The sequence below is a fragment of the Chromobacterium sp. LK1 genome (assembly GCF_001043555.1).
Taxonomy (GTDB): Bacteria; Pseudomonadota; Gammaproteobacteria; order Burkholderiales; family Chromobacteriaceae; genus Chromobacterium; species Chromobacterium aquaticum.
Genome location: NZ_LDUI01000011.1, coordinates 1 through 57061, shown reverse-complemented (window position 1 = coordinate 57061; position 57061 = coordinate 1). Strand labels below are relative to the sequence as shown.

The following is a 57061-nucleotide window of genomic DNA, read 5'->3' as shown; positions in this document are numbered from 1 at the left end:
GGGTTGATGAAGGGCTTGCTGCCGTGGTTGACCGAGCCGCAGTTGAAGGAGGCGATGTCCGGACGGAAGGGCAGATGGTTCCAGGCTTCCTTCTTCTCCAGCTGTGGCGGCAGATTGAGGCCGGAGGTGCTCAGATTGATCAGGATGTCGCAGCGCTCGCGGATGCGGCGGACGATATCGCCGTAGATGTCCGCGTCGTAGCTGGGCGTGCCGTCTGGGTTGCGGGCGTGGATGTGGACCACCGAAGCACCGGCGTTCCAGCATTCATAGGCGGCCTGGGCGATTTCTTCCGGCGAAAACGGCACGCCCGGATGTTTCTGCCGGCTGGTGATGCCGCCGTTGACGGCGGCGGTGATGATGAGTTTTTGCATGGTGGGAAAGCTCTCTAAACAGGGATGGGGAAGCGAGAAGGCGCGTGCGCTCAAATCTTGTTGTCGGCGGCCGCGGTTTGCGGCTGGCCGGCGGTGTCCGGGCGCTTGGATACCAGATAAATGCCGACGCCGATCAGCACGCCGCCGATCAGCTCATGCAGCGACAGCGAATAGCCGAAGGCGGCGAAGGAAATCAGGGTGGCGAACAGCGGGGACAGAAACAGGAAACCGCTGGTGCGCACCGCGCCGCCCAGGTCCAGCGCCATGAACCACAGCGCCATCGCGCCGGTGGTGGCCGGCAGCGCCAGCCATAGGAAGGCGGCCAGCACCCGCTCGCTGTGAGGCAGTGTCGGGACTTCGCCGCCGGCCCAGGCCAGCAACGCCAGGCAGGCCGAGCCCACCAGCATCTGCCAGAAGGTCAGCGCCCAGACATTGATCACGATGCGGCTGCCCTTGATCACCAGCGTGGACGCCGCCCAGCAGGCGGCGCCGCACAAGACCAGCGCGTCGCCGGCGCCGAAGCCGTCCAGCTTGTTCAGGCCGATGCAGACAGCGACGCCGAAGAAGGCCAGGACCAGGCCGACGGCGGCCAGAGGGTGGATTTTTTCCTTCAGCGCCAGCCGCGACATCAAGGCCACGATCAGCGGGGTGCAGGCCATCAGGATGGCGGCCTTGGCCGGGGTGGTGCTGCGCAAGCCGATATTGAGAAAGCCCATTGATCCGGCGGTCTGCAACAGCCCGATCAGCACCAGCACGCCCCAGGGGCGAGGGCGGACGAAGGCGCGCGGATAGCGGAAGCGCTGCCACAGCAGAATGGGCACGATGCCGGCGGCGGCGGCGGTGAAACGCGCCACAGCGGCCCACAAGGGCGGCATTTCCGACAGCACGATCTTGGAGGTTGGAAAAGTGGAGCCGAACAGAAAGGTGGCGGCCAGAATCAGCAACCAATAGCGTTTGGCGTTGTAGTTGGGATGAGACATGGTCACCTGGCCAGGCAGCGGTTTCAATAGCCATTTATCATATTGAAACGGTTTGGTTCAGGCTTCTTGCAAGCGGACAATTACTGCGTCAAAACGGACAATCATGCTGCGCTGCGGCAAAGCCGTGTCGGCGCGCGGGTCCGCGGGGCGGAGGAGGGGCGGTTCAAAGCCTCGCTTTTGTCGGCGGGGCTTTGAACCGCGGATGGGATCAGGAGAAGTACTGGCTGGGGGCCGCGTTCATGATGCGGCGGAACATGGAGGAAAACGCGCCGGGCGTTTCATAACCCAGATCGGAGGCGATCAGGGTCACCGGCTCGCCGGCGCCCAGCCGCGGCAGGGCCGACATCGCGCACACTTGCTGGCGCCAGTACAGATAAGACATGCCCAGCTCCTGCTGGAACAGCCGCGCCAGCGTGCGGCTGGACGCGCCTACCAGTTCCGCCCATTCGTTAAGCCCGCGGCGGTCGCCGGGATTGGCCAGAATCGCCGAGCACACCCGCTGCAAGCGTTGGTCGCTCAGCGGCGGCAGCGGCAAGGCCGTTTCGCCCGACCATTCGATTTCGTCGATCAGCAAGTCCAGCAAGCGGCCTTCTTTTTGATCTGCGTGCGGAATGCCGCGCGTGCGCATCAGGCGGATGATGAGTTCCCGCATCAGCGGCGAAATGGCGATGGCTTTGGAGTGGCGCGGCAGTTGCGCCAGATAGTGCGGGGACTGGATGTACAGGGTACGCAAGGACACCGTGCCGCGTGCGCGCATGCTGTGCTCCACCGCGGGCGGCATCCAGACGCCGCGCTGTGGTGGCACCAGCCACAGACCATCGGCGGTGGATAGTTCCATCACGCCGGAAACGGCGAAAATCAGCTGGCCTTCTCGGTGTTGGTGGCGGCCGACTTGATGACCGCTGGGAAAGTCCTTGGACATGCTCCACGCGGCGAAGTCCGGCAGGGCGTCATTGGATTCTATGGCCATGCGCTTGCTTTCTTATTTGAGGGTAGCCCGGTTCCGCGCGGCTTGCGGCCCTGTTGTGCGGGCATCTTCAGCCGTCGGTTCAGGCTCATGATACTGCAGTGCACAAAATATTCATACAGTATAAATTGTGTCTATTTCAATGCGAATGCCTTGGGGCGGCGGAGCCGCCCGCCGCAGGGACGAAAGAAAACACCGCGGCCGGAAGGCCGCGGTGCGCAGGAGGATGGTTAAGAATAGCGATGCTTCGTCAGAAGCTCAGCCCAAAGCCGCGCGCGTAGCGCAGCGCGCCCGGCTGGCCGTTTTCGTCCAGCGCGTGGATGGCCACCGGCAGCTTGCCGCCGGGCGGGTTCGCGCCCAGCATCACGTCCACCAGCGCCGGCATGGAGGGCCCGCGCAGGCCGTTCTCATAGCCGTAGTAGGCGTAGGTGGCCAGCGTGGCGTCGGCCAGATCGTCGTAATTGATCACGTCGTAAGGCGCGCGCAGGGTCACGTGGATCAGCTTCTTGCCTTGCCGCTTGGCGTATTCCATCGCATTGCGCATTTGCTGCGCCTCGCTGAGCGGCGGCGCGGACAGGCTGCGGGCGAAGCGGGTCCGGAGCGCGGGCAGGTCTTCCGCCACATTGAAGACCAGGGAACCGTTGCCAGCGGCCGGCGCCGGCTCGGCTTGCAGGCTGCGCTTCATCCGCGGCGCGATGGCCGGCGCGTTGGGGTCGCCGTTGCGTTCCACCGGGCTGACGCCGGTGGCCAGGGTGCCGATGACGACCACGTCGGCCTGATCGATCGCCTGTTGCTGCGCTTCCCACGGCGTGGCGCTCAGTTTGGCACCGCTGACCTGGCGATAGCCTTTCTCATCAAAGCGGCGACGCATCGCCTCGGCCTGTTCGCCCCAGGGCGTCAGGATGAAGATGCGCTGGCTGGGCGAGCGCAGCGGCAGCGCCGCGCCCTGATTGCGCAGCAGGGTGATGGATTGCCGGGTGATTTTAGTTTCCACCGCGCGATGCTCCGCGCTGCCTATGGTGCTCAGCGCCGGCAGCGGCTTGGCCTCGCCGGCCGGGGTGACCTCGTTGCGCAGCTTCATCGCCACGATGCGCCGCGCCGAGCGGTCCAGCTCGGCGCGGTTGATCCGGCCGTCCGCCACCGCGGCGGCCACCTGGTCTATCAGCTGGCGCAGCCGGCCGGCCTGCGCCGCGGTGCGGAACTCGGTGGGCATCAGCGCGATGTCGACGTCGGCCTGGAACACCTTGATCACCGCGTCGGCCTGCTCGAAGAAATCGCTGATGCCCTTCATGTCCAGCGCGTCGGTGACGGTGACGCCCTGGTAGCGCATCTCGCCGCGCAGCAGATCGTGCTGGATTTTGCGCGACATCGTCGCCGGCGCGATCATGCGTTCGCCGTTGCGGGCGGTGATCAGGCTGCTGTCCAGCGCCGGATACTGGATGTGGGCGGTCATGATCATCTCCGGCGCCTGGCCGGAGGCGATGGCCTGGCGGTAGGGCGCCAGGTCGATGGCGTAGGCGTCGGCGCGCGATTTGTTCACCACCGGCAGGCCGTAATGGGAGTCGGTGGCGGTGTCGCCGTGGCCGGGGAAGTGCTTGAAGGAGCCGATAACCCCTTGCTCGCGCATGCCCTGCGTGGTGGCCTGCCCCAGCAGGCTGATGGTGGCCGGATCATCGCCGTAGGCGCGGACATTGATCACCGGATTGAGCGGATTGCTGTTGACGTCCACGTCCGGAGCGAAATTGACGTTGAAGCCGACGGCGCGGATCTCGGCGGCCAGCACCCGGCCGGAGTCGCGGGCGAGGCCGCTGTCCCGTGTCGCCTGATAGGCGGCGCCCAGCGCCATATTGCCGGGAAAGCTAGTGGCCAGCGGGCGCGGCAGGCGGAACACATTGCCGCCTTCCTGGTCCGATCCGATCAGCAGGCCGACCGGGCTGTTCTGCGGCCGTGCCTGGCGGATCTGCTCGGACAGACGGCGGGTTTGCTGCAAATCGCTCAGATTGTTGGCGAACAGAATCACGCCGCCGATGGCGTTGTCGCGCAGCGCGCGGCTGGCGGCGTCCGGCAAATCGGTCATGCCGGCGGTGCAGGCGGGCTGATCGTCCGGGCACCAGTAGCGGAAGGCCATCATGATTTTCTGGCCGATCTTCTCGCGGACGCTCATTTGTTCGACGATGCGCGCGGCTTGCTGCTCGACGCTGGGCTGCTCCAAGCAGCCGCTCAGCAAGGCCGGCAACAGCATCAGCGCCGGCAGGCGCAGGGAAAGTGATTTGGACATGGTTCAACCTTGTGCTGAAGTGGAAACATCCGGAATGGCGGGCCGCCCCGTTTTTGCCGCTTGTTATATCGGCCTAGGCTTAGGCCCGTGGACAGTCGTGGAGGCTGGGATCTCTTTTTATGAATATATTCATTTGTGAATGGTTGTTGTTAGTAATGGATTGCGCGTCGGACGCCCCTGCCAGGGCGCGCTCGGCGCGAACAAGCGCTCGCCGAGACTAAAGCTTATGAAATTCAATTTTTGAAAAAGTTGCCTGCGGCAAGGAATTGCCTGGCGCTGTGCGGCGCATCTACTTGATTGCTTGGCGTTTTTGTCTCAATGCTTGACCCTGGATCGGCTACGGGAGGATAATTCATGCCTTTTTTCAAACGCTTAGCGCGCTGGCGGGCCGGTTGGCCGCCGACGCTGGGTGGCGATTTGCTTTCGGGTGGATAGGGATACGATGCAGGACAGCGGAGTGAAGCATTCTAGGGTTCAGGAGAGCGGCGGCTTGCCGCCGCGCCGCCTGTCGGTGGCGCCGATGCTGGATTGGACCGACCGTCACTACCGCTATTTCGCGCGTCAGATCACCCGGCATACCTGGCTCTACACCGAGATGGTCACCACCGGCGCGCTGCTGCATGGCGACGTCGAACGCCACCTGCGCTTCGACGAGGCGGAACACCCGCTGGCGCTGCAACTGGGCGGCAGCGAGCCGGCGGAGCTGGCGCGCTGCGCCAGGCTGGCGGCGGAATGGGGTTACGACGAAGTCAATCTGAACGTGGGCTGTCCGTCGGAGCGGGTGCAAAAGGGCGCTTTCGGCGCCTGTCTGATGGCCGAGCCGCAATTGGTGGCCGACTGCGTCAAGGCGATGCGCGACGCGGTGTCCATCGACGTGACGGTCAAGCACCGCATCGGCATCGATCGCATCGAGCATTACGATTACCTGCGCGACTTCGTCGAGCAAGTGGCGGACGCCGGCTGCCGCACCTTCATCGTCCATGCGCGCAACGCCATCCTCAAGGGCCTGAGCCCCAAGGAAAACCGTGAAATTCCGCCGTTGAAATATGATTACGTTTACCGGCTGAAGCGGGAACGCCCGGATCTGGAAATCCTGATCAACGGCGGTGTCAAAAGCCAGGCCGACATCGACGAGCATCTGCGCCATGTGGACGGCGTGATGGTGGGGCGCGAGGCCTACCACAATCCCTGGCTGATGGCCGATTGGGACCAGCGCTACTACGGCGTCGGCGCCGCGCCGAAGCGCGAGCAGGTGGTGGCCGCGATGATGCCCTATGTGGCTGCGCGCCTGGCCGAGGGCCACAAGACGCGCAATATCGCCCGCCACATCCTGGGCCTGTTCCAGGGCATTCCCGGCGCGCGCAATTGGCGGCGCATGCTGTCCGACGCCAAGCTGCTGGACGGCGCCGACGAGCGCCTGCTGCAACAGGCCTTGGAAGCGACGCTGGGCGCCGCCCGCCGCTCGGAATAAACAGCATGAACCGCCTGGCCGCGGCCAGGAACGGATTCGCGGCATCGGGGTCTGCTGTAGCAAGGCGAGAGCGCTGTTCTTGCCGAGGCCGGGCCCGACGCCGCCATATTTAAGAACGTGTTGACGATCCAGCGAGCAAGCGCGAGACAAGGCGGAAGCCGCCGAGAAAGCGGAAGACGCGCGTGGCGCATGAGCGTCTCGACGCCGCGCGCCGCGTCAGCTCCCGCGAAGCGCTGCGGATCGTGAACAGGTTCCAAGTCGCGGGACTTCCCAAGGGAGGCCCGCCATGGCGGCTTGCCGCCTTTTCTGTTCGCCATGCTGGTCATGGCTGTCTGGAGGTGAATCTGAATTGAAAGCGCTGAAGCTTGTCCTATTGTCCTCCGTTCTGTCGTCCGCCGTCTGGGCCGGACCCAAGGACGTCTTGCACATCTATAACTGGAGCGGCTCCTTGTCGGACGCCATCCTCCGCCAGTTCGAGAAAAGCTGTGATTGCCGCGTGGTACAGAATTACTACGGCGACAACGAGGAAATGCTGGCCAAGCTGGCGGCCGGGGCCAAGGGCTACGATATGGTGTTTCCGTCCAGCTTCGTGATCGAGGCGATGAGCAAGCAGAAGCTGCTGCAGCCGCTGGATCACGCCAAGTTGCCGAATCTGAAGAATGTCGATCCGGCCTATCTGTCCCAAAGCTACGATCCGGGCAACCGCTACACCGTGCCCACGGTGCTGTCGCTGACTTCGGTCGGCTACAACGCGGAGCGCCTGCAGAAACTGGGCATAGACCCGCACAGCTGGTCGGTGATCTTCGATCCCAAGGTGCTGCAGAAGATCAAGGGCAAGGTCACGGTACTGGACAGCTCGCGCGAGGTGTTCGCCGCCGCGCTGTTCTATTTGGGCAAGAACCCCAACACCGCCAGTCAGGCCGACTATCGCGCGGCGCAGGCGGTGATCAAGCAGGCCAAGCCCTATTGGGCCACCTTCTCCAACGCCAGTTATCTGAAAGAGCTGGCGGTGGGCAATATCTGGGTGTCGCTGGGCTATTCCACCGAGTTCTTCCAGGCCGCCGAGGACGCGCGCCTGGCCAAGCGCCGTTTCCACATCGCCAATGTGGCGCAGAAGGAAGGCAATGAACTGGGCGTGGACACCATGGCGGTGCTGGCCAGCGCCAAACGCCCGGACCTGGCGCATCAGTTCATCAACTTCATGCTGGACGGCAAGAACGCCGCCCAATTGACCAATCTCAACGGCGCCACCAATCCGGTCAAGACCGCCGCGCCCTTTTTCCGAGTGGATTTGAAAAGCCATCCGGTGATCGATCCGACGCCGGACACCGTGAAAAAATGGACGGTGCTGCGCGAACTGACGCCGGCGGAGCGGCGTTCGCTGGCGAGGATGTGGACGGAAGTGAAGGTCAGCCGTTAAGCTTGTTTTGAGCAAAGTCTGCTGCGCGTCGGCGATACGGCGTTGAAAACCGCTTCGAAATGCTCATGTACCACGTGTACATTCCGCTTTCTCAGCGGTTTTCGCCTTGTCTCGCTCTAGCTCGCTAGACTTTGAACAGGCTCTTAGCATTTGAGCAAAGTCTGCTGCGCGTCGGCGATACGGCGTTGAAAACGGCTTCGAAATGCTCATGTACCACGTGTACATTCCGCTTTCTCAGCGGTTTTCGCCTTGTCTCGCTCTAGCTCGCGAGACTTTGAATAAGTTCTTATACTTATGTCCGCAGCCCCGGCGTCGTCGGGGCTGCGTCGCATTCGATGGAGTTCTCATGTTCGACAAATTAGTGATGGCCAGCAACAACGCCGGCAAGTTGAAGGAATTCGCCGCGCTGATGGCGCCGCTGGGCATACAAGTGATTCCGCAGGGAGAGCTGCAGGTGCCGGAATGCCCGGAACCGCACCACACCTTCCTGGAAAACGCGCTGGAAAAAGCGCGTCACGCCAGCCGCGTGACCGGCTTGCCGGCGCTGGCCGACGATTCCGGCATCTGCGTCGAGGCGCTGTCCGGCGCGCCGGGCGTGTACTCGGCCCGCTACGCCGGCGAACCCAAGTCCGACGCCGCCAACAACGCCAAGCTGGTGGCGGCGCTGCAGGGCGAGGCCAATCGCCGCGCCTGGTATTACTGCGTGCTGGTCATGGTGCGCCATGCCGACGATCCGCAGCCGCTGGTGGCGGACGGCATGTGGTTCGGCGAAGTGCGCGACGAGGCCGCCGGCACCGGCGGCTTCGGCTATGACCCGCATTTCTGGCTGCCGCAGCACGGCTGTAGCGTGGCGGAGATGGACGCGGCGGAGAAGAACCGCGTCAGCCACCGCGGCCAGGCGCTGCAAGCGCTGCTGGCCAAGCTGCGCGCGCTGGCATGAAGCGGGTACCCTCGCTCAGCGCTCGGCCGGCGCGGCTGATGCTACAAGGAGCCGCGACGTGCAGGTGAGCAAGATTTCGCTGTCCGCGCTTGGGCTGGGCGGTCAAGTCGGCTTGAAAGAGCTGCCGCCGCTGTCGCTCTACATCCATTTCCCGTGGTGCGTGCGCAAATGCCCGTATTGCGACTTCAACTCGCACGAGCCCAAGAGCGGTTTCGATGAGATGGCCTATGTCGACGCCTTGCTGCGCGATCTGGAATTCAGCCTGCCCGAGGTCTGGGGCCGGCCGCTGAGCAGCATCTTCATGGGGGGCGGCACTCCCAGCCTGTTCTCGCCGCAGGCGATGGACGCGCTGCTGGCCGGCGTGCGCGCGCGCATGCGGCTGCAGCCGGACGCGGAAATCACCATGGAAGCCAATCCCGGCACCTTCGAGGCCGAGCGTTTCCGCGGTTACCGCGAGGCAGGCATCAATCGGCTGTCCATCGGCATCCAGAGCTTCAAGCCTGCGCATTTGCAGGCGCTGGGCCGCATCCATGACGGCGAGGAGGCGCGTCGCGCCATCGATATCGCGCTAAGCCACTTCGACAACGTCAATCTGGACCTGATGTACGCGCTGCCGGGGCAGACCCTGGACGAAGCGCTGGCCGATCTGGACACCGCGCTGTCCTACGGCATCACCCATCTGTCCGCCTATCATCTGACGATAGAACCCAACACCCTGTTCGCGGTGGAGACGCCGCGCAATCTGCCGGACGACGAAATCTCCGCCGACATGCAGGAGGCGATAGAAGCCAGGCTCGCCGCCGCCGGCTTCGAACACTACGAGACTTCGGCGTTCGCGCGGCCGGGCCGCCGCGCGCGGCACAATCTCAACTACTGGCAGTTCGGCGACTATATCGGCATCGGCGCCGGCGCCCACGGCAAGATCAGCAGCCACGCCGGCATCGTGCGCCAGATGCGCTACAAGCAGCCGGCCGCTTATTTGCAGGCGGTGGCCGAGGGCAAGCCCTTGCAAAGCAGCCGCAAGGTGGGACGCGAGGAACTGCCGTTCGAATTCATGATGAATTTGCTGCGGCTGACCGAAGGCTTCGAATTGCGCCTGTTCCAGGAGCGCACCGGCCTGCCGCTGTCCGTCATACAATCCGCCTTGACGCAAGCCGAGGCGCAAGGCCTGATAGCGCGCGACGCCGTGATGTTGCGGCCCACGCTCAAGGGCCAGCGTTTCCTCAATGATTTATTAACCCTGTTCCTGAAAGAAGGAGATGAATAATGGCTAAGGAAATCATCCACACCGACAAGGCTCCGGCCGCCATCGGCGCTTACTCGCAAGCCGTGAAAGCCGGCAACACCGTTTACCTGTCCGGCCAGATCCCGCTGGACCCGGCCACCATGAACGTGGTGGAAGGCGGTTTCGCCGCTGAAACCCATCAGGTGTTCAAGAACATGAAGGCCGTGTGCGAAGCCGCCGGCGGCAGCCTGGACCAGATCGTCAAGCTCAACGCCTATCTGACCGACCTGTCCAATTTCGCCACCTTCAACGAAATCATGGGCCAGTACTTCAGCCAGCCCTTCCCGGCGCGCGCCGCCGTCGGCGTGGCCAGCCTGCCCAAGGGCGTGCTGGTGGAAGCGGAAGCGGTTCTGGTGCTCTAAACCTGCTTACGATCTGCTGCGCTTCGTGAGACGTGGCACGGTGAGTACGTCTTCAAAATGCTCATGTACCGTGTGTACATTCCGCTTTTTCAGCCGTTTTCGCCTTGTCTCGCCTTAGCTCGCGAGATCGTAAACAGGTTCTGAGCGGCCCAACTGCTCGAAATGACAGACCACAAGGCGGCCCAGGCCGCCTTTTTTCATGTTAACTATTTGGACCCTCATTCTAAGCCGTGGAGGTCGCATGAGAGTCCGGATCGCGCTATTGCTATTGCTGCCGGGTCTGGCCTGGGCCCAGGTTTACAAGTGCCGCGACGCGGAAGGTCGGCTGGCCTATCGCGACCAGGCTTGCGCTGATGGCGGCACGGCGGAAGTGTTTCAGCCGCCGCCGCTGAACGTGATGAAGCAGGATGAACGCCAGCGTCGCGGCGTGGCCAAGTATCAGGCCGAGCGTCGGCGCTGGGCCGCCGACGAGGCGCGCGAAGCCCGGCAGCGCCAGGCGGATGGCCGCCGCGCTGAGTTGGCGCGCCAGAGAGAGCTGGACAAGGCGCGCCAGCGCTGTCAAGGTCTGCGGGAGCGTCAGCGGCGCTTGCGGCAGTCCTTGGCGGCGGCGCCGGCCAGGAAGGCGCAGGAGGCGCGCTTGGCCGGTGTGGAAGAGCAGATGGCCGCGGCGGCTTGCCATCAATTCCAGGAGGGGGCATGAGCAGGTATTCGTTCGAATTGGTCAATGTGTTCGCCGAGGAGCGCTTCGGCGGCAATCCGCTGGCGGTGTTCAGCGATGCCAGCGGTTTGGATGATCGCACCATGCAATTGCTGGCGCGGCAGATGAATCTATCGGAAACCGTATTCCTGTTCCCGCATGAAAGCGCGGCGGCGCGGCTGCGCATCTTCACGCCCAGCCAGGAACTGCCCTTCGCCGGCCATCCCACCCTGGGCGCGGCGGCGGTGTTGCACTGGCGCGGAGAACTGGGTGCCAGCTTCCAGTTGCACACCAATGCCGGCCTGATTCCACTGCGGCATCACGATGGGATTTACTCGCTGCGAGCCAATGCGCCGAGCGAGCGCGGCTCCGGCCTCAGCCGCGGCCAGGCCGCGGCGATGCTGGGCTTGGACCAAGAAGACATCGCGCTGGAGCCGGTGTGGCTGGACACCGGCAGCGAGCAATTGCTGATCCGCGCCGCCAGCGCCGGCGCGGTGCTGCGCGCCAAGCCGGTGCATGCCTTGTTGCTGCGAGACGCCACCTTGCGGCCGGGGCGCAGCGTCGCCTACCTATGGCATGAAGATGCCGGCGTGGCCACGGTGCGGCTGTTTTACGAGCAGCAGGGCGCGGTGCTGGAAGACCCCGGCACCGGCTCGGCCTGCGCCAATCTGGGCGGCTGGTGCGCGCTCCATGGCCAGGGGCCCTTGCAATGGCGGGTGGAGCAGGGCGCGGCGCTGGCGCGGCCCAATGTGCTGTATCTGCAAGTGGACGCCGAGCGCAGTATCACGGTGGGCGGGCGGGTGCAGCAGATCGGTCGAGGCGAGATTGTCTTGTAATCCTGGCCCCGGCCGTTGCGGTGCCATTCTTGACGTCGGCATCGGCTGTTGGCATCCTAGAGCCGCTGCTCCAAACCAGCGTTTCAGCGGCTGGCCGCCAGCGCTGCGCAGCGCATCAATAATGACAACCGCCATCAGGGCAAGAGCCGGCCATGGCTTTGCCGGCGGTCCGACTCGCGAGGAAAGATCAAGATGAGCAAATTCGCCAAAGCCGCCTGCCTGGCGTCCGTGCTGGGCCTGTTCAGCCACATGGCGCTGGCTGACAGCGCCGCCGGCGTCTGGAAGACGATAGACGACGAAACCAAGCAGGCCAAGGCCCTGGTGCAGATCAGCGAAAACGCCAGCGGCGAGCTGAGCGGCAAGATCATCAAGCTGTTCGCCAATCCGGAAGCGGTGTGCGACAAGTGCGAGGGCGACAAGAAGGGCAAGCCGGTCAATGGCATGCAAATCCTGTGGGGCCTGAAGAAGGACGGCGCGGAATGGGGCAATGGCAAGATCCTGGATCCCAAGTCCGGCAAGATCTACACCTCCGGCGCCAAGCTGATGGAAGACGGCAAGAAGCTGCGCGTGCGCGGCTATATCGGCCCCTTCTTCCGCTCCCAGGTGTGGGAGCGCCAGTAAGCGGCGACGCGGCCGCATAGCCGATGGGCGGAAGCGATGCGCTTCCGCCTTTTTCTTTATTGGGTACAATCGCTGCTGATGAGCTCCCTAATCGATCCCGCCAATCAAGCGCCGAGCGTGGCGCCGGCTCTGGCCAAGAAGCTGGAAAAGCTGGGCATACGCCGCCGTTTCGATCTGATCCTGCATCTGCCGCTGCGCTATGAGGACGAAACCCATCTATACGCGATCGCCGACGCGCCTTACGGCCAGGCGGTGCTGGTGGAGGGCGAGGTGATCGCCCATGAGATCCAGTTCCGCCCGCGCCGCCAGCTGGTGGCGCGCATCGAGGACGCCAGCGGCAGCCTGGTGCTGCGCTTCATTCATTTCTATCCCAACCAGGTGAAGCAGTTCACCACCGGCAACCGGGTGCGCGCCTTGGGCGAGATCCGCCGCGGCTTCGCCGGCGATGAGATGGTGCACCCCAAGATCCGCGAAGTGGGCAATGGCGCGCCGCTGGCGGAAAGCCTGACTCCGGTCTATCCCACCGTCAACGGCCTGACCCAGCCAGCGCTGCGCAAGCTGATCCACGCCGAACTGGATAGCCAGCCCCTGGGCGAGACGTTGCCGGAGGAACTGGCCGCGCCGCTGCGGCTGACGCCGTTCGCCGAGGCGATCCGACTGCTGCACCTGCCGACGCCGGATTACAGCGCCGGTCAGCTGGCCGATCCCGGCCTACCGGCCTGGCAGCGGCTCAAGTTCGACGAATTGCTGGCGCAGCAGCTATCGATGCGGCTGGCCTATCGCGCGCGCAGGCTGGGCCACGCGCCGCCCTTGCGCGGCGACGGCAAGCTGAGCCAGGCCTTGGCCGAGCGCCTGCCGTTCACGCTGACCGGCGCGCAGCAGCGTGCTTTGGCTGAAGTCCGCGCCGACCTGACTCAGCCGCACCCGATGCACCGGCTGTTGCAAGGCGACGTGGGTAGCGGCAAGACCATCGTCGCGGCCTTGGCGGCCTTGACCGCGATCGAATCCGGCTACCAGGTGGCCTTGATGGCGCCGACCGAAATCCTGGCCGAGCAGCATTTCCTCAAGCTGTCCTCCTGGCTGGAGCCGCTGGGCATCCCGGTGCGCTGGCTGGCCGGCAGCCTGCGCAAGAAGCAGAAACAGGAGGCGATGGCGGCCATCGCCAGCGGCGACACGCGGCTGGCGGTGGGCACGCACGCGCTGTTCCAGGACGAGGTGGCTTTTGAGCGCCTGGGCCTGGTCATCGTCGACGAACAGCACCGCTTCGGCGTGGGCCAGCGGCTGGCGCTGAAAGAGAAGGGCGGCGAGCCGCATCAGCTGATGATGTCGGCGACGCCGATTCCGCGCACGCTGGCGATGAGCTTCTACGCCGATCTCGACGTGTCGGTGATAGACGAGTTGCCGCCGGGGCGCACGCCCATCGTCACCAAGCTGATCAATAGCGCGCGCCGCGAGGAGATTGTCGCCCACGTGGCCAAAACCTGCGCCGACGGGCAGCAGGCCTACTGGGTGTGTCCGTTGATCGAAGAATCGGAAACCCTGCAATTGCAGACCGCGGTGGACACCCACCAGCAACTGACCGCGGATCTGCCGCATTTGGGCGTCGGCCTGGTGCACGGCCGGATGAAGGCGGACGAAAAGGCGGCGGTGATGGCGGCCTTTGCCCGCAACGAGCTGCAAGTGCTGGTGGCCACCACGGTGATCGAGGTGGGCGTGGACGTGCCCAATGCCAGCCTGATGGTGATAGAGCACGCCGAGCGCATGGGCCTGGCCCAGTTGCATCAGTTGCGCGGCCGAGTAGGGCGCGGCAGCGCCAAGAGCGTGTGCGTGCTGATGTTCGACAACCCCTTGTCGGACTTGGCCAAGGCGCGCTTGAAAGTGATATACGAGAATGTTGATGGTTTCGAGATCGCGCGCCAGGATTTGCTGATTCGCGGGCCCGGCGAACTGCTGGGCGCGCGCCAGAGCGGCCTGCCCATGCTGCGTTTCGCCAATCTGGAAGAGGATCTGGAACTGCTGGAAGCGGCGCGCGAGTTGGCGCCCTTGCTGCTGGAACGCCACCCGCAGGCGGTGGATGCGCATCTGGATCGTTGGCTGGCTGGGCGCGAGCAGTTTCTCAAGGCTTGAGAGCGCCATGAATAGGGCAAAAAAAAGCGCCTCGGCTGGGGGGCTGAGGCGCAAAGGGATTGCTGCAAACAACAAAGGAGAAACCATGATGAAGCGAGCAAATATTAGCAATTTATAAAATATTGGCACAAGCGCTCCCGGCTTAAAGCTTGACCCAGGTCAATCGAAAACTTTCCGGGCGGAAATGCCAAAAGAAAAAGCCACCGCATGCGGTGGCTTTGCTTGTTTTTGACAGCTTTAAACAGAACTGCAAAAACGGTTAACCGATTTTATTACAGCCAGAGCGAGGCGATGTAGTACAGACCGCCCGCCAGCAGCATCGATACCGGCAGCGTGAACAGCCAGGCCAGCGCGATCGAGCGGATGGTGGACATCTGCAGGCCGGCCTTGTCCGCCACCATGGTGCCGGCCACGGCGCTGGACAGCACCTGGGTGGTGGACACCGGGAAGCCGAACTGGCTGGCGAGGCCGATGGAGATGGCGGCGGTCATCTGCGCCGACACGCCCTGGGCGTAAGTCATGTCTTTCTTGCCTATGCCTTCGCCCACGGTTTTCACCACGCGGCGCCAGCCGACCATGGTGCCTATGCCCAGCGACAGCGCCACGGCGACGATCACCCAGGTGGGCGCGTATTCGGTGGTGGTGGTCAGGTCTTTGCGCAGATTCTGCAGCATCTGCTTTTCATCGGCGGACAGCTTGGGCAGCGCGGAGGCCTTCTTGGCGGCGTCGTCCAGGCACAGCAGCTCGGTGCGCACATTCCAGCGCTGGTCCGAACTCAAGGCGTGGTAATCGCCGCCGTCGCCCATGGTGGCCAGCAGACGTTGAACGGTGGCCGGCGTTTCCAGCGGATGGCATTCATACTGGCTGCTGCCCTTGGACGGCACGATGATCTTGCTCAGCTCCACCTGATTGCGCTCGTAGAACTTCTGCAGATGCACGGCGGCGTCGCGGGTGCGGTCCAGCTGGTAAGGGGTGCTGTCCAGGTCCAGCACGAACTTGGCCGGCACGATGCCGATCAGCACCAGCATGATCAGGCCCACGCCTTTCTGGCCGTCGTTGGAGCCGTGGGCGAAGCTGACGCCCATGGACGACACGATCAGCATGAAACGGGTCCAGAACGGCGGATGCTTGCGGCCTTCCACTTGCTGGCGCTGATAGGGCGTCTTATGCACATTGCTGTGCGGCCGGTAGCGCCGTAGCAGGATGACGATCAGCGCCGCCAGCAGCGCGCCCACCACGGGCGAGGCCAGCAAGGAGGCGCCGACGTCCACCGCCTTGCTCCAGTTCACGCCGTGGGACAGCGAGGTGCCGTGGATCAGGCTATTGGCCACGCCTACGCCCAGAATGGCGCCGATCAGGGTGTGGCTGCTGGACGCGGGCAGGCCGAAATACCAGGTGCCCAGGTTCCAGGCGATGGCGGCGGTCAACAATGCGAACACCATGGCCATGCCGCGGGTGGTGTTGACCGAGATCAGCAGGTCCACCGGCAACAGGTGCACGATGGCGTAGGCGACGGCGAGGCCACCGGTGATCACGCCGAGGAAGTTGAAAATGCCGGAATAGAACACCGCGAGACGCGGTTTCATCGATTGGGTATAGATAACGGTAGCCACCGCGTTGGCAGTGTCATGGAAGCCGTTGATGAACTCAAAGGCGAGCACGAAGCCCAGGGAAAGCACCAGGGTGATGGCGACGTGGGTCTCAAGCCCGGAAAACAGGTCCAACATGGTGAAATGTGCACACAGTATCGTAAAGGCGCGATTGTTGTGTCCAGGGCCAATGCCGTCAAGTACTTATAAAAAAAAAATAAATGGTGTCGTATTTGTCGGAAAAGCATGCGGAATCGCCTTGACAGACCGGGCCGCGAGAACGGCTGATTTAGACGATTTTTTGCGGCTGTCATGCTGATTTGCCATGTGTTGAACGCCAAAAGCCGCCATGCCGGAAACGGTCATGACGGCGGTCTGGCAACTGGGCGGGAATCAGCCGAACTTGCCGGTGATGTAGTCTTCGGTGGCCTTCTTCTGCGGGGTGGTGAAGATGGAATCGGTGTCGCCGAATTCGATCAACTCGCCCAGATACATATAGGCGGTGTAGTCCGACACCCGCGCCGCCTGCTGCATATTGTGGGTGACGATGGCGATGGTGTAGTCCTCTTTGAGCTCATGGATCAGCTCTTCGATGTGGGCGGTGGAAATCGGGTCCAGCGCCGAAGTGGGCTCGTCCAGCAGCAGCACTTCCGGCTTGGACGCCACCGCGCGCGCGATGCACAGCCGCTGCTGCTGGCCGCCGGACAGCGAGTTGCCGGACTGCTTGAGCTTGTCCTTGACCTCGTCCCACAGCGCGGCCTTGCGCAGCGCCCATTCCACCCGGTCCTCCATCTCGCCCTTGGACAGTTTTTCGTAGAGCTTCACGCCGAAGGTGATGTTGTCGTAGATGGACATCGGGAACGGGGTGGGCTTCTGGAACACCATGCCCACCTTGGCGCGCAGCAGGTTGACGTCCACGTCGCGGCCCAGGACGTTGTGGCCGTCCAGCAGGATGTCGCCCTCGGCGCGCAGGCCGGGGTAGAGCTCGTACATGCGGTTGAAGGTGCGCAGCAGCGTGGACTTGCCGCAGCCGGACGGGCCGATGAAGGCGGTGACCTTGCGCGAGGCGATTTCCAGCTGGATGTTCTTCAGCGCGTGGAAATTGCCGTAAAAGAAGTTCAGATTCTTGACCTGAAGCTTGGTGTGAATTTCAGCCATGGTCTGCAAGCCTTAATGCGATTGATTTTTCTGGCTGCCCATCCAGCGGGCAACGATATTCAGCGTCAGCACGCTGAAGGTGATCAACAGGGAGCCGGCCCAGGCCAGCTTGTGCCAGTCCTCGTACGGGCTCATCGCGAACTGGAAGATCACGATGGGCAGGTTGGCCATCGGCTGGTTCATATTGCTGTTGAAGAACTGGTTGTTCAGCGCGGTGAACAGCAGCGGCGCGGTTTCGCCGGAAATGCGCGCCACCGCCAGCAGGATGCCGGTCAGCACGCCGGCCTTGGCCGAACGCAGGGTGACGTGCAAGGTCACCTTCCACTGCGGCGCGCCCAGCGCCGACGCGGCTTCGCGCAGGCTGCCCGGCACCAGGCGCAGCATGTTCTCGGTGGTGCGCACCACCACCGGAATCACCAGGATGGCCAGCGCGAAGGAGCCGGCCCAGCCGGAAAAGTGTCCGACCGACACCACGTAGACTTCGTAGATGAACAGGCCGATGACGATGGACGGCGCCGACAGCAGGATGTCGTTGATGAAACGGGTGGCCGGAGCCAGCCAGCCGCGCTGGCCGAACTCGGCCAGGTAGATGCCGGCCAGGATGCCGATCGGCGTGCCGAACAAGGTGCCGAAGGCGGTCATCATCAGGCTGCCGTAAATGGCGTTGGCCAGGCCGCCGGTACTGCCCGGCGGCGGCGTGCTGGCGGTGAACACCTCCCAATTCAGCCCGGTCAAGCCGTGCTGCAACAAGGTGCTCAGAATCCAGAACAGCCAAAACAGGCCGAAGGCCATGGTGAACATCGACGCGCCCATATTGATGCGGTTCACCAGCCGGCGGCGGCGGTAAACGCTGCTGTCGGCCTTGGAGGAAATGACGGATTGGGGCGGGCGCAGGGCGGAATTCATAACGGTTTGGCTCATGCGGTTAGCGTCTCTCGTGTTCAGGACGGGCGACCTTCCTGTTTCTTCAGGCGCAGCAACAGCAATTTGGAGCACGCCAGCACCACGAAGGTGATGAAGAACAGGATCAGGCCCAGTTGAATCAGGGAGGAGAGATAAAGCTCGCCATTGGCTTCGGCGAATTCATTGGCCAGCGAGGAGGCGATGGAATTGCCCGGTTCGAACAGGCCGGCGGCGAAGCGGGTGGAGTTGCCGATGACGAAGGTCACCGCCATGGTCTCGCCCAGCGCGCGGCCCAGGCCGAGCATGATGCCGCCGACCACGCCGGTCTTGGTATAGGGCAGCACCACATAGCGCACCACTTCCCAGGTGGTGGAACCCAGGCCGTAGGCGGACTCCTTCAGCATCACCGGCACCACTTCGAACACGTCGCGCATCACCGAGGCGATGAAGGGGATGATCATGATGGCCAGGATCAGGCCGGCGGTGAAAATGCCTATGCCCATCGGCGCGCCCTGGAACAGCACACCCAGCAGCGGGATATTGCCAAGGGTGTCGGTCAGCAGCGGCTGCACGTGGTCGGCGAAAATGGGCGCAAACACGAACAGGCCCCACATGCCGTAAATGATGGACGGAATGCCGGCCAGCAGTTCCACCGCGATGCCCAGTGGCCGCTTCAGCCAGGTGGGGCACAGCTCGGTCAGGAACAGGGCGATGCCGAAGCTGACCGGCACGCCGATCAACAGGGCGATGAAAGAGGTGGCCAGGGTGCCGAAGATGGGCACCAGCGCGCCGAACTGCTCATTAACCGGGTCCCAGTCGCTGGTGACCAGAAACTTGAAGCCGAAGGCGTGGATGCTGGGCAGTGCGCCTATCAGCAGCGAAATCAGGATGCCCACCAGCAAGGCCAACACCAGGAAGGCGAAGAAGCGGGTGACCCAGCGGAACAGATTGTCCAGCAATAACTGGGTTTTGATTTGCGGCGAGTGACTCAACTTTTGCATATGCATGCTCATTTATCAGACAAAAAGCCGGGGAAGCCTTCCCCGGCCTGCGTGCGTGCATTGTATGCGGCTTAGTTCCACACCGGCTTGCCGCCGTTGTCGGCAATTTGCTTCCAGCTGGCGCGGATCACGCCCTTGATCGCGTCCGGCATCGGGATGTAGTCCAGATCCAGCGCGGTCTTGTCGCCGTTCTTGTAAGCCCAGTCGAAGAATTTCAGCACTTCGCCGCCCTGGGCCGGCTTGTCCTGCTTCTTGTGCATCAGGATGAAGGTGGCGCCGGCGATGGGCCAGCTGTCCTTGCCCGGCTGGTTGGTCAGCAGCAGGTAGAAGCCCGGCGCTTTCTTCCAGTCGGCGTTGGCGGCGGCGGCCTTGAAGCTGGATTCGTCCGGCTTGACGAAGCTGCCGGCCTGGTTCTGCATCAGGCCGAAGGCCAGCTTGTTCTGCTTGGCGTAGGCGTATTCGACATAGCCGATCGCGCCCTTGATGCGGGTCACGTAGTTGGCCACGCCCTCATTGCCCTTGCCGCCCACCGGATTGCCTTTCCAGCTGACCGCGGTGTTGGAGCCCACTTCCTTGGCCCAGTCCGAGGACACCTTGGACAGGTAGTTGGTGAAGATGAAGGTGGTGCCGGAGCCGTCGGAGCGACGCACCACGGAGATGCGCAGGTCCGGCAGCTTGACGCCGGGGTTGAGCTTGGCGATGGCCGGGTCATTCCACTTGGCCACCTTGCCCAGGTAGATGTCGGCCAGCAGCGGGCCGGTGAACTTCACCTGTCCCGGGGCGATGCCGGGCACGTTCAATACCGGCACCACGCCGCCGATGACGGTGGGGAATTGGGTCAGGCCGGATTTTTCCAGCTCTTCCGGCTTCAGCGGCATGTCGGAGGCGCCGAAGTCCACGGTCTTGGACTGGATCTGCTTGATGCCGCCGCCGGAACCGATGGATTGGTAGTTCAGATTGTTATTGGTGCCGGCCTTGTAAGCGGCGGCCCATTTGGCGTACAGCGGATACGGGAAGGTGGCGCCCGCGCCGGTGATGTCGGCGGCCACGGCCGCGCCGGACAGGCAGACGGAGCCCAGTACAAACGATGCGGCCAGACGAACAGACTGTTTCATGCCTACTCCTGAGAATGGATGAGGTGCGTGGTGATGGGCGCATGCTAAGGCTGAAATTTTTCAGGAATATTACAAGTCGTGGAATGGCATTCGATTGCGGACAATCAATGTTGCGTGGCGGGCGGTTTGAGCGGGAAAGAGCGCGGCAGTATAATCGGCGGATATTTCAAGACCATGAGGAGTCGGGGATGTCCGGCAAGCTGGTGATTGGCAACTGGAAGATGAATACTCGCGCCGACAGCGCGCAGGCGTTGTTGGCGGCTTTGCTGGCCGATGAGGCGAGCAACCGCGACTGGGTCGGCGTGGCCGCCCCGGCGGTTTACCTGGCCGGCTTGGGCGAGCGGCTGCGCGGCCAGGCCTTGCGCCTGTGCGCGCAGGATGTCAGCGCCTTCGACCAGGACGGCGCCTTCACCGGCGAGACCAGCGCCGCGATGCTGGCCGATATCGGCTGCGCTTATACCCTGGTGGGCCACTCGGAGCGCCGCCAGTACTTCGGCGAGAGCAATGCCGTCCTGCTGAAGAAAATGCGCGCCGCGATCGCCGCCGGCCTGGCGCCGGTGTTGTGCGTCGGCGAAACGCTGGAGGAGCGCGAGGCCGGCCGTCAGCTGGAAGTGATTCGCGATCAGCTTGCGCTTCTGGCCGAGATAGACCATGGTGAATACGTTGTGGCTTATGAACCGGTCTGGGCCATTGGCACCGGCAAGGTGGCGACGCTGGCGCAAATCGCCGAAATCCATGGCGCGATCAAAAATTGGTGCTTGCAAAACGTCAAGGCCTCCGATAATATTCGCGTCCTCTACGGCGGCAGTGTCAAGGCAGAGAATGCCGAAGCGATTCTGGCGACTGAAAATGTCGACGGAGCCCTTGTTGGAGGGGCATCTCTGGACGCCGGTTCATTCAGGGCAATTTGCCAAGCCGCAGGAAAATTGATATAGTATGGAACTTCTTAAGACGCTTATCTGGATTGTAAATATCCTGTCCGCAGGCACTATTATCGTGCTAGTTTTGATGCAGCACGGCAAGGGTGCGGACATGGGTGCGGCTTTCGGTAGCGGCGCTTCCGGTAGCTTGTTCGGCGCGTCTGGTTCTGCGAATTTCTTGAGTAGAACAACCGCTATTGCAGCGGCCGTGTTCTTCTCGACTTCCCTTGCTCTGGTTTTTCTGTCTGGGGGCGGAAAAAGTGATCTGGGCGTGATGGGGACCAAGGTTGAACAGGTTGCACCGCAAATCCCGGCCGGTGTGCCTAGCGATAAAGCTTCGGGTACGACATCGAAAATACCGGAGTAACAATTAAAGCTTGCTGTGCCGACATGGTGAAATTGGTAGACACGCTATCTTGAGGGGGTAGTGGCGAAAGCTGTGTGAGTTCGAGTCTCACTGTCGGCACCACCATTCAAAAACAGGCCACCGGGACTCCGGTGGCCTGTTTTATTTGGAGCCAAGGGGGGTGACCCCCTTTCTTTCGTGGGGGTGTACGGGAAATGCTGCAAAATTACTTTCCCATTCTGCTGTTTGTCTTGGTCGGACTGTTGGTCGGCGTAGGCCCTATTTTATTGGGCAAGCTGCTGGCTCCCAACCGTCCCGATCCAGAGAAACTGTCTCCGTATGAGTGCGGCTTCGAGGCTTTCGAAGACGCTCGCATGAAATTTGACGTCCGCTATTATCTGATAGCCATCCTCTTCATCCTGTTCGATCTGGAAGTGGCCTTCCTGCTTCCGTGGGCGGTGGTGTTGAAGGAGCTGGGCACGTACGGCCTCGGCGTCATGGTGGAGTTCCTGGGCGTATTGACCCTGGGCTTCGTCTACATGTGGAAAAAAGGAGCTCTGGAATGGGAGTAGAAGGTATTCTGGAGAAGGGGTTTGTCACCACGACGGCTGACAAGCTCATCAATTACACCCGAACCGGTTCGCTGTGGCCGATGACCTTTGGTCTGGCCTGTTGCGCGGTGGAAATGATGCACGCTGGCGCGGCGCGTTATGACCTGGACCGTTTCGGCATCGTGTTCCGCCCCAGCCCGCGCCAGTCCGATCTGATGATCGTGGCCGGCACGCTGTGCAACAAGATGGCCCCGGCCCTGCGCAAGGTTTACGACCAGATGGCCGAGCCGCGCTGGGTGATCTCGATGGGTTCCTGTGCCAACGGCGGCGGCTATTACCATTATTCCTATTCAGTCGTGCGCGGCTGCGATCGCATCGTGCCGGTCGACGTCTACGTGCCCGGCTGTCCGCCAACTGCAGAGGCCTTGCTGTACGGCATCATCCAGCTGCAGAACAAGATCAAACGCACCAACACCATCGCCCGCTAAGGTAGAAACTTATGGCCTCCAAGAAAATGGAAGCGTTAGGGTCGGTAGTGCAGCAGGCGCTGGGCGACAAGCTCGTGCAAAGCACGCTGGCTCTGGAAGAGCTGACCATTGTATGCAAGGCGGCGGACCTGATCGCCGTGGCGACCACGCTGCGCGATCACGCCGACCTGTCTTTTGAGCAATGCATCGATTTGTGCGGCGTGGACTACAGCGCATACCGCGATGAGGTATGGGACGGTCCGCGCTTCGCCGTTGTCTACCACCTGTTGTCGGTCAAGCACAATCAGCGCGTCCGCCTGCGCGTGTTCGCCGAGGACGACGGTTTCCCCGTGGTCGCGTCGGTCGTCGGCGTCTGGAGCGGCGCCAACTGGTTCGAGCGCGAGGCGTTCGACCTGTTCGGCATCGTCTTCGACGGCCACCCCGACCTGCGTCGCATCCTGACCGATTATGGCTTCGTCGGCCATCCGTTCCGTAAGGACTTCCCGCTGTCCGGTCATGTGGAAATGCGTTATGACCCGACCCAACAGCGCGTGATCTATCAGCCGGTGACCATCGAGCCGCGCGAGATCACCCCGCGCATCATCCGCGAGGAGAACTACGGTGGCTGAAATCCGTAACTACACCCTCAACTTCGGCCCGCAGCACCCGGCCGCGCACGGCGTGCTGCGCCTGGTGCTGGAACTGGACGGCGAAGTCGTCCAGCGCGCCGACCCGCACATCGGCCTGCTGCACCGCGGCACCGAGAAGCTGGCCGAGAGCAAGACCTTCATCCAGTCGCTGCCCTATATGGACCGTCTCGACTACGTGTCCATGATGTGCAACGAGCACGCTTACTGCCTGTCCATCGAGAAGCTGCTGGGCATCGAAGTGCCGGAACGCGCGCAATACATCCGCGTGATGTTCGCCGAGATCACCCGTCTGCTGAACCACTTGCTGTGGATTGGCGCGCACGGCCTTGACATCGGTGCGATGACCGTGTTCCTGTACGCCTTCCGCGAACGCGAAGACCTGATGGACTGCTATGAGGCGGTGTCCGGCGCGCGTCTGCACGCGGCTTACTTCCGTCCCGGCGGCGTGTATCGCGATCTGCCGGACAGCATGCCGCAGTACACCGTCTCCAAGATCAAGAACGCCCGCGAACTGGCCCGCCGCAACGAAGGCCGCCAGGGTTCGCTGCTGGACTTCATCGACGAGTTCACCCAGCGCTTCCCCGGCTATGTGGACGAGTACGAGACCCTGCTGACCGACAACCGCATCTGGAAACAGCGCACCGTCGGCATCGGCGTGGTGACGCCCGAGCGCGCGCTGAACCTGGGCCTGACCGGCCCGATGCTGCGCGGCTCCGGCATTGCCTGGGATTTGCGCAAGAAGCAGCCCTACGATGTGTACTCCAAGCTGGATTTCGACATCCCGGTGGGCGTCAACGGCGATTGCTACGACCGCTACCTGGTGCGCGTCGAGGAAATGCGTCAGTCCAACCGCATCATCCGCCAGTGCGTGGAATGGCTGCGCAAGAACCCGGGCCCGGTGATCACCGACAACCATAAAGTGGCGCCGCCTTCGCGCGAAGGCATGAAGGCCAATATGGAAGACTTGATCCACCACTTCAAACTGTTTACCGAAGGCATGCACGTGCCGGAGGGCGAGGCCTATGTGGGCACCGAGCACCCGAAAGGCGAGTTCGGCGTCTACCTGGTGTCCGACGGCGCCAACAAGCCGTACCGCATGAAGATTCGCGCGCCCGGCTACGCCCACCTTGCGGCGCTGGACGAGATGGCCAAGGGCCATATGATCGCCGACGTGGTGGCCATCATCGGTACGCAGGATATCGTGTTTGGGGAGATTGACCGCTGATGCTGTCCGCTGAATCGCTAGCCAAAATCGATCGCGAAGTCGCCAAATATCCCGCAGACCAGAAACGGTCCGCGGTGATGGGCGCCTTGCGCATCGCGCTGACTGAACGTCGCGAAGCGGGCTCCGCTCCGGAGGAGCGTTGCCTGAACACTGAGGTGATCGAATTCGTCGCCAACTACCTGCAGATCCCGCCGGTAGCCGCTTACGAAGTCGCCACTTTCTACAATATGTACGACATGAAGCCGGTTGGGCAGTACAAGATCACTGTCTGCACCAACCTGCCCTGTGCCTTGTCCGGCGGCGTCAACGCAGCCGAGTACATCTCCCAAAAGCTGGGCATCGCCATTGGCGAGACCAGCGCCGACGGCAAGTACACCTTGCTGGAAGGGGAGTGCATGGGTGCCTGCGGCGACGCGCCGGTCTTGCTGGTCAACAACCACAAGATGTGCAGCTTCATGACGCCCGAAGCAATCGATAAGAAACTGGCGGAGCTGAAATAATGGCAATCTTCGTCAATGGCGTGATTTTCGATGGCGTCGACACTTCCGATCCGAATTGCTGGCAACTGAGCGCCTATGAGGCGCGCGGCGGCTACCAGGCGCTGCGTCGCATTCTGGACAGCAAGATGGCCCAGGAAGACGTGATCGCCGAAGTGAAGAACTCCGGCCTGCGCGGCCGCGGCGGCGCGGGTTTCCCCACCGGCCTGAAGTGGAGCTTCATGCCGCGCTCCTTCCCGGGCGACAAATACGTGGTGTGCAACACCGACGAGGGCGAGCCGGGCACCTTCAAGGACCGCGACATCCTGCGCTTCAATCCGCATTCGCTGATCGAAGGCATGATCATCGCCGGTTACGCGATGGGCACCAAGGCCGGCTACAACTACATCCACGGTGAAATCTTCGCCGAATACGAGCGTTTCGAAGAAGCGCTGGATGAGGCGCGCAAGGCGGGTCTGCTGGGTCAGAACATCCTGGGCTCCGGCTTCAACTTCGACCTGTTCGCCCATCATGGCTACGGCGCCTACATCTGCGGCGAGGAAACCGCGCTGCTGGAATCGCTGGAAGGCAAGAAGGGCCAACCGCGCTTCAAGCCGCCGTTCCCGGCCAGCTTCGGCCTGTACGGCAAGCCGACCACCATCAACAACACCGAATCGTTCGCCTCGGTGCCCTTCATCATCCGCGACGGCGCGCAGCCGTTCCTGGAAAAGGGCAAGCCGAACAACGGCGGCACCAAGTTGTTCTCGGTCTCCGGCCATGTGAACCGTCCGGGCAACTACGAGATCCCGCTGGGCACTCCGTTCTCCGAGCTGCTGGAAATGGCCGGCGGCATGCGTGACGGCAAGAAGCTCAAGGCGGTGATTCCGGGCGGCTCGTCCGCGCCGATCCTGCCCGCCGATGTCATGATGCTGTGCACGATGGATTACGACAGCATCGCCAAGGCCGGTTCGATGCTGGGTTCCGGCGCTGTCATCGTGATGAATGAAGACGTGTGCATGATCAAGGCGCTGGAGCGTCTGGCGTATTTCTACCACGAAGAATCCTGCGGCCAGTGCACGCCGTGCCGCGAAGGCACCGGCTGGCTGTACCGCGTGATCCACCGCATCGCCAACGGCCAGGGCCGTCCGGGCGATCTGGAGCTTCTGGACTCCGTGGGCAATAACATGGCGGGCCGCACCATTTGTGCGCTGGCCGACGCCGCCGTGTTCCCGGTTCGCAGTTTCACCAAGCATTTCCGTCACGAGTTCGAGTACGCGATCGAGCACGGAAAGACCTTGGTGGACCACAAATGGTGTTGAGCGATGCTTGAAATCGAAATCGACGGAAAAAAACTGACGGTCCCGCAAGGCAGCACCGTCATGGAAGCGGCTCACTCGGTGGGCACGTACATTCCGCACTTCTGCTACCACAAGAAGCTGTCCATCGCGGCCAACTGCCGCATGTGCCTGGTGGAAGTGGAAAAAGCGCCCAAGCCGCTGCCGGCTTGTGCCACCCCGGTGACCGACGGCATGAAGGTCCACACTCACTCCGACATGGCCAAGAAGGCCCAGGCCGGCGTGATGGAATTCCTGCTGATCAACCATCCGCTGGATTGCCCGATCTGCGACCAGGGCGGCGAATGCCAGCTGCAGGATCTGGCCGTGGGTTACGGCAACTCCTCCTCGCGCTATCAGGAAGAAAAGCGCGTGGTGGTGGGCAAGGACATGGGCCCGCTGGTCTCGGCGGAAGAAATGTCGCGCTGCATTCACTGCACCCGTTGCGTGCGCTTTACCGAGGAAGTCGGCGGCTTCCAGGAAATCGGCATGGCGCATCGCGGCGAGTTCTCCGAGATTCTGCCCTTCCTCGGCAAGACCGTGGATTCGGAAATCTCCGGCAACGTCATCGATCTGTGCCCGGTGGGCGCGCTGACTTCCAAGCCGTTCCGCTACAGCACCCGCGCCTGGGAGCTGTCGCGCCGCAAATCGGTCAGCCCGCACGACGGCCTGGGCTCCAACCTGATCGTTCAGGTCAAGAGCAATGAAGTGATGCGCGTGCTGCCGCTGGAAAACGAGGCCATCAACGAGTGCTGGATCGCCGACCGCGACCGCTTCTCCTACGAGGGCTTGAACTCGGCCGAGCGTCTGAAGCAGCCGATGATCAAGTTCGACGGCCAATGGCACGAGACCGATTGGGAAACCGCGTTGAACTACGTGGTGAAGGGCTTGAACGGCGTGTCCGCCGATCACGGCAAGGACGCCATCGGCTTCCTGACCAGCCCGCATTCCACCACCGAAGAACTGCATCTGGCGCAGAAGCTGGCGCGCGCCTTCGGCGTGGAAAGCATTGATTACCGTCTGCGCCGCAGCGACTTCGCCGCCGACGCGGCCAAGCAGGGCGCCGAATGGCTGGGTTCCAGCATTTCCGATCTGGCCGCGGCCAAGTCGGTGCTGGTGGTCGGCTCCACGCTGCGCAAGGAACAGCCGCTGCTGACCTCGCGCCTGCGCTCCGCGGCCAAGAAGGGCAGCGAGCTTAACATTATCCATGTCGCCGACGACGAACTGCTGATCAAGATCAACGCCAAGCTGATCGTGTCGCCGCTGGCGCTGGTCAACGGCTTCGCCCAGGTGCTGAAGGCCGTGGTTGAGATCAAGGGCGGTGAAACCAGCGTTGATCTGTCCGCGGTGCAAGTGTCCGCCGAGGCGCGTCGCATCGCCGAGAGCCTGAGCGGCGCGGAAACCGCCGCCGTGGTGCTGGGCAATGTGGCGCAGCACCATCCGGCGTTCAGCCAGCTGTTGGCCGTGGCGCAGGAGATCGCGCGCCTGAGCGGCGCCAGCTTTGGCGTGCTGTCCGAGGCCGCCAACAGCGTGGGCGCGGAACTGGTGGGCGCGCTGCCGCAAGGCGCGGGCGCCAACGCCGCCGCGATGATCGCTGAGCCGAAGAAGGCTTATGTGCTGCTGAACACCGAAGTCGAATTCGACAGCTACAACCCGCAAGCCGCCGTCGCCGCGATGAAGCAGGCCGCCACCGTGATCGCGCTGACCGCGTTCAAGGGCCAGGGCCTGCTGGACTACGCCGATGTGCTGCTGCCGATCGCGCCGTTCTCCGAGACCGCCGGCTCCTTCGTCAATATGGAAGGCAAGCTGCAGAGCTTCAACGGCGTGGTGCGTCCGCTGGGCGAAGCCCGCCCGGCCTGGAAAGTGCTGCGCGTGCTGGGCAATATGCTGAATCTGTCCGGCTTCGACTTCAACAGCGCCGAGGAAGTGCGCGCCGAACTGCTGGCCAAGGGCGACATCGCCGCGCGTCTGAACAACGCGCTGAACCAGCTGAACGTCGCGGCCGCCGCGACCGCCGGCGTGGCGCGCATCGGCGAAGTGCCGCTGTACCAGGCCGACGCCGTCTGCCGCCGCGCCGAGTCGCTGCAACAGACCCGCGACGCGGCCGAGCCGGTGGCTTCCGCCCACAGCGGCCTGCTGCAGAAGCTGGGCATCGCCGCCGACAGCACCGCATTGCTGAGCCAGGGTTCCGGCCAGGCGCGCGTGCGCATCGTCGCCGACGACAGCCTGCCGCAGGACACGGTTCGCATCGCCACCGCTCACGCGGCCACGCTGGCGCTGGGCGGCATGTTCGACGCTATCGAGATCACCCAGGGGTAAAGCATGGAGTTCTTGCAAGGTATTCTTGGCACTGACGCGGGGCTCGTGGTTTGGACCCTGTTGAAGATCATCGCCATCGTATTGCCGATGCTGCTGTGCGTCGCCTACCTGACCTATGCCGAGCGCAAGGTCATCGGCTTCATGCAGATCCGCATCGGCCCCAACCGGGTAGGCCCGCTGGGCCTGCTGCAGCCTATCGCCGACGCGGTCAAGCTGCTGATGAAGGAAATCATCCTGCCCACCAACTCCAGCAAGGGCCTGTTCCTGCTGGCGCCGGTGTTGTCCATCGCTCCGGCGCTGGCGGCCTGGGCGGTGATTCCGTTCACCGACAAGCTGGTGCTGGCCAACGTCAACGCCTCGCTGCTCTACATCCTGGCCTTGACCTCGATGGGCGTGTACGGCGTGATCATCGCCGGCTGGGCGGGCAACTCCAAGTACTCCTTCCTCGGCGCCATGCGTTCCGCCGCCCAGATCGTGTCCTACGAACTGGCGATGGGCTTCGCGCTGATCGGTGTGCTGATGGTGTCCAGCAGCCTGAACCTGGTGGACATCGTCCAGCAGCAAGGGCAGGGCATGGCCGGTGGCTCCGTGCTGTCGTGGAACTGGCTGCCGCTGTTCCCGCTGTTCGTGGTCTACCTGATTTCCGGCGTGGCCGAAACCAACCGCGCGCCGTTCGACGTGGCCGAGGGTGAATCCGAGATCGTCGCCGGCTTCCACGTCGAGTACTCGGGCATGGCCTTCGCCATCTTCTTCCTGGCCGAATACGCCAACATGATCCTGGTCGCCGCGCTGACCTCGCTGCTGTTCCTCGGCGGCTGGCTGTCGCCGTTCCCGGCGTCCTGGGGCATTCTGGGCGCGGGCGGCTTCTTCTGGCTGGCGCTCAAGGTGGCGATGGTGCTGTTCTGCTTCCTGTGGTTCCGCGCCACCTTCCCGCGCTATCGCTACGACCAGATCATGCGTCTGGGCTGGAAGGTGTTCATCCCGGTGACCTTGGTGTGGATCCTGGTGGTGGGCGTCTGGATGATGACCCCGCTGTCCTTGTGGCACTGAGACGGGGAGAGGTGAAAAGATGAATTCGATCCGTAACTTTTTCAAGACCTTCCTGCTGGTGGAGCTGGTCAAGGGCCTGATGGTCACTGGCCGCTACTTCTTCGCCCGCAAGATCACGGTCCAGTTCCCTGAAGAGAAGACGCCGATTTCGCCGCGCTTCCGCGGCCTGCACGCGCAGCGCCGCTACGCCAACGGCGAAGAGCGCTGCATCGCTTGCAAGCTGTGCGAGGCGGTGTGCCCGGCGATGGCGATCAGCATCGAGTCCGAGCAGCGTGACGACGGCACCCGCCGCACCACGCGCTACGACATCGATCTGACCAAGTGCATCTTCTGCGGCTTCTGCGAGGAGGCCTGTCCGGTGGACGCCATCGTGGAAACCCACATCTTTGAATACCACGGCGAAAAACGTGGCGACTTGTACTACACCAAGCCGATGCTGCTGGCGATCGGGGACAAGTACGAGGCGGAAATCGCCGCTAACAAGGCGGCCGACGCCAAGTATCGCTAAGGGGGGGGTCATGAACTTCACAATGTTTGTCTTTTATGTCCTGTCCGCCATCCTGATGTTCGCGGGCATCCGCGTGGTGACGGCCAAGAACCCGATTCACGCGGCCTTGTTCCTGGTGCTGGCCTTCTTCAACAGCGCCGGCCTGTGGCTGCTGATGGAAGCCGAGTTCCTGGCCATCACCCTGGTGGTGGTATATGTGGGCGCGGTGATGGTGCTGTTCCTGTTCGTGGTGATGATGCTGGACATCAACATCGAGAAACTGCGCGAGGGCTTCTGGAAGAACCTGCCGATCGCCGCCGCCGTAGGCATCATCATGGTGTTTGAGATGGCGATGATCCTGGCCAGCCCCAGCGCCAAGTTGGACGCCTACCAGGCCGCCGCGCCGCTGGCTGCCGACTTCAGCAACGTCAAGGTGCTGGGCCGCCAGTTGTACACCACCTATCTGCTGCCTTTTGAAGTGGCGGCGGTGGTGCTGCTGCTGGCCATGGTGGCCGCCATCGGCCTGACCATGCGCAGCCGCAAGGACACCAAGGCTATCGATCCGGCGCTGCAGGTCAAGGTCAAGCGCAATGACCGCGTGCGTCTGGTCAAGATGCAGGCTGAACAGCCTGCCGAAGAATCCACGGTGGAGGAGGCCTCCGAGGCCGACTCCGGTAAGCAACAGGCCTGACGGCCAATCAACATAAGGGAGGAAATGTGCTGACACTGACTCACTTCCTGGTGCTGGCCGCAATCCTGTTTGCCATCGGCGTGCTAGGCGTTTTCCTGAACCGGAAAAATCTGATCGTGCTGCTGATGGCCATCGAGCTGATGCTGCTCGCGGTGAATTTCAACTTCATCGCGTTCTCGCATTACCTGTCGGACACGGCAGGCCAGATCTTCGTATTCTTCATCCTGACGGTGGCCGCGGCCGAAGCCGCGATTGGCCTGGCCATCTTGGTGGTGCTGTTCCGCAATCTGCGCACCATCAACGTTGAAGACTTGGGCAGCCTCAAAGGCTAAGGCAAACCGGAACCTACACAAAGCACACAAGCATGGATATGAAGAGCTTATACCTGCTGATTGCACTCGCCCCGCTGGCGGGTTCCATCATTGCAGGCCTATTTGGATGGGCCATCGGCCGGCGCGCTTCGCACGTCGTGACGATAGCCGGCGTGGCGCTGTCCGCCGCGCTTTCGCTCAAGGTGCTTCACGCCTTCCTGACCGGGCAGGCTGAAGTGTTCAACGGTCCGGTTTACACCTGGCTGACGGTGGGTGGCTACGAGTTCTCGGTGGGCTTCCTGGTGGATTCGCTGACCGCGATGATGCTGGTGGTGGTCACCAGCGTGTCGCTGATGGTGCACATTTACACCATAGGCTATATGCAGGAAGACCCGGGCTATCAGCGCTTCTTCAGCTATATCTCGCTGTTTACCTTCTCGATGCTGATGCTGGTGATGAGCAACAACTTCATCCAGCTGTTCTTCGGTTGGGAAGCGGTGGGCCTGGTGTCCTACCTGCTGATCGGCTTCTGGTTCAAGCGTCCGACCGCGATCTTCGCCAACCTGAAGGCCTTCTTGGTCAACCGCGTCGGCGACTTCGGCTTCCTGCTGGGCATCGGCCTGGTGCTGGCCTACTTCGGCGGTTCGCTGAACTACAGCGACGTGTTCGCCGCCGCTCCGGCGCTGGCCAGCAAGACCATCAGCCTGATTCCGGGCACCGAGTGGTCGTTGCTGAGCGTGACCTGCATCCTGCTGTTCATCGGCGCGATGGGCAAATCGGCGCAGTTCCCGCTGCACGTGTGGCTGCCGGACTCGATGGAAGGCCCGACTCCGATCTCGGCGCTGATTCACGCGGCAACGATGGTGACCGCCGGCATCTTCATGGTGTCGCGCATGAGCCCGCTGTTCGAACTGTCCGACACCGCGCTGAACGTGATCATGGTCGCCGGTTCCATCACCGCGCTGTTCATGGGCTTCCTCGGCATCGTCCAGAACGACATCAAGCGCGTGGTGGCTTACTCCACGCTGTCGCAGCTGGGCTATATGACCGTGGCGCTGGGCGCCTCGGCCTACTCGGTGGCGATGTTCCACGTGATGACCCACGCCTTCTTCAAGGCGCTGCTGTTCCTGGCGGCGGGCTCGGTGATCATCGGCATGCACCATGATCAGGACATGCGCAATATGGGCGGCCTGCGCAAGTACATGCCCATCACCTGGCTGACTTCGCTGTTGGGTTCGCTGGCCTTGATCGGCACGCCGTTCTTCTCCGGCTTCTACTCCAAGGACTCCATCATCGAGGCGGTGCACGCGTCCAATCTGTCCGCGGCCGGTTTCGCTTATTTCGCGGTGATCGCCGGCGTGTTCATCACCGCCTTCTATTCCTTCCGCATGTACTTCCTGGTCTTCCACGGCAAGGAACGCTGGATGGAGAAGAAGGACGATCATCACGACCACGGCCATGACGATCACGACCATCACCATGGCCTGGGTCCGAACGACAAGCCGCACGAGTCGCCGTGGGTGGTGACCCTGCCGCTGGTGCTGCTGGCGATTCCGTCGGTGCTGGTGGGTTACTTCGCGATCGAGCCGCTGCTGTACGGCGACTTCTTCAAGGGCGTGATCACCGTCAACCATGAGCTGCATCCGGCGATGGAAGAGATCGCCCGCGAGTTCCACGGCGCCGCCGCCATGGGCGTGCATTCGCTGAGCACGCTGCCGCTGTGGCTGGCGCTGGCCGGCGTGGCCACCGCCTGGTTCTTCTACATGAAGGCGCCGCAGATCCCGGCCGCCATCAAGCAGAAGTTCAGCCTGGTGAACAAGATCCTGGAAAACAAGTACTACCTGGACGAGATCTATTTCGCCGTGTTCGCCAAGGGCTCGCGAGCCCTGGGCACCTTCTTCTGGAAGGTGGGCGACATGTTGCTGATCGACGGCCTGTTGGTGAACGGCACCGCCAAGCTGGTGGCGACTTTCTCCGGCTTCATCCGCCGCGCGCAAACCGGCTTCATCTACAGCTACGCCACCGCGATGATCATCGGGGTGCTGGCGCTGATGACGATGTGGTTCTGGCCGCTGATCTGGCGTTGAGCCCGGGCTCCGGGATTGGAATAACAAATGGGTTTGACTATGTTCACACATCTATTGACTCTGGTGATCTGGGCCCCGATAGCGGCCGGGTTGCTGGTGCTGGCGACAGGGGGCGATCAGCGGGCCGCGCTGGCGCGCTGGCTGGCCGCGGCGGGGGCCCTGGCGGGCTTCCTGCTGTCGCTGCCGCTGTTCACTGAATTCAACAATCTCAGCGGCGGCATGCAGTTCGTCGAGATGAAGCCGTGGATCGAGTCCCTCGGCATCAACTACCACCTGGGCGTGGACGGCATCTCGATGCTGTTCATCGTGCTCAACAGCTTCACCACCTTGCTGGTGGTGGTGGCCGGCTGGCAGGTGATCCAGAAGCGCGTGGCGCAGTACATGGCCGCCTTCCTGATCATGTCCGGTCTGATCAACGGCGCTTTCGCTGCGCTGGACGCCATTCTGTTCTATGTCTTCTTCGAAGGCATGCTGATCCCGATGTATCTGATCATCGGCGTCTGGGGCGGCCCGCGTCGCGTGTACGCGTCGATCAAGTTCTTCCTCTACACCCTGCTCGGCTCGCTGCTGATGCTGGTGGCCTTGATCTACCTGTACTTCCAGGCTGGCAAGTCCTTCGACATCCAGGCTTTCCACGACATCGCCAAGATCCCGCTGACGGTGCAGATCCTGCTATTCGTCGCCTTCTTCCTGTCCTTCGCGGTGAAGGTGCCGATGTGGCCGGTGCACACCTGGCTGCCGGACGCCCACGTGGAAGCGCCTACCGGCGGCTCCATGGTGCTGGCCGCGATCACGCTGAAGATCGGCGCTTACGGCTTCCTGCGGTTCGTGCTGCCCATCCTGCCGGACGCCGCGCGCGAGCTGTCCGGCGTGATGGTGGCGCTGTCGCTGGTGGCGGTGGTCTACATCGGCCTGGTGGCGCTGGTGCAGTCCGACATGAAAAAGCTGGTGGCTTACTCGTCGATTTCGCACATGGGCTTCGTCACCCTGGGCCTGTTCCTGTTCACCGGTTCCGAGCTGAACCAGTGGGCGGTTGAAGGCGCGCTGGTGCAGATGGTGTCCCACGGCTTCGTCTCCGCCGCGATGTTCTTCTGCATCGGCGTGATGTATGACCGCGTGCACAGCCGCAACATCGCCGACTACGGCGGCGTGGCCAACAAGATGCCTATCTTCGCGGCCTTCATGATGCTGTTCGCGATGGCCAACTCCGGCCTGCCGGCCACTTCCGGCTTCGTCGGCGAGTTCATGGTGATCATGGGCGCGGTGCAGGTGAACTTCTGGTACGCGGCGCTGGCCGCCACCACGCTGATCTTCGGCGCCGCCTATACCTTGTGGATGTACAAGCGCGTGATCTTCGGCGAAGTGGGCAACAGCCATGTGGCGGAGCTGTCCGACGTCAACAAGCGCGAGTTCCTGGTACTGGCCATCCTGGCCATCGCGGTGCTGGGCATGGGTCTGTACCCGCAAGCCTTCGTCGAGAAAATGCACCTGTCGGTCAATGACCTGATTCTGCATGTCTCGCAGAGCAAGCTGTAAGCGCGGAAGGAATGGAAACAATGAATTGGGCTGATCTCAACCTGATACCCGCGATTCCCGAGATGTTCCTCGCCGGCGCGATCCTGTTCGTGCTGATGGCGGACCTGTTTGTCTCGGACGAGAAGCGCGGCATCACCCTGGGCCTGACGCTGCTGACCCTGCTGGGCACGGCGGTGGCGCAGGTGATGACTTTCACCGCTCAGCCGGTGCTCACTTTCTCCGGCATGTTCGTCGCCGACCCCATGGGCGGCGTGGTCAAGCTGGCCATGTACGCGGTCACCGCCATCGTGCTGATCTACAGCCGGCAGTACACCGCCGATCGCCAGCTGTTCAAGGGCGAGTATTTCTCGTTGGCGCTGTTCGCCTTGCTGGGCATGAACCTGATGGTGTCGGCCTCGCACTTCCTGACCCTGTACATGGGCCTGGAATTGCTGTCGCTGGCCTTGTACTCCATCATCGCGCTGCAGCGCGAGTCGGTGAAGGCCACCGAGGCGGCAATGAAGTACTTCGTGCTGGGCGCGCTGGCCTCCGGCCTGCTGCTGTACGGCATCTCGATGATCTACGGCGCCACCGGCTCGCTGGAACTGGCCGCGATCGCCAAGTCCATCGCCGCGCACAAGGCCAATGACGTGCTGCTGATCTTCGGCCTGGTGTTCATCGTGGCCGGCCTGTCCTTCAAGCTGGGCGCGGTGCCGTTCCATATGTGGGTGCCGGACGTGTACCACGGCGCGCCGACCTCGGTGACACTGATGGTGGGCGCCGCTCCCAAGCTGGCCGCCTTCGTGTTCACGCTGCGCATCCTGGCCCAGGGCCTGGACGCGCTGGTGGCTGACTGGCAGATGATGTTGGTGATCGTGGCCGCGCTGTCCATGGCCATCGGCAACATCACCGCCATCGTGCAGACCAATATCAAGCGCATGCTGGCCTATTCGACGATCTCGCACATGGGCTTCCTGCTCCTGGGCGTGCTGGCCGGCACCAAGGTCGGCTATTCGGCGGCGCTGTTCTACGCGCTGAGCTATGTGCTGATGTCGCTGGTCAGCTTCGGCATGCTGCTGGCGCTGTCGCGCGCCGGTTTCGAGTGCGAGAAGCTGGACGACCTGAAAGGCCTGAACAGCCGCAACAGCTGGTACGCGCTGCTGATGCTGCTGACCATGTTCTCCATGGCAGGCATCCCGCCGCTGGTGGGCTTCTACGCCAAGTTCGCGGTGATCAAGGCCATCGTCGACGTCGGCATGATCAAGCTGGCCATCTTCGCGGTGCTGATGTCGGTGATCGGCGCGTTCTACTACCTGCGCGTGGTGAAGGCGATGTATTTCGACGAGGCGGAAGACCGCAGCGACATCGTGGTGCGCGGCGATATGAAGCTGGTGCTGTCGCTGAACGCGTTGGCCTTGCTCTTCATCGGCCTGCTGCCGGAGCGCGCGTTGGAATTGTGCGTGCAAGTCGTGCGTCAATCGCTCACCGTGATTTAAAGGTCATTCCACCATGCAATCCAGCGTCATCGTTTTATTCCTCGTAGCCCTGGCGGCGGCCAACCTGCCGTTCCTGACCCAGAAAGTGGGCGGGGTGCTGAAGGTGGCCGACAAGCATTTTGGCTGGCGCCTGCTCGAGCTGATGGCGCTGTATCTGCTGGTGGGCGGCTTCGCCTATTTGCTGGAGAGCCGCTTGATGCCGGTGCAATCGCAGAACTGGCAGTTCTACGTGACCACGGTGTCGCTGTTCCTGGTATTCGCGTTTCCGGGCTTTGTCTATCGCTACTTCTGGCGGCGGCGAGCCTAGCGCGAGCAGGGCGGACGCAATACGCGGCGCGGACGGGATTTCCCGTCCGCGCTGTTTTTTTTTGGGCAGGCGCGCTGGCTAGTCCAAGGCCGCGCGATGAGAGAAACGGAGAGGACGGGATGTTGAAAGTGATCGCCCAGGACTTTATTCAGCCGGAGCGCGTGGCCGAGGTGATGCCGCTGTATCGCGAACTGGTGGCGAAGACGCAGCAAGAACCGGACTGCATCAGCTATGAGCTGTTCATCGATCAGAAAGACCCCGGCCATTTCGTCTTCATCGAAACCTGGCCGGACCGGGCGGCGCTGGACAGGCATTGCCAGACCGAGCATTTCCGCCGGCTGGTGCCGCAGATAGACAGCCGGCAGCGGCAGGCGGGTACTTTCTTGCTGATGGATGCGTTCGCCGACGCCGACAACTGATTGAAAAAGGCGCCGCGTTGCGGCGCCTTGCTTAGTAGAAGCGTGCTTCGCCTTGCGGCCGGCTCTTGAAGCGCTTGTGCAGCCAGAAGTACTGGTCCGGGATTTCGCGGACGCGCTGTTCCAGGAAGGCGTTCATGCGGCGGGTGTCGGCCTCGACATCTTCGCTCGGGTAGTCGTCCCATGGCGGGTAGAACTCCAGCTCGAAGCGGTCGCCGACGCGGCGGGCGATGGCCGGCACCACCTTGGCGCGCGCCAGCTTGCTGATGCGGGACAGGCCGGTGATGGTGGCGGCCTTGACGCCGAAGAAGTCGACGAAGACCGAGTCGCGCACGCCGAAGTCCTGGTCCGGCAGATAGAGGAAGGGCGCGTGGTCCTTGCGCATTGCCTTGATGATGGGACGCAAGCCCTCCTGGCGCGACACGATGTAGGCATTGTCGTAGCGCTGCCGGCCCTGGTAGATCTGGCGATCCAGCGCTTCGTTCTTCTGATGGGAGTAAACGCTGACCAGCGGAATGTATTGGTTCAGCGCATACACGCACATTTCGAAGCCGACGAAGTGCGGATAGAACAGGATCACGTCTTCGCCGCGTTCGCGCAGCTCGGTGACATAGTGCAGGTTCTTGATCTCGACCAGCTTGTCGATGCGCTGGGCCGAGCTCCACCATGCGACGCCGTATTCCAGCACCATGCGTATCATGTGCTGGAAATTGCGGCGGATCAGCCGGCGGCGTTCGGCAATGGGCATTTCCGGGAAGCACAAGCGCAGATTGATCATGCCGACGCGGCGGCGGCCGCGTGCCAGGCAGTAGGCGATATTGCCCAGGCCGCGGGCCAGCAGGCCGATCGCCCACATCGGCAGCAGGCGGATGAGCCAGAGCAGGGCAAAAGCGAATTTCATAGATTTCCTTGCTGGGACGCTCGAAAACCTCGCTGCGTTGGCGAGGGGGTTCCGAGCGTTCCTGTTATTGCGCGTCTGGCCGGCTGACGCCGGGCGGACATTTATAGCGGTTATAGCTCCACAGGTATTGGCTGGGGAAGCGGCGGATCAGCGCTTCCACCTGAGCGTTGAGCTGAGTGGCATCTTGCTCCTTATCGCCGCTGAAAGCTTGCGCCGGCGGTTCGATGTGCACGCGGAAGCCCTGGCCGCCTGGCAGGCGCTCGCCAACGAAGAACAGCGTTTCCACGCCGCTGATCTGCGCCAGCCGCGGCACCAGGGTCATGGTATAGGCCGGACGCTCGAAGAACGGCGCCCATACGCCCTCGCCGTTGCCGGGCACCTGGTCCGGCAGGATGATGGTGGCTTCGCCGGATTTCAGCGCCTTCATCAGCACGCGCACCCCGGCGCCGGTGGCCGGCGCGGTCTTGCCTTTGCCGCGAGCGCGGCCGGCCTGCATCACCGGTTCCAGCCAGGCGAGCTTGGGCGGGCGGTACATCGCGGTCAGCGGAAACGGCAGCCGCGAGCTGATGTAGCGGCCAGCGATATCGTAGCTGCCCAGGTGCGGGGTGACGAAGACGATGCCGTGGCCTTTGGCCAGCGCCGCTTCGACATGCTCCCAGCCGATGCATTCGCGCACCATGGCGGCGATGTCGTCCGGTTCGCGGCACCAGGCTATGGCCAGTTCCAGCGCGCCCTTGCCGGTTTCCGCCGCGCTTTGTTTGACTAATCGCGGTAAAAGCTGATAATTTCGACAGATTTTACTAGAACTTAGGTTCTCTCGGAGCCGTGCTCTATAGCGGGGGGACGCATGATAAGTCAGTCGTCCAAGAACGGCACCTAGGCCTTGTAGCCAGGATAAAGGCAGGTGCGCCAAGAAAGACAGCAATAAATGGACTAGCTTAGACATATGAAGCTCAGTCTTGGTCTTAAAGCGACCTATTTTATCATCACAAGGTTTTGCATTTTTCGGGAACGAATAATAAATGAGCGAATATCTGTTTACATCTGAGTCGGTGTCGGAAGGACACCCGGACAAAGTCGCCGACCAGATCTCCGATGCCATCCTCGACGCCATCCTGCGCGAGGACAAGCATGCGCGCGTCGCCGCCGAGACCCTGGTGAATACCGGTCTGGTGGTGTTGGCCGGCGAAATCACCACCAGCGCCAACATCGATTACATCAAGATCGCCCGCGAGACCATCAAGCGCATCGGCTACGACGATTCCGCCTTGGGCTTCGATTTCCGCGGTTGCGCGGTGATGGCCTGCTACGACAAGCAGTCCCCGGACATCGCCCAGGGCGTCAACGAGGGCGAAGGCCTGGATCTGACCCAGGGCGCCGGCGACCAAGGCCTGATGTTCGGCTATGCTTGCGATGAAACGCCGACGCTGATGCCGTTCCCGATCTACTACGCGCACCGCCTGGTGCAGCGTCAGGCCGAGCTGCGCAAGGACGGCCGCCTGCCGTGGCTGCGTCCGGACGCCAAGAGCCAGATCACCTGCGTCTACGATAGCGCCACCGGCCTGCCCAAGCGCATCGACACCGTGGTGCTGTCCACTCAGCACACCCCGGACATCGATCACAAGACGCTGACCGAAGCGGTGATCGAGGACATCATCAAGCCGGTGCTGCCGCCGGACATGATTACCCCGGAAACCAAGTTCCTGATCAATCCGACCGGTCGTTTCGTGATTGGCGGCCCGATGGGCGATTGCGGCCTGACCGGTCGCAAGATCATCGTCGACACCTATGGCGGCGCGGCGCCGCACGGCGGCGGCGCCTTCTCCGGCAAGGATCCGTCCAAGGTGGATCGTTCCGCCGCCTACGCCGGCCGCTATGTGGCGAAAAACATTGTCGCCGCCGGCCTGGCGCGCCAGTGCCAGATCCAGGTTTCCTACGCCATCGGCGTGGCCGAGCCGACCTCGATCGCGGTGGATACCTTTGGCACCAATTCCATCCCGAACGAGAAGATCGTCGAGCTGGTGAAAAAGCATTTCGACCTGCGTCCTAAAGGCATCATCCAGATGCTGGACCTGCTGCGTCCGATCTACAGCAAGACCGCCGCTTACGGCCACTTCGGCCGCGAAGAGCCGGAATTCAGCTGGGAGCGCACCGACAAGGTGGAAGCGCTGCGCGCCGACGCCGGCCTGTAAACCGCTCGCGGTTGCACGCCAAGAAACGCCTGTCCACGGACAGGCGTTTTTTGTTTTTGGCTAGAGGACCGTGCTCAGGCGACAGGCATTCTTGCCGGCGGCCTTGACCTGGTACAGGGCCTGGTCCGCGGCTTGGTAGAGCTGGGGCGCGGCGCCGGCGTGCTTGGGAAAGACCGCGATGCCACAGGAAAACGTGGCGCAGAAACTGTCGTCGCCGGCGCCGTGCGGCAAGCGTTCGAAGGCCGCGCGCCAGCGCTCGGCGCGCAGCAAGGCATGCTCGCTGTCGCAGCCCGGCATCAGCACCAGAAACTCCTCACCGCCCAGCCGGCAGATCACGTCCTCCTCGCTACCATCGCTGTCCAGCAAGGTCGCCAAGCGCCGCAGCACCTGGTCGCCGTGAAAGTGGCCGAAGCTGTCGTTGATACGCTTGAAATCATCGAGATCGATCAGGGCGATGGCCAAGGAACTGCCGTCGCGGCGGGCGCGGCTCAGCTCGCGCGGAAACATCTCATCCAGATAGCGGCGGTTGTACAGGCCGGTCAGCGGATCGCGCAGCGCTTGCTCGCGCAGCGCCGCCTGCAGCGACTCGATTTCGGCGATGCGCATGGCCAGGGTCTGATTGGCGCTGCGCAGCGCCTCCTCCGCCTGGCGGCGTTCGGTGATGTCGCGCAGCACCAGCATGCGGCTGGAGTGCGGCTGGGTCTGTTGGGTGATTGGATACACGCGCAGGTCCAGGATGCGCGAGCCGTCCTGCAAGGACAGCTCCAGTTGCTGCTGCTGGCAGGGCAGGATCTGGGCATGCGGCCAGTCCGCCGGCAAGGGCTGCCCCAGCAGCAAGCGGCTGGATTGGCCAAGCAGCCGCGCGGCGGCTGGGTTCAGGTCCAGGATGCGCATCTTGTCGTCCACCACCATCACGCCATCGCCCATGGCTTCGAAAGAGCGCGCGCGCGCCACCGGCACCAGGTAGAGCAGGCGTAAATAGAGCAGATCCAGCGCGAATATCAGGCCGGTGACGGTGAAGGAGTGCGGCGTCGGGTCCAGGCCTTGCAGCGGCATGGCGCCGCTCAGGTAGAGGATGTTGCCGAGCCAGGGCGCGCAGGCGCTGATCATCAGCACGATGGACTGGCCGCGGAAGTAGGCTGGATAGTAGTGCAGCGCGCGGATCAGCATCAGCGAGCCTATCAGCATCATCAGATAGGAATAGCCGGCGACGCCGATCCAGAACGCCGGGCCGTGCTCATAGATCAGCAGATTGTAGCCGGAGGGGCTGGGCCGGTAGCCGGTCCAGATCAGCTGATGCATCTCATTGCTCGCCGCCAGCAGCAGGCACAGCAGCGGCAGCGCGAACAAGGCGGCCAGCCAGCGCCGGCTCAACTGGATGCGGTTGTAGTCCAACGCCAGCAGCAGGAACAGCACCGGGGTGCTCAAGGTACCCAGGTATTCCAGCTTGGACCAGGCTATCTTGACGGGCAGGCTGGTGGCGGCCAGTTCGCACATCGCGCCGGCGGCCCAGATGGCGACCGCGCTCATCAGCAGCGCCAGCCAGCGCACGCCGGGGAACTGGCGGCGATACCAGGCGATGGCGGCGATGGCGGTGGCTATCAGCGCGGCGATCCCGGACAGGGCGGCCAGCGGGGTGAAATCGAAAGTCATGGGGCGACGATGGATCGGCAAGCCGGTAGTGTATCTTCTTGGCATGCGGACTCCTACCTTTTCCGAGCGGCATAGGTATAATCGAAACGTCGCTGTCCGCGTGTCCACGCTGGCGGCGGCCGGTCGGCCCGAGGGGCGCTGCGAGGATGATCCATCCCCAGGCTCGGGCCGCTCCCGTTTCAACGGCGCTCACCTGATCAAAACCGTGCCGGGCACGGGAGCGGGTGAGCCGCATCCTGGCCGGCTGCGTGAACTAAGGAATGCTCGCGATGGCTGATTTCACCGATTTTCATGTTGCCGATATCAATCTGTCCGCCTGGGGCCGCAAGGAACTGGCGATTGCAGAAACCGAGATGCCGGGCCTGATGGCCTTGCGCGATGAGCACCGGCACAGCCAGCCGCTGCGCGGCGCGCGCATCGCCGGCAGTCTGCACATGACGATCCAGACCGGGGTCTTGATCGAGACCCTGGTGGCGCTGGGGGCTGAAGTGCGCTGGGCCTCTTGCAATATCTTCTCCACCCAGGACCACGCCGCCGCCGCCATCGCCGCGGCCGGCATCCCGGTGTTCGCCTTCAAGGGCGAGAGCCTGGACGAGTACTGGGAGTTCAGCCACAAGATCTTCGAATGGCCGGAGAACGAGCCGGCCAATATGATTCTCGACGATGGCGGCGACGCCACCTTGCTGTTGATGCTGGGCAGCAAGGCGGAAGGCGATCGCGGTGTGATCAGCCATCCGTCCAATGAGGAAGAGACCGCGCTGTTCGCCGCCATCGCCCGTTATCTGCAGCAAGACCCACAGTGGTATTCCAAGCGTCTCAAGCACATCAAGGGCGTGACCGAGGAAACCACCACCGGCGTGCATCGCCTGTATCAGCTGGAGAAGGAAGGGCGCTTGCCGTTCCCTGCCTTCAACGTCAACGACTCGGTGACCAAGTCCAAGTTCGACAATCTCTACGGCTGCCGCGAATCGCTGGTGGACGGCATCAAGCGCGCCACCGACGTGATGGTGGCCGGCAAGGTGGCGGTGGTGCTGGGCTATGGCGACGTGGGCAAGGGGTGCGCGCAGAGCCTGCGTGGCCTCGGCGCCACGGTGTGGGTGACCGAGGTGGACCCGATCTGCGCGCTGCAGGCGGCGATGGAAGGCTACCGCGTGGTGCGCATGGACGAAGTGGCCGATCAGGCCGATATCTTCGTCACCGCCACCGGCAATGTCGGCGTGATCACGCATGAACACATGAAGAAGATGCGCAACAACGCCATCGTCTGCAATATCGGCCATTTCGACAGCGAGATCGAAGTCGCCAGCCTGCGCCAGTACCAGTGGGACAATATCAAGCCGCAGGTGGACCACATCATTTTCCCAGACGGCAAGCGCGTGATCCTGCTGGCCGAGGGCCGGCTGGTCAATCTGGGCTGCGCCACCGGCCACCCCAGCTTCGTGATGTCCAACTCCTTCACCAACCAGGTGTTGGCGCAAGTGGAAATCTTCGCCAACGGCCAGCAATACGGCAAACAGGTTTATGTGTTGCCCAAGCATCTGGACGAGAAGGTGGCGCGCCTGCATCTGGCCCGCATCGGCGCCAGGCTGACCGAGCTGTCCGACGAGCAGGCCGCCTATATCAGCGTGCCCAAGCAAGGTCCATATAAGCCGGATCACTATCGTTATTGATTTTTATAACGATATTAAAACGGACAGTGCTATTAGAATGGTGCTGTCCGTTTTTTCTTGTCCGCCGCCGCGGACTGCGGTCATCCTATAAAAACAAAGGAGTCTCCCGCAGGAGATACAGAGAGATCATGACAGCACAGAGCCGAACCTTCAGTTTCGAATTCTTTCCGCCCAAAACGCCGGAAGGCATCGCCAAGCTGCGCACCACGCGCCAGCAACTGGCCCAGTTCAAGCCGCAGTTCTTTTCCGTCACCTTTGGCGCCGGCGGCACCACCCGCGATGGCACGCTGGCGACGGTGCTGGAAATCCGCAGCGAAGGCCATGCCGCCGCGCCGCACCTGTCCTGCATCGGTTCCACCCGCGACAATATCAGCGCCATTCTCAATGAATACCGCAATAACGGCATCCGCCACATCGTCGCGCTGCGCGGCGACATCCCGTCCGGCATGGTGGCGGCCGGCGAATTCCGCTACGCCAATGAGCTGGTGGAATTCATCCGCGCCGAGCATGGCGATCATTTCCACATCGAAGTGGCCGCTTATCCTGAATTCCATCCGCAGGCGCGCTCGGCCGAGGACGACATCAACAACTTCGTGCGCAAGGTCAACGCCGGCGCCAATTCGGCGATGACTCAGTACTTCTTCAATGCCGACGCCTATTTCCGCTTCGTCGACGAAGCGCAGGCGCGCGGCGTGAATATTCCCATCGTTCCGGGCATCATGCCGATCTCCAACTTCGGGCAACTGTGTCGTTTTTCCGACATGTGCGGCGCGGAAGTGCCGCGTTGGCTGCGTCAGCGCATGCAGGCCTATTACGACGACAGCGCGTCCATCCGCGCGCTGGGCCTGGACGTGGTGACCGAGTTGTGCGACCGCCTGCTGCAGCACGGCGCACCGGGTCTGCACTTCTACACGCTGAATCAGGCCGGCTTGGTGTCCACCATTTGGCAGCGGCTAGGTTTGTGAATCAGGACGCGTTCCCATGCAAAACGGCCCGGAATACCGGGCCGTTCTGTTCTAATCCTGACGCGGCGCGAGGCCGCCCGCCTAAAGGCCACGCAATTGGCCCAGCGGCAATGAAGTCGTCCGCTTGATCTCCTTGAGCACAAAGCTGGATTTCACATCGGCGACGCCAGGATGCTGCAACAACTCATCCATCACGAAGCGCGAGAAGTGTTCCATGTCTTCGAAATACACCTGCAACAGATAGTCCATCTCGCCGGTCATCGCGAAACAGTTGATGACTTCCTGCCAGCTCTGCACCGCTTCAATAAAGCTCTGCAAATGCGCATTGCCGCGCTTTTCCAGCGTCACCCGCACCCAGGCCTGCAAGCCCAGGCCGATGCGGGCCGGATCCAGCAGCGCCACGTACTGGCGGATCACGCCGGACTCCTCCAGCTGTTTCAGACGGCGCAGACAAGGGGATGGAGACAGGGCCACCCGTTCTGCTAATTCCACGTTGGTTAAGCGACCGTCATGCTGTAGCTCGGCCAGAATACGCAAGTCTGTCTTATCTAATGTAAGACTTGGCATGTTTTCTCCTAAAAGAGGCAAAATATTAGTGTTTTATACTTAGTTATTACTGGTTTCTTGGTATTTAGCAAGAAAATTGCCCCGTAGTTTCCATAGAATAAAAAGCCTAAAAACGCATTCTACACACGGCGCTAAAAAAGCACCGGGGTTTGTCGAGCGATAAGACGGCGGAGATTTAAGATTCACATCCAGAGGAGAAGCTTGCCGCAAGTCATTGCGGCAGGCCGTGTGCGCGGCGTGAGTGTTCATCAGCGCCGGCTATTCAGCCTTTTCTTTCTTCTGTCCCGTCTTCTTGTGCGCTTTTCCCGGTGAAACCGTGTCTAGAACAAGGCTTTCTCAACATGTCATGACAAGACTATCACAAGACATGCCATCAAAAGCTAGTGTTAATTGTTAATAAACAAGCTTGTTGCGCGGACCACAAGACCAAGTCGCCAGTTCAGAGCGGCGCTCTACTTCCGCTCGTCGCGAGCCGGCGCACACTCATCTACAAACAGGAGAAACAGATGAAAATGGAAACCATGCTGCAAAACCCCCTGGCCACCGACGGCTTTGAATTCGTCGAATACACCGCCCCCACCGAAGATGGCATCGCCAAGCTCAAAGCGCTGTTTTTGTCGCTGGGCTTCAGCGAAGTGGCGCGCCATCGCAGCAAGAATGTCAGCCTGTTCCGTCAGGGCGACATCAACTTCATTCTGAACGGTGAGTCGTCGCAGCCGGCCAAGGCTTTCGGCCACGAGCACGGCCCGTCCGCTTGTGCGATGGCGTGGCGCGTCAAGGACGCGGCCAAGGCCTATGAATATGCGCTGGCTCATGGCGCCAAGAAGTATGAACGTCCGATCGGCTTCATGGAGTTGAACATTCCGGCGGTGGAAGGCATTGGCGGCTCGGCGCTGTATTTCGTCGACCGCTACGGTCCGGAGCACAGCATTTACGATGTGGACTTCCTGCCGCTGGACGGCGTGGATCAGCATCCCCAAGGCGTGGGCCTGTATGAGATCGATCACCTGACCCACAATGTCTTCCGCGGCAATATGGCCAAGTGGGCGGGTTTCTACACCGATATCGCCAACTTCCGCGAAATCCGCTATTTCGACATCGAGGGCAAGCTCACCGGCCTGGTGTCCCAGGCGATGACCAGCCCCTGCGGCAAGATTCGCATCCCGATCAACGAATCCTCCGACGATAAGAGCCAGATCGAGGAATTCCTGCGCGAATACCATGGCGAGGGCATCCAGCACATCGCGCTGACCACCCGCGACATCTACCACACCGTGGAAACCTTGAAGGCCGCCGGCACCCGCTTCCTGGACACCCCGGACACTTATTATGAAAAAGTGGACACCCGGGTGCCGGGCCATGGCGAGGATCTGGCGCGCCTGCACAAGAACCATATCCTGGTGGACGGCGCGCCGGTGGACGGCGCCGGCATCCTGCTGCAGATCTTCACCGAAACCGTGATCGGTCCGATCTTCTTCGAGATCATCCAGCGCAAGGGCAACGAGGGCTTCGGCGAGGGCAACTTCCGCGCGCTGTTCGAGTCGATCGAAGAAGACCAGATTCGCCGCGGCGTCATCTAAAGCCCGCTGTTCATCCATGCGATCCCCGCCGTTCCGACGGCGGGCTTGAAGGACTCATCATGCGTAAATGGATTCAATTTCCCCACCGCGAAGGCACCGTCTCGCGCCAGGCCCACGCCGATTTTCCGAGCGAAGCCATTTATGAGCGCGAAGTGGGCCGCAGCGGCTTCTTCGGTCCGGCCACCCATCTGCACCACAAGCATCCGCCCACCGGCTGGAGCGCCTGGGAAGGTCCGCTGCGTCCGCGCGCCTTTGATCTGAATGAGTTGCCCAAGAACGTCGCCGCGCCCTGGGCCGCGCCGCTGGTGTTGCACAACGCCCAATGCAAGCTGCGCATCTGGAGCGTGGATCAGGCGATGACTCAGTTGTTCCGCAACGGCGACGGCGACGATATGCTGTTCATCCACGCCGGCAGCGGCGAGTTGTTTTGCGATTACGGCCACCTGAGCTATCGCGACGGCGACTATATCCTGATGCCGCGCTCCACCAGCTGGCGCATCGAGCCGGCGGCGCCCACCACCATGCTGCTGATCGAGACCAGCAACGGCGCTTACCAGTTGCCGGATAAGGGCCTGGTCGGGCCGCACGCCATTTTCGACGAGGCGATGCTGGACGTGCCGGCGATAGACGACGCCTTCCGCGCGCAGCAGACCGAGGACGAGTGGCAGGTGGTGATCAAGCGCCGCGGCGCGCTGTCCACGGTGACTTATCCGTTCAATCCGCTGGACGCGGTGGGCTGGCACGGCAATCACTCGGTGGCGCGCATCAACTGGCGCGACATCCGGCCGCTGATGAGCCACCGTTATCACTTGCCGCCGTCGGCGCATACCACCTTCGTCGCCGACGGTTTCGTGATCTGCACCTTTGTGCCGCGGCCGATCGAGTCCGATCCCGGCGCTTTGAAGGTGCCGTTCTATCACAACAACGACGATTACGACGAAGTGATCTTCTATCACGCCGGCGACTTCTTCAGTCGCGACAATATCAAGCCGGGCATGCTGACCTTCCATCCGGCCGGCTTCACCCACGGGCCGCACCCCAAGGCCTTCGCCAAGGCGATGACGGATCCCAAGACCTTCACCGACGAAGTGGCGGTGATGATAGACGCGCGCGATGCGCTGGAGCAGGGGCCGCAGATGCCGGAGGTGGAGTGGACCCAGTATGTGGACAGCTGGAAACCCAAGCCCTAGTCGCCTGGCGTTATCGCTGCTGCGCAAGCCGATCTCGGCGCTGCGATGCTCGCGGTAACATTTGTACCGCTGCGCTTCTCCCGCCGACCTCGGCTTGCTCGCGACGCGATAGCGCTCAGGCGATGTCGTGGATGTCATACCGTATCACTGGAATTTCAGCTGCCCAGCTGCAGAAAGAATAGAAGATGAAACTCGCCACATATCAGAATCAAACCCGCGACGGCCAACTGCTGGTCGTCAGCCGCGACCTGTCCCGCGCGGTGGCGGTGCCGCAGATCGCTGCCAGCCTGCAGCAGGCGCTGGACGGCTGGGACGCGCTGGCGCCGCGGCTGCAGGAAGTCTACGCCGCGCTTAACGACGGTGAGGTGCCGGGCGCCTTCCCGTTCGAGCCGCAGCGTTGCCACAGCCCATTGCCGCGCGCCTATCAATGGGCGGACGGCAGCGCTTATCTGAACCATGTCGAACTGGTGCGCAAGGCGCGTGGCGCCGAGGTGCCGGCCAGCTTCTACCATGATCCGCTGATGTACCAGGGCGGCTCCGACGCCTTCCTGCCGCCGCTGGCGCCGATTCCGCTGCGCGACGAAGCCTGGGGCTTGGACTTCGAGGGCGAGGTGGCGGTGATCACCGGCGACGTGCCGCTGGGCGCCGACGCCGCCGCCTGCGCTGACCAGATCCGCCTGCTGATGCTGGTCAACGATGTCAGCCTGCGCAATCTGATTCCCAATGAGCTGGCCAAGGGCTTTGGCTTCTTCCAGAGCAAGCCGGCCACGGCGTTCTCGCCGGTGGCGGTGACACCGGACGAATTGGGCGCCGCCTGGCGCGACGGCAAGGCGCATCTGCCGCTGCTGGTGGAATACAACGGCGCGCCTTACGGCCATCCCAACGCCGGCGTGGAAATGCAGTTCAGTTTCCCGCAACTGGTGGCGCACGTGGCCAAGACCCGCGAGCTGGCCGCCGGCTCCATTATCGGCTCCGGCACCGTGTCCAATCACGACCGCAGCGTCGGCTCCTGCTGCCTGGCGGAACAGCGGATGATAGAGACAATAGAGAGCGGCGCGCCGACGACCCCGTTCATGAAAGTAGGCGACCGCGTGCGCATCGAAATGAAGGACGCCACCGGCGCCAGCGTCTTCGGCGCCATCGAGCAGACGGTGGTGAAACATGGTTGAGCGCGTGTTGTACGGCTATTTCCGTTCCAGCGCCGCCTACCGGGTGCGCATCGCGCTGAATCTGAAAGGGCTGGATTACCGCTATCAGCCGATCAATCTGCTCAAGGGCGAGCAGCGCAGCCCCGAGTATCTGGCCATCAATCCGCAGGGGCTGGTGCCGTTGCTGGACGACGGCGGGGTCAAGATCGCGCAGTCCCTGGCGATCTGCGAATACCTGGACGAGGCCTATCCGGATACGCCGCGGCTGTTGCCGTCCGCTCCGGCGGAGCGGGCGCGGGTTCGCGCGCTGGCCTTGGCGATCGCCGCCGACATCCATCCCTTGCAGAACACCCGGGTCGGCAAATATCTGCAGACCGAGTACGGCAAGGATGAAGAGGGCAAGGCGCAGTGGATACGTCACTGGATTCAGACCGGCTTCGCCGCGCTGGAACAGCAGCTGGCGGCAGCGCCTGGCCGCTACGCGGCGGGCGAGCAGCCGACGCTGGCCGATGTCTGCCTGCTGCCGCAGGTGTTCAGCGCCCATCGCTTCGGCCTGGATCTGACTGCGTATCCGAACATCGTCCGCGTCGCGGACGTGCTGGAGCAATTGCCGGCTTTTGCGGCAGCTCACCCGTCCCGGCAGCCGGACGCGATCTAAGTCTTTGATCCGGCGGGCTAGTCGTTTCAGACGGCTGGCCCGCTTATTTTTTCCGCGCCGCAGCCGCCCGTTTTTTTGCAATTATTCCTTGACGCGGTTAACGTCCTCTGATTAAATGCGTGGCTCTGACGGCGCGACAGCGCAGCAGTGATGGCCAGTTAGCTCAGTTGGTAGAGCAGCGGATTGAAAATCCGCGTGTCCGTGGTTCGATTCCGCGACTGGCCACCATCACCGCCTTAGCTTCAGCACCCGTCGGCCAGTTAGCTCAGTTGGTAGAGCAGCGGATTGAAAATCCGCGTGTCCGTGGTTCGATTCCGCGACTGGCCACCAGATACCTGAAGAGCCGAACTCATCGAGTTCGGCTTTTTGCATTGCGTATTGGCTTGCCATTCAATATATAGTTAAATATAATGTATATTGTTATGTTAAGGAGATGGACATGAGCCAGCATTACCCTGATTTGAGCGCGGAACTGGGCGCGGAGTTGAGCAAGCTGCGCAAGGAGATTCCGGAAACCCTGAAAGGCTTCGGCCAGATGAGCCGCGCCGCGCATGCCGGCGGCGCCTTGTCGAACCAGACCAAGGAACTGATCGCGCTGGCGATAGGCATCGCCAACCGTTGCCACGGCTGTCTGGCCTTCCATGCCAAGGCGCTGGTGGAGTTGGGCTGCGGCCGCGCCGAATTCATGGAGATGCTGCAAGTGGCCATCTATATGGGCGGCGGCCCGTCGCTGATGACGGCGGCGGAAGCCTTGCAGGCCTATGAGCAGTTTGGCGGGGAAGCAGCGCCGGCGGCGTGATGGCGGGGCGGCGCATGGTTCTGATCAGTCCATGCGAGCGCCCGCTTTCAATATTGGGCAGTGTCTTGCGGTGGGCGTATACTGATGGCTTCTGTTGTCGCGGGAGTTTGATGGTGTACCACTTCATCGCATCCGATCTGGATGGCACCTTGCTTGACCCCAATCACGCGGTGGACCCGTTCACCGCCAGCACCTTGCAGGCGCTGCAAGCGCGCGGCGTGCGTTTCGCCATCGCCACCGGCCGCCACTATCTGGACGTGCAGGGCATCCGCCAGGCCTTGGGCATTCGCGCCCACCTGATCACCTCCAACGGCGCGCGGGTGCATGATCCCGACGACAAGCTAGTGCATCGCCAGGATATCGATCCCGCGCTGGTGCGCCGGCTGGCGCAGCCGGAGTTCGCCGCCGGCACGGTGCTGAACTTCTATCTGGACGATGGCTGGCTGATCGATCAACCCTGCCAGTACCTGCTCAATTTCCATGCCGATTCCGGACTGCGCTATCAAGTGGCCGATCTGGCCGGGCACAGCGGCGCTGGTGTCGGTAAAGTGCTTTATATCGGCGAACACGCGCATTTGCTGGAAGTCGAGCGCAAGCTTCACCAGGCCTTTGGCGATGAGCTTTACATCACCTTCTCGGCCGATGACTGCCTGGAAGTGATGGCGCCCGGCGTGTCCAAGGGGCACGCGCTGGAACTGGTGCTGTCGGATCTGGGCCTGGACAAGGCGCATTGCCTGGCGTTTGGCGACGGTCAGAACGATATCGAGTTGCTGCAGACCGCCGGCCATCCGCGGATGATGAGCAATGCCCAGCCGCGGCTGGCCGAGCAACTGCCACAAGTACCGCGCATAGGCAGCAATCGCGAAGCCGGCGTGGCGCGCCATCTGCGCGAGTTGTTCGAGCTGTAATCCGCCATCGCGCCGCCATCCGGCGGCGGCGCCTCGCCTCCTGTCACGGAGCCAATAACAAGCCGGGCGCAAGGATAGCTTGTCTTTGCCGCGCAGCCTCGCCGTGAGCGCTGCATGAGTTCAACACCATTGTGGCGCAAGCCATGGAGGCCGCATGAATTCATCCTGTCTTGATAACCGCGCCGCCGCGTCGCGGAGTCCCGGCTACCGAGCGGTAGCCGATTTGCTGGCCCAGGCCGGCATCGCCGTCAATGGCCGGCATGGCCACGACATCAAGGTATTCCATCCCGATTTCTTCCGTCGCGTGCTGGCCCAGGGTTCTTTGGGCCTGGGGGAGAGCTATATGGACGGCTGGTGGGACTGCGAGCAGCTGGACGCATTCTTCCATCGGGTTTTGCGCGCCGGCCTGGAGCAAGCTCTGCCGCGCGGCGTCCGCGAGCTGCTGCACGCCTGCGCCGCGCGCTTGTTCAACTTGCAATCGCCAAGCCGGGTGCGCCGGGTCGGTCGGCGCCATTACGACCTGGGCAACGATTTGTTCCTGGCGATGCTGGACCCGCATATGCAGTATTCCTGCGGCTATTGGAAACAGGCTGCGACGCTGGAGGACGCTCAGGAAGCCAAGCTGCGGCTGATCTGCGATAAATTGCGCCTGACAGCCGGCATGCGTGTGCTGGACATCGGCTGCGGCTGGGGCGGCCTGGCCGCTTACGCTGCGCGCCATTACGGGGTTCATGTGACCGGGGTGACGATTTCGGCGCAGCAGCTGGAACTGGCGCGGCGGCATTGCGAGGGGCTGGATGTGGACATCCGTCTGCAGGACTACCGCCAACTGCGCTTGCAGGCGGATCGCATCGTGTCTGTCGGCATGTTCGAGCATGTCGGGCCGCGCAACTACGCTTCTTATTTCTCGATCGCGAGGAAGAATCTCAAGCCGGACGGGCTGTTCCTGCTGCATACGATAGGCTCGCTGCGCGCCGGTCTGCGCGTGGATCCCTGGATCAACCGCTATATTTTCCCCGGCGGCTGCCTGCCGTCGGCGAGCCAGATCGCCCGCGCCAGCGAACCGGACTGGGTGATGGAGGACTGGCACAACTTCGGCGCCGATTACGATCTGACCCTGATGGCCTGGCTGCAGCGCTTCCGCCGGGCTTGGCCGCAGCTGTCCGCCACTTATTCGGAACGCTTCCGGCGCATGTTCGAATACTATCTGTGCGCTTGCGCCGGCGCGTTTCGCGCCCGGGATCTGCAGCTGTGGCAGGTACTGTTCAGCCGTGGCGGTGTGGCGGGGGGCGTGCGGGTCGCGCGCTAGGCAGCAAAAACGCCAGCGCGAGCGCTGGCGTTTGGCATGGCAGGAAAGGCTTGCGGCTGACTCAGCTTTGCAGTGCCTTAGCCAGGGCCGCGGCCTGATCGCCGACGATCAAATGCCAGACGCCGGGGGACACTTCCAGCATCGCCACCACGCCGGCGGCGCGCGCGGCATCCTGATTGAGCTGCGAGCCCGGCTTCAGTTCCACCCGCAAGCGGGTATGAGCGATGGCTTCCACCTTGGCCAGCTTGGCCGCGCCGCCCAAGGCCTGGCGCAGCGCCGCCGCCTGGCCCTGGTCGGCTGCCGGCATCGGCGTCGCCGCCTGCGGCGCCGGGGCCGGCGCGCTGGCCGGTGCGTCGAGTTCGGCATCGGCGCCAGCACTGCGCAGATAGATTTCCATATCGGTCTTCAGGTTCTCCGACTGCGGGCCGAAGATGGCCTGGATGCCGTTGCCCACCACCACCACGCCGGACGCGCCCATGCTCTTGAGCTTGGCCTGATTCACCATGGCCGGCGTTTTCACCGCGATGCGCAGCCGGGTGATGCAGGCGTCCAGGCTGCTGATATTGGAGCGGCCGCCAAAGGCCAGCACCAGTTCGCGCGCGCGCGCGTCCTCGCTCAGCTCCACGCTGGCTTCGGCGCTTTCGTCCTCGCGGCCCGGGGTTTTCAGGTTGAACTTGGCGATGACGAAGCGGAACACGCCATAGTAGATGCCCGCGTAGATCGGGCCGAGGATGAGCACGTACCAGGCATGCTTGGCCTTGTCGCCGAACAGGTTGAACATCAGGTAATCGATGCCGCCCTGGGAGAAGGTGAAGCCCATGTGCATGTCCAGGGTGTTGGCGATGAACTGCGCCGACGCGGCCAGGCAGGCATGGAGGAAGTACAGCACCGGCGCGACGAACAGGAAGGAGAATTCGATCGGTTCGGTGATGCCGGTCAAAAAGGAGGTCAGCGCGGCGGAAATCATGATGCCGCCCACCTTGACGCGGTTTTCCGGCTTGGCCGAATGCCAGATGGCGATGGCCGCAGCCGGCAGGCCGAACATCTTGAACAGGAAGGCGCCGGACAGGATGCCGGCGGTCGGGTCGCCGGCGAAGAAGCGGTTGATGTCGCCATGTATCATCTTGCCGCTGACCGGGTCGGGGAAGGCGCCGATTTCAAAGAAGAAGGGCACGTTCCAGATGTGGTGCAGGCCGAAGGGCAGCAGCAGGCGCTCGACGAAGCCGTAGACGGTGGCGGCGGTGCGCGGGTCGCTGACCGCGGCCCACTGCGAGAAGCTCTTGATGGCATTGCCTATCGGCGGCCAGATGAAGGACAGCGCCACGCCCAGCACGATGGCGCTGATGGCGGTGACGATGGGCACGAAGCGCTTGCCGGCGAAGAAGCCCAGGTATTCGGGCAGCTTGATCCGGTAATAGCGGTTGAACATATACGCCGCCAGGCCGCCGGCGAGAATGCCGCCGAACACGCCGGTCTGTATCGACGGCAGACCCATGATGGTGTCGGGCTTGACCCCCATCAGTCCGGCCATCACCCCCAGGGTGACGGTGGTGACCAGGTGGCCGATCACCGCGGCGATCGCCGCCACGCCGTCGTTTTCGGTAAAGCCCAGCGCCACGCCCACGGCGAAGATCAGCGGCAGATTGCCGAAGATCACGTCGCCGGAGTTCTTCATCAGCGACAGAATGGCCAGCGCGACGCTGCTCTGGGTGTGGAAATCGGTGGCGCCTATGCCCAGCAGCAGGCCGGCTACCGGCAGCACGGCCACCGGCAGCATCAGCGCCTTGCCGATTTTTTGCAGAAATGCGAATGATTGACTAAACATGATGGTTTATTCCTTGCTCGATCGCGTAGGGAATAGCGGGCGGCCTTGCCGCCGCCCGGCAGTGCTCAGGGCCAGCGCCTGTTTATCTGGCCTGGGTATTCAACAGCTCGCGCACCTCGGTCACGGTGGACAGGGCCAGCGCCTGTCGCGCCAGCGCCTGGCATTCGTCCGCGCTCCAGCGCGCCAGCGTGGCCTTGACCGCGGCCAGCGCCGGCGTGCTGACCGACAGCTCGCCGACGCCCATGCCCACCAGCAGCGGCGCGGCGCGCTCGTCGGAGGCGAGACCGCCGCAGATGCCCACCCATTTGCCGTGGGCGCGGGCGCCGTCGCAAGTCATCGCGATCATCGCCAGCACCGCCGGGTGCAGCGCGTCGGCCTGCTTGGCCAACTGCGGATGGCCGCGATCCATCGCCAGCACGTACTGGGTCAGGTCATTGGTGCCGATGGAGAAGAAGTCCACCTCTGGCGCAAAGCGCGCGGCCATGACGGCGGCGGACGGCACTTCCACCATGATGCCCACCTTGAAGTCATGCTGGCCGCTTGCGGCCTGCTCTTCGGCCAGAATGGCCTTGGCGGCGCGCAATTCGTCCAGCGAGGCCACCATCGGGAACATGATGTGCAAGCGGGTCAGCGGCGCGGCCTGCAGGATGGCGCGCAACTGGGTGCGCAGCAGGTCCGGGCGCTCCAGGCTGACGCGGATGCCGCGCAGGCCAAGGAAGGGGTTGTCCTCCTTGGGCAGCGGCAGGTAGGACAGCGGTTTGTCGCCGCCCACGTCCAGGGTGCGCACCACCAACGGGCGCTCGGCGCCCAGCGCGCGGGCCACCGCGCAGTATTCTTCCGCCTGTTCCTGCTCGCTGGGCGCGGTGTCGCGGTTGTCGAACAGGAATTCGGAACGCAGCAGGCCCACGCCCTCGGCGCCCTTGGCCACCGCCTCGCGCGCGTCGGCGGCATTGCGGATATTGGCCACCACTTCGATGCGCACGCCGTCGCGGGTGCGCGCTTCTTGTTGCGACATCGCCGCTTCGGCGGCGCGGCGCGCGGCGATGTCGGCGATTTCGGTTTCGGCCGCGGCCAGTTGCTCGGCGTTCGGCGCGATGCGCAGCGTGCCGCGGCTGCCGTCGATGATGACTTGCTCGCTATCCGGCAGCGCCAGCGCGGCCTGGGAAATGCCGCAGATCGCGGGAATGCCCAGCGAGCGCGCTAGGATGGCCACATGGCTGGTGGCGCCGCCGGTGCGGGTACAGAAGCCCAGCACCTTGTTGGGGTCCAGCGCGGCGGTGTCGGACGGGGTCAGATCCTCGGCGATCAGGATGGAGCCGGCCGGCACGTCCAGGCTGGCCTGCTTGACGCCGGCCAGCAAGGCCAGCACACGGCGGCCCACGTCGCGGATATCGTTGGCGCGTTCGCGCAGCAAGGCGTTGTCCTGCGCTTCCAGGCGCGCGGAGTAGGAACTGAAGGCGGCGCGCCAGGCCCAGGCGGCGGATTTGCCGTCGGCCAGGCCGGCATAGGTTTGCGCCAGCAGGTCCGGGTCTTGCAGCAATTCCTGGTGCATGGACAGGATGGCCCGCTTGGCGGTGTCGGTCAGCTGGGTTTTGACCGCGTCTATCTGCTGCGCCGCTTCTTCAGTGGCGCGGGTGAAGAATTGTTGTTCCTGATTGGCGCCCTGGCCGAATTCCGGCACGTCGAATTCTTGCAGCCGGTGATGGTAGACACGGCCGATGGCCAGGCCGGGCGAGGCGCCGACGCCGACCAGCAGTTCGGCGCTTTCTTCGTGCAGGGCGGGGGCGATGACCGACGCGGGCGCGGCCGGCGCTTCGTCCTCTGCCTCGCCGCAGCGGTCCAGCAGCAGCTGGGTCAGTTCGGCCAGCGCCTGCTCGGCGTCGGCGCCGGCGGTTTCGATGCGCACCTTGTCGCCGTTGCGGGTGGACAGGCCCATCACGCCGACCACGGATTTGGCGTTGGCGGACTGCTCGCCCAGCAGCAGATGGATATCGGCCTGGAAGCTTTTCGCCTTGCTGGCGAATACCGCGGCCGGGCGGGCGTGCAGGCCGGCGGGATTGGTGATGGTGATTTCCGGGGACAGTAGCTTGGCGCTGTCGGCGGCCGGGGCTGCGGCCGTGGCGGCGGCTCCGGACAGTTCTAGCTCCAGCACCACGGTCTTGCCGGCTTCGGCCTGGCCGCTGGCGCAGTGCATCGCGCTGACGGTGGCATCGCCATTGGTGATGATGATCTGGGTCAACAGGCTCTGCGCCTTGCGCGCGACCAGGTCCAGTTCAAAATCGATTAGCGGCTGACCGGCCTTGACTTGCTGGCCTTGGGCGACCAGCGGCTGAAAGCCCTGGCCTTTGAGCATCACGGTGTCGATGCCGATGTGCACCATCACTTCCACGCCTTGGGGCGAGATGATGGTCAGCGCATGGTGCGCGGAATGTAGATTGCTGACGGTGCCGGAGACCGGAGCCAGCAGGCTGCAGGAGGTCGGATCCAGCGAAATGCCGTCTCCAACCATCTTGCCGGCGAATACCGGATCGGGAACGGTGTCCAGTGCGACCAGCCACCCGGACAGGGGGGCGAGGATCTGCAGTCGTGGCAAGGGTGTGCTCATATATAACTCCTCAGATCGGGAATTTATCAGTTGTTTTATTACGAGCGTCGGCCTGCTTCTTCATGAGCGGTTCCGTGTGGCGTGCCGGATAGAGTACACCGTACGGAATGGCCTGTCTGTGTTCGATGGCGCAGCGACATCAATCAGGCCGCGACAGTGCTGACGCTTACTGTCAAAGCAGAGATATGATGCCAATACTGTAGTTTAATTACATCGAAATAACGGTGCAGCTTGATGGCAATCAAGAAATTAAGCAAGTAGGAATTCACGTATTTGCACTAGTTCTTGGCTGGTCGGTGGCGGGGGGATGGAAGGGCCGGGG

52 protein-coding genes, 3 tRNA genes and 1 riboswitch (1 of these 56 cut by a window edge) are annotated in these 57061 nt (G+C 62.9%); of the genes, 40 read left to right on the top strand and 15 right to left on the bottom strand.

Annotated elements, in window-relative coordinates; genetic code table 11:
* The 4 genes from VI26_RS05925 to VI26_RS05910 form a co-directional block, all read right to left on the bottom strand.
* Positions 1–371, bottom strand: the start of a protein-coding gene (locus tag VI26_RS05925; protein ID WP_048408826.1) for a 3-keto-5-aminohexanoate cleavage protein. Its footprint begins 451 nt before the window's first position; 371 of the gene's 822 nt are visible here — the first part of the coding sequence; the start codon lies at positions 369–371; the stop codon falls past the left edge of the window.
* A gap of 50 nt (positions 372–421) precedes the next feature.
* On the bottom strand, positions 422–1378 hold the full coding sequence (locus tag VI26_RS05920) for a DMT family transporter (protein WP_197081397.1): 957 nt from the start codon (positions 1376–1378) through the stop codon (positions 422–424).
* Between the two features lie 181 nt (positions 1379–1559).
* Complete coding sequence (locus VI26_RS05915; protein WP_048408825.1) at positions 1560–2321, bottom strand: helix-turn-helix domain-containing protein; 762 nt, start codon at positions 2319–2321, stop codon at positions 1560–1562.
* Positions 2322–2568: 247 nt separating this feature from the next.
* Positions 2569–4596 (bottom strand): glycoside hydrolase family 3 protein, encoded by a 2028-nt coding sequence (locus VI26_RS05910; RefSeq protein ID WP_048408824.1) that lies wholly within the window; start codon positions 4594–4596, stop codon positions 2569–2571.
* Positions 4597–5053: 457 nt separating this feature from the next.
* Between VI26_RS05910 and dusA the strand changes: the two genes are divergently transcribed.
* The 9 genes from dusA (at position 5054) to recG (ending at position 14355) form a co-directional block, all read left to right on the top strand.
* Entirely contained in the window at positions 5054–6067 is a 1014-nt protein-coding gene (gene dusA, locus VI26_RS05905; RefSeq protein ID WP_255360799.1) for a tRNA dihydrouridine(20/20a) synthase DusA, read from the top strand.
* A gap of 373 nt (positions 6068–6440) precedes the next feature.
* Positions 6441–7487 carry a PotD/PotF family extracellular solute-binding protein gene (locus tag VI26_RS05900; RefSeq protein ID WP_231580961.1) on the top strand — a complete coding sequence of 349 codons (1047 nt, stop codon included), beginning with the start codon at positions 6441–6443 and terminating at the stop codon, positions 7485–7487.
* A gap of 346 nt (positions 7488–7833) precedes the next feature.
* Positions 7834–8427, top strand: coding sequence for an RdgB/HAM1 family non-canonical purine NTP pyrophosphatase (rdgB, locus tag VI26_RS05895; RefSeq protein WP_048408822.1), 594 nt, complete (start codon positions 7834–7836; stop codon positions 8425–8427).
* A 79-nt stretch (positions 8428–8506) separates the two neighbouring features.
* Positions 8507–9694: a radical SAM family heme chaperone HemW gene (gene hemW, locus VI26_RS05890; RefSeq protein ID WP_369799194.1), complete on the top strand. Its 1188-nt coding sequence runs from the start codon at positions 8507–8509 to the stop codon at positions 9692–9694.
* Entirely contained in the window at positions 9694–10074 is a 381-nt protein-coding gene (locus VI26_RS05885) for a RidA family protein (RefSeq protein WP_043642167.1), read from the top strand. The genes hemW and VI26_RS05885 overlap by 1 nt, the downstream gene beginning before the upstream one ends.
* 241 nt (positions 10075–10315) lie before the next feature.
* Positions 10316–10774, top strand: a complete 459-nt coding sequence (locus VI26_RS05880; RefSeq protein ID WP_197081395.1) for a DUF4124 domain-containing protein — start codon at positions 10316–10318, stop codon at positions 10772–10774.
* On the top strand, positions 10771–11607 hold the full coding sequence (locus VI26_RS05875) for a PhzF family phenazine biosynthesis protein (protein ID WP_048408819.1): 837 nt from the start codon (positions 10771–10773) through the stop codon (positions 11605–11607). The genes VI26_RS05880 and VI26_RS05875 overlap by 4 nt, the downstream gene beginning before the upstream one ends.
* A gap of 192 nt (positions 11608–11799) precedes the next feature.
* Complete coding sequence (locus VI26_RS05870) at positions 11800–12228, top strand: DUF2147 domain-containing protein (protein ID WP_048408818.1); 429 nt, start codon at positions 11800–11802, stop codon at positions 12226–12228.
* 78 nt (positions 12229–12306) lie between these two features.
* Positions 12307–14355, top strand: a complete 2049-nt coding sequence (gene recG / locus VI26_RS05865) for an ATP-dependent DNA helicase RecG (RefSeq protein WP_048408891.1) — start codon at positions 12307–12309, stop codon at positions 14353–14355.
* Positions 14356–14627: 272 nt separating this feature from the next.
* Here recG and VI26_RS05860 read toward each other — a convergent pair whose 3' ends face one another.
* The 5 genes from VI26_RS05860 to pstS form a co-directional block, all read right to left on the bottom strand.
* Positions 14628–16082: an inorganic phosphate transporter gene (locus tag VI26_RS05860; RefSeq protein WP_048408817.1), complete on the bottom strand. Its 1455-nt coding sequence runs from the start codon at positions 16080–16082 to the stop codon at positions 14628–14630.
* A 255-nt stretch (positions 16083–16337) separates the two neighbouring features.
* Positions 16338–17102: a phosphate ABC transporter ATP-binding protein PstB gene (gene pstB, locus VI26_RS05855; RefSeq protein ID WP_048408890.1), complete on the bottom strand. Its 765-nt coding sequence runs from the start codon at positions 17100–17102 to the stop codon at positions 16338–16340.
* 12 nt (positions 17103–17114) lie between these two features.
* Positions 17115–18008, bottom strand: a complete 894-nt coding sequence (gene pstA / locus VI26_RS05850) for a phosphate ABC transporter permease PstA (RefSeq protein ID WP_156183762.1) — start codon at positions 18006–18008, stop codon at positions 17115–17117.
* A 35-nt stretch (positions 18009–18043) separates the two neighbouring features.
* Positions 18044–19006, bottom strand: coding sequence for a phosphate ABC transporter permease subunit PstC (pstC, locus tag VI26_RS05845; protein WP_048408815.1), 963 nt, complete (start codon positions 19004–19006; stop codon positions 18044–18046).
* Between the two features lie 71 nt (positions 19007–19077).
* Entirely contained in the window at positions 19078–20121 is a 1044-nt protein-coding gene (gene pstS, locus VI26_RS05840; protein WP_048408814.1) for a phosphate ABC transporter substrate-binding protein PstS, read from the bottom strand.
* Positions 20122–20309: 188 nt separating this feature from the next.
* Between pstS and tpiA the strand changes: the two genes are divergently transcribed.
* From tpiA to VI26_RS05745, 19 genes are all read left to right on the top strand, one after another.
* Complete coding sequence (gene tpiA / locus VI26_RS05835; RefSeq protein ID WP_082150907.1) at positions 20310–21056, top strand: triose-phosphate isomerase; 747 nt, start codon at positions 20310–20312, stop codon at positions 21054–21056.
* A gap of 1 nt (position 21057) precedes the next feature.
* Positions 21058–21408 (top strand): preprotein translocase subunit SecG, encoded by a 351-nt coding sequence (gene secG, locus VI26_RS05830; RefSeq protein WP_048408813.1) that lies wholly within the window; start codon positions 21058–21060, stop codon positions 21406–21408.
* Positions 21409–21425: 17 nt separating this feature from the next.
* A tRNA-Leu gene (locus VI26_RS05825) sits at positions 21426–21510 on the top strand.
* A gap of 92 nt (positions 21511–21602) precedes the next feature.
* Positions 21603–21959 carry an NADH-quinone oxidoreductase subunit A gene (ndhC, locus tag VI26_RS05820; protein ID WP_048408812.1) on the top strand — a complete coding sequence of 119 codons (357 nt, stop codon included), beginning with the start codon at positions 21603–21605 and terminating at the stop codon, positions 21957–21959.
* Positions 21950–22426 carry an NADH-quinone oxidoreductase subunit B family protein gene (locus VI26_RS05815; protein ID WP_019103471.1) on the top strand — a complete coding sequence of 159 codons (477 nt, stop codon included), beginning with the start codon at positions 21950–21952 and terminating at the stop codon, positions 22424–22426. The genes ndhC and VI26_RS05815 overlap by 10 nt, the downstream gene beginning before the upstream one ends.
* An 11-nt stretch (positions 22427–22437) precedes the next feature.
* Complete coding sequence (locus tag VI26_RS05810; RefSeq protein ID WP_048408811.1) at positions 22438–23034, top strand: NADH-quinone oxidoreductase subunit C; 597 nt, start codon at positions 22438–22440, stop codon at positions 23032–23034.
* Positions 23027–24280: an NADH-quinone oxidoreductase subunit D gene (locus tag VI26_RS05805; protein ID WP_048408810.1), complete on the top strand. Its 1254-nt coding sequence runs from the start codon at positions 23027–23029 to the stop codon at positions 24278–24280. Before VI26_RS05810 ends, VI26_RS05805 begins: the two co-directional genes overlap by 8 nt.
* A complete protein-coding gene (nuoE, locus tag VI26_RS05800; protein ID WP_048408809.1) occupies positions 24280–24780 on the top strand; it encodes an NADH-quinone oxidoreductase subunit NuoE in 501 nt (166 codons plus the stop codon). The genes VI26_RS05805 and nuoE overlap by 1 nt, the downstream gene beginning before the upstream one ends.
* On the top strand, positions 24780–26075 hold the full coding sequence (gene nuoF / locus VI26_RS05795; RefSeq protein WP_048408808.1) for an NADH-quinone oxidoreductase subunit NuoF: 1296 nt from the start codon (positions 24780–24782) through the stop codon (positions 26073–26075). Before nuoE ends, nuoF begins: the two co-directional genes overlap by 1 nt.
* Positions 26076–26078: 3 nt before the next feature.
* Complete coding sequence (gene nuoG / locus VI26_RS05790) at positions 26079–28409, top strand: NADH-quinone oxidoreductase subunit NuoG (RefSeq protein ID WP_048408807.1); 2331 nt, start codon at positions 26079–26081, stop codon at positions 28407–28409.
* 3 nt (positions 28410–28412) lie between these two features.
* Positions 28413–29459: an NADH-quinone oxidoreductase subunit NuoH gene (gene nuoH / locus VI26_RS05785; protein ID WP_048408806.1), complete on the top strand. Its 1047-nt coding sequence runs from the start codon at positions 28413–28415 to the stop codon at positions 29457–29459.
* A 19-nt stretch (positions 29460–29478) separates the two neighbouring features.
* Positions 29479–29967 (top strand): NADH-quinone oxidoreductase subunit NuoI, encoded by a 489-nt coding sequence (nuoI, locus tag VI26_RS05780; RefSeq protein ID WP_019102197.1) that lies wholly within the window; start codon positions 29479–29481, stop codon positions 29965–29967.
* Between the two features lie 10 nt (positions 29968–29977).
* Positions 29978–30637, top strand: coding sequence for an NADH-quinone oxidoreductase subunit J (locus tag VI26_RS05775; protein ID WP_048408805.1), 660 nt, complete (start codon positions 29978–29980; stop codon positions 30635–30637).
* A 26-nt stretch (positions 30638–30663) separates the two neighbouring features.
* Positions 30664–30969 (top strand): NADH-quinone oxidoreductase subunit NuoK, encoded by a 306-nt coding sequence (nuoK, locus tag VI26_RS05770; protein ID WP_019102195.1) that lies wholly within the window; start codon positions 30664–30666, stop codon positions 30967–30969.
* 32 nt (positions 30970–31001) lie between these two features.
* Complete coding sequence (nuoL, locus tag VI26_RS05765) at positions 31002–33035, top strand: NADH-quinone oxidoreductase subunit L (protein ID WP_048408804.1); 2034 nt, start codon at positions 31002–31004, stop codon at positions 33033–33035.
* 39 nt (positions 33036–33074) lie between these two features.
* Positions 33075–34571 (top strand): NADH-quinone oxidoreductase subunit M, encoded by a 1497-nt coding sequence (locus VI26_RS05760; RefSeq protein ID WP_048408888.1) that lies wholly within the window; start codon positions 33075–33077, stop codon positions 34569–34571.
* 20 nt (positions 34572–34591) lie between these two features.
* Complete coding sequence (gene nuoN / locus VI26_RS05755) at positions 34592–36046, top strand: NADH-quinone oxidoreductase subunit NuoN (RefSeq protein WP_048408803.1); 1455 nt, start codon at positions 34592–34594, stop codon at positions 36044–36046.
* A gap of 13 nt (positions 36047–36059) precedes the next feature.
* On the top strand, positions 36060–36353 hold the full coding sequence (locus VI26_RS05750) for a DUF2818 family protein (protein ID WP_048408802.1): 294 nt from the start codon (positions 36060–36062) through the stop codon (positions 36351–36353).
* A gap of 119 nt (positions 36354–36472) precedes the next feature.
* Positions 36473–36772, top strand: coding sequence for a putative quinol monooxygenase (locus VI26_RS05745; protein ID WP_048408801.1), 300 nt, complete (start codon positions 36473–36475; stop codon positions 36770–36772).
* Between the two features lie 31 nt (positions 36773–36803).
* Here VI26_RS05745 and VI26_RS05740 read toward each other — a convergent pair whose 3' ends face one another.
* Entirely contained in the window at positions 36804–37670 is an 867-nt protein-coding gene (locus VI26_RS05740) for a lipid A biosynthesis lauroyl acyltransferase (RefSeq protein WP_048408800.1), read from the bottom strand.
* Between the two features lie 64 nt (positions 37671–37734).
* On the bottom strand, positions 37735–38616 hold the full coding sequence (locus VI26_RS05735) for a lysophospholipid acyltransferase family protein (RefSeq protein WP_048408799.1): 882 nt from the start codon (positions 38614–38616) through the stop codon (positions 37735–37737).
* A 76-nt stretch (positions 38617–38692) separates the two neighbouring features.
* On the opposite strand from VI26_RS05735, the gene metK reads away from it, so the two are divergent.
* Complete coding sequence (metK, locus tag VI26_RS05730; protein WP_048408798.1) at positions 38693–39862, top strand: methionine adenosyltransferase; 1170 nt, start codon at positions 38693–38695, stop codon at positions 39860–39862.
* A gap of 60 nt (positions 39863–39922) precedes the next feature.
* Here the strand turns inward: metK and VI26_RS05725 are convergent, their stop codons facing one another.
* A complete protein-coding gene (locus VI26_RS05725) occupies positions 39923–41560 on the bottom strand; it encodes a histidine kinase N-terminal 7TM domain-containing protein (RefSeq protein ID WP_082150906.1) in 1638 nt (545 codons plus the stop codon).
* A gap of 79 nt (positions 41561–41639) precedes the next feature.
* A riboswitch (S-adenosyl-L-homocysteine riboswitch) is annotated at positions 41640–41713 on the top strand.
* Positions 41714–41775: 62 nt separating this feature from the next.
* On the opposite strand from VI26_RS05725, the gene ahcY reads away from it, so the two are divergent.
* Both ahcY and metF read left to right on the top strand, forming a co-directional pair.
* On the top strand, positions 41776–43185 hold the full coding sequence (gene ahcY / locus VI26_RS05720; RefSeq protein WP_048408796.1) for an adenosylhomocysteinase: 1410 nt from the start codon (positions 41776–41778) through the stop codon (positions 43183–43185).
* Positions 43186–43313: 128 nt separating this feature from the next.
* Complete coding sequence (metF, locus tag VI26_RS05715; RefSeq protein WP_048408795.1) at positions 43314–44150, top strand: methylenetetrahydrofolate reductase [NAD(P)H]; 837 nt, start codon at positions 43314–43316, stop codon at positions 44148–44150.
* 81 nt (positions 44151–44231) lie between these two features.
* Here metF and VI26_RS05710 read toward each other — a convergent pair whose 3' ends face one another.
* On the bottom strand, positions 44232–44717 hold the full coding sequence (locus VI26_RS05710; protein ID WP_039756263.1) for an Lrp/AsnC family transcriptional regulator: 486 nt from the start codon (positions 44715–44717) through the stop codon (positions 44232–44234).
* A gap of 506 nt (positions 44718–45223) precedes the next feature.
* On the opposite strand from VI26_RS05710, the gene hppD reads away from it, so the two are divergent.
* The 9 genes from hppD (at position 45224) to cfa (ending at position 52309) form a co-directional block, all read left to right on the top strand.
* Positions 45224–46297 carry a 4-hydroxyphenylpyruvate dioxygenase gene (gene hppD, locus VI26_RS05705; protein ID WP_048408794.1) on the top strand — a complete coding sequence of 358 codons (1074 nt, stop codon included), beginning with the start codon at positions 45224–45226 and terminating at the stop codon, positions 46295–46297.
* A 59-nt stretch (positions 46298–46356) separates the two neighbouring features.
* On the top strand, positions 46357–47487 hold the full coding sequence (locus VI26_RS05700; RefSeq protein WP_048408793.1) for a homogentisate 1,2-dioxygenase: 1131 nt from the start codon (positions 46357–46359) through the stop codon (positions 47485–47487).
* Between the two features lie 185 nt (positions 47488–47672).
* On the top strand, positions 47673–48656 hold the full coding sequence (locus tag VI26_RS05695) for a fumarylacetoacetate hydrolase family protein (protein WP_048408792.1): 984 nt from the start codon (positions 47673–47675) through the stop codon (positions 48654–48656).
* A complete protein-coding gene (maiA, locus tag VI26_RS05690) occupies positions 48649–49293 on the top strand; it encodes a maleylacetoacetate isomerase (RefSeq protein WP_048408791.1) in 645 nt (214 codons plus the stop codon). Before VI26_RS05695 ends, maiA begins: the two co-directional genes overlap by 8 nt.
* Positions 49294–49445: 152 nt before the next feature.
* A tRNA-Phe gene (locus VI26_RS05685) sits at positions 49446–49521 on the top strand.
* 26 nt (positions 49522–49547) lie between these two features.
* Positions 49548–49623, top strand: a tRNA-Phe gene (locus VI26_RS05680).
* A gap of 109 nt (positions 49624–49732) precedes the next feature.
* The gene (locus VI26_RS05675; protein WP_048408790.1) at positions 49733–50092 is read left to right on the top strand and encodes a carboxymuconolactone decarboxylase family protein; all 360 of its coding nucleotides are present in this window, start codon (positions 49733–49735) and stop codon (positions 50090–50092) included.
* Between the two features lie 110 nt (positions 50093–50202).
* Positions 50203–51000, top strand: coding sequence for a Cof-type HAD-IIB family hydrolase (locus tag VI26_RS05670; protein ID WP_197081394.1), 798 nt, complete (start codon positions 50203–50205; stop codon positions 50998–51000).
* 154 nt (positions 51001–51154) lie between these two features.
* Complete coding sequence (gene cfa, locus VI26_RS05665) at positions 51155–52309, top strand: cyclopropane fatty acyl phospholipid synthase (protein WP_048408789.1); 1155 nt, start codon at positions 51155–51157, stop codon at positions 52307–52309.
* Positions 52310–52370: 61 nt separating this feature from the next.
* Here cfa and ptsG read toward each other — a convergent pair whose 3' ends face one another.
* Both ptsG and ptsP read right to left on the bottom strand, forming a co-directional pair.
* Positions 52371–54134 carry a PTS glucose transporter subunit IIBC gene (ptsG, locus tag VI26_RS05660; RefSeq protein WP_048408788.1) on the bottom strand — a complete coding sequence of 588 codons (1764 nt, stop codon included), beginning with the start codon at positions 54132–54134 and terminating at the stop codon, positions 52371–52373.
* 82 nt (positions 54135–54216) lie between these two features.
* Positions 54217–56739, bottom strand: a complete 2523-nt coding sequence (gene ptsP / locus VI26_RS05655; protein ID WP_048408787.1) for a phosphoenolpyruvate--protein phosphotransferase — start codon at positions 56737–56739, stop codon at positions 54217–54219.
* Between the last annotated feature and the right edge of the window lie 322 nt (positions 56740–57061).

Bases quoted from the DNA above. Each gene is read 5' to 3' on its own strand.
- VI26_RS05915 (WP_048408825.1), bottom strand. From the start codon at position 2,321: ATGGCCATAGAATCCAATGACGCCCTGCCGGACTTCGCCGCGTGGAGC.
- VI26_RS05910 (WP_048408824.1), bottom strand. From the start codon at position 4,596: ATGTCCAAATCACTTTCCCTGCGCCTGCCGGCGCTGATGCTGTTGCCG.
- rdgB (WP_048408822.1), top strand. From the start codon at position 7,834: ATGTTCGACAAATTAGTGATGGCCAGCAACAACGCCGGCAAGTTGAAG.
- VI26_RS05885 (WP_043642167.1), top strand. From the start codon at position 9,694: ATGGCTAAGGAAATCATCCACACCGACAAGGCTCCGGCCGCCATCGGC.
- VI26_RS05880 (WP_197081395.1), top strand. From the start codon at position 10,316: ATGAGAGTCCGGATCGCGCTATTGCTATTGCTGCCGGGTCTGGCCTGG.
- VI26_RS05875 (WP_048408819.1), top strand. From the start codon at position 10,771: ATGAGCAGGTATTCGTTCGAATTGGTCAATGTGTTCGCCGAGGAGCGC.
- VI26_RS05870 (WP_048408818.1), top strand. From the start codon at position 11,800: ATGAGCAAATTCGCCAAAGCCGCCTGCCTGGCGTCCGTGCTGGGCCTG.
- recG (WP_048408891.1), top strand. From the start codon at position 12,307: ATGAGCTCCCTAATCGATCCCGCCAATCAAGCGCCGAGCGTGGCGCCG.
- VI26_RS05860 (WP_048408817.1), bottom strand. From the start codon at position 16,082: ATGTTGGACCTGTTTTCCGGGCTTGAGACCCACGTCGCCATCACCCTG.
- pstB (WP_048408890.1), bottom strand. From the start codon at position 17,102: ATGGCTGAAATTCACACCAAGCTTCAGGTCAAGAATCTGAACTTCTTT.
- pstA (WP_156183762.1), bottom strand. From the start codon at position 18,008: ATGAATTCCGCCCTGCGCCCGCCCCAATCCGTCATTTCCTCCAAGGCC.
- pstC (WP_048408815.1), bottom strand. From the start codon at position 19,006: ATGCAAAAGTTGAGTCACTCGCCGCAAATCAAAACCCAGTTATTGCTG.
- pstS (WP_048408814.1), bottom strand. From the start codon at position 20,121: ATGAAACAGTCTGTTCGTCTGGCCGCATCGTTTGTACTGGGCTCCGTC.
- tpiA (WP_082150907.1), top strand. From the start codon at position 20,310: ATGTCCGGCAAGCTGGTGATTGGCAACTGGAAGATGAATACTCGCGCC.
- secG (WP_048408813.1), top strand. From the start codon at position 21,058: ATGGAACTTCTTAAGACGCTTATCTGGATTGTAAATATCCTGTCCGCA.
- ndhC (WP_048408812.1), top strand. From the start codon at position 21,603: ATGCTGCAAAATTACTTTCCCATTCTGCTGTTTGTCTTGGTCGGACTG.
- VI26_RS05815 (WP_019103471.1), top strand. From the start codon at position 21,950: ATGGGAGTAGAAGGTATTCTGGAGAAGGGGTTTGTCACCACGACGGCT.
- VI26_RS05810 (WP_048408811.1), top strand. From the start codon at position 22,438: ATGGCCTCCAAGAAAATGGAAGCGTTAGGGTCGGTAGTGCAGCAGGCG.
- nuoE (WP_048408809.1), top strand. From the start codon at position 24,280: ATGCTGTCCGCTGAATCGCTAGCCAAAATCGATCGCGAAGTCGCCAAA.
- nuoF (WP_048408808.1), top strand. From the start codon at position 24,780: ATGGCAATCTTCGTCAATGGCGTGATTTTCGATGGCGTCGACACTTCC.
- nuoG (WP_048408807.1), top strand. From the start codon at position 26,079: ATGCTTGAAATCGAAATCGACGGAAAAAAACTGACGGTCCCGCAAGGC.
- nuoH (WP_048408806.1), top strand. From the start codon at position 28,413: ATGGAGTTCTTGCAAGGTATTCTTGGCACTGACGCGGGGCTCGTGGTT.
- nuoI (WP_019102197.1), top strand. From the start codon at position 29,479: ATGAATTCGATCCGTAACTTTTTCAAGACCTTCCTGCTGGTGGAGCTG.
- VI26_RS05775 (WP_048408805.1), top strand. From the start codon at position 29,978: ATGAACTTCACAATGTTTGTCTTTTATGTCCTGTCCGCCATCCTGATG.
- nuoL (WP_048408804.1), top strand. From the start codon at position 31,002: ATGGATATGAAGAGCTTATACCTGCTGATTGCACTCGCCCCGCTGGCG.
- VI26_RS05760 (WP_048408888.1), top strand. From the start codon at position 33,075: ATGTTCACACATCTATTGACTCTGGTGATCTGGGCCCCGATAGCGGCC.
- nuoN (WP_048408803.1), top strand. From the start codon at position 34,592: ATGAATTGGGCTGATCTCAACCTGATACCCGCGATTCCCGAGATGTTC.
- VI26_RS05750 (WP_048408802.1), top strand. From the start codon at position 36,060: ATGCAATCCAGCGTCATCGTTTTATTCCTCGTAGCCCTGGCGGCGGCC.
- VI26_RS05745 (WP_048408801.1), top strand. From the start codon at position 36,473: ATGTTGAAAGTGATCGCCCAGGACTTTATTCAGCCGGAGCGCGTGGCC.
- VI26_RS05740 (WP_048408800.1), bottom strand. From the start codon at position 37,670: ATGAAATTCGCTTTTGCCCTGCTCTGGCTCATCCGCCTGCTGCCGATG.
- VI26_RS05735 (WP_048408799.1), bottom strand. From the start codon at position 38,616: ATGTCTAAGCTAGTCCATTTATTGCTGTCTTTCTTGGCGCACCTGCCT.
- metK (WP_048408798.1), top strand. From the start codon at position 38,693: ATGAGCGAATATCTGTTTACATCTGAGTCGGTGTCGGAAGGACACCCG.
- VI26_RS05725 (WP_082150906.1), bottom strand. From the start codon at position 41,560: ATGCCAAGAAGATACACTACCGGCTTGCCGATCCATCGTCGCCCCATG.
- ahcY (WP_048408796.1), top strand. From the start codon at position 41,776: ATGCTCGCGATGGCTGATTTCACCGATTTTCATGTTGCCGATATCAAT.
- metF (WP_048408795.1), top strand. From the start codon at position 43,314: ATGACAGCACAGAGCCGAACCTTCAGTTTCGAATTCTTTCCGCCCAAA.
- VI26_RS05710 (WP_039756263.1), bottom strand. From the start codon at position 44,717: ATGCCAAGTCTTACATTAGATAAGACAGACTTGCGTATTCTGGCCGAG.
- hppD (WP_048408794.1), top strand. From the start codon at position 45,224: ATGAAAATGGAAACCATGCTGCAAAACCCCCTGGCCACCGACGGCTTT.
- VI26_RS05700 (WP_048408793.1), top strand. From the start codon at position 46,357: ATGCGTAAATGGATTCAATTTCCCCACCGCGAAGGCACCGTCTCGCGC.
- VI26_RS05695 (WP_048408792.1), top strand. From the start codon at position 47,673: ATGAAACTCGCCACATATCAGAATCAAACCCGCGACGGCCAACTGCTG.
- maiA (WP_048408791.1), top strand. From the start codon at position 48,649: ATGGTTGAGCGCGTGTTGTACGGCTATTTCCGTTCCAGCGCCGCCTAC.
- VI26_RS05675 (WP_048408790.1), top strand. From the start codon at position 49,733: ATGAGCCAGCATTACCCTGATTTGAGCGCGGAACTGGGCGCGGAGTTG.
- VI26_RS05670 (WP_197081394.1), top strand. From the start codon at position 50,203: ATGGTGTACCACTTCATCGCATCCGATCTGGATGGCACCTTGCTTGAC.
- cfa (WP_048408789.1), top strand. From the start codon at position 51,155: ATGAATTCATCCTGTCTTGATAACCGCGCCGCCGCGTCGCGGAGTCCC.
- ptsG (WP_048408788.1), bottom strand. From the start codon at position 54,134: ATGTTTAGTCAATCATTCGCATTTCTGCAAAAAATCGGCAAGGCGCTG.
- ptsP (WP_048408787.1), bottom strand. From the start codon at position 56,739: ATGAGCACACCCTTGCCACGACTGCAGATCCTCGCCCCCCTGTCCGGG.